37 protein-coding genes, 1 tRNA gene and 2 pseudogenes are annotated in these 48,889 nt (G+C 36.3%); 16 read left to right on the top strand and 24 right to left on the bottom strand.

What is annotated here, in order from left to right:
• Nucleotides 1-562 precede the first annotated feature (562 nt).
• Nucleotides 563-2,890, top strand: a complete 2,328-nt coding sequence (locus DWA31_RS14525) for a carbohydrate binding family 9 domain-containing protein (RefSeq protein WP_114327301.1) — start codon at nt 563-565, stop codon at nt 2,888-2,890.
• Between the two features lie 579 nt (nt 2,891-3,469).
• Here DWA31_RS14525 and DWA31_RS14530 read toward each other — a convergent pair.
• Entirely contained in the window at nt 3,470-4,642 is a 1,173-nt protein-coding gene (locus DWA31_RS14530) for a vWA domain-containing protein (protein WP_114327302.1), read from the bottom strand.
• Nucleotides 4,643-4,660: 18 nt separating this feature from the next.
• The gene (locus DWA31_RS14535; protein ID WP_114327303.1) at nt 4,661-5,506 is read right to left on the bottom strand and encodes an AAA family ATPase; all 846 of its coding nucleotides are present in this window, start codon (nt 5,504-5,506) and stop codon (nt 4,661-4,663) included.
• A gap of 171 nt (nt 5,507-5,677) precedes the next feature.
• Between DWA31_RS14535 and cysK the strand changes: the two genes are divergently transcribed.
• The 3 genes from cysK (at nt 5,678) to DWA31_RS14550 (ending at nt 10,277) form a co-directional block, all read left to right on the top strand.
• Nucleotides 5,678-6,673, top strand: coding sequence for a cysteine synthase A (gene cysK, locus DWA31_RS14540; protein ID WP_114327304.1), 996 nt, complete (start codon nt 5,678-5,680; stop codon nt 6,671-6,673).
• A gap of 85 nt (nt 6,674-6,758) precedes the next feature.
• A complete protein-coding gene (locus DWA31_RS14545) occupies nt 6,759-7,262 on the top strand; it encodes a hypothetical protein (RefSeq protein ID WP_245942633.1) in 504 nt (167 codons plus the stop codon).
• Nucleotides 7,263-7,325: 63 nt separating this feature from the next.
• A complete protein-coding gene (locus DWA31_RS14550) occupies nt 7,326-10,277 on the top strand; it encodes a ligand-binding sensor domain-containing protein (RefSeq protein ID WP_168427360.1) in 2,952 nt (983 codons plus the stop codon).
• A 426-nt stretch (nt 10,278-10,703) separates the two neighbouring features.
• Here the strand turns inward: DWA31_RS14550 and DWA31_RS14555 are convergent, their stop codons facing one another.
• The 5 genes from DWA31_RS14555 to thrS all read right to left on the bottom strand — a co-directional run bounded on the left by DWA31_RS14555 (nt 10,704) and on the right by thrS (nt 15,569).
• Entirely contained in the window at nt 10,704-11,807 is a 1,104-nt protein-coding gene (locus DWA31_RS14555; RefSeq protein ID WP_114327306.1) for a phosphoribosylaminoimidazolesuccinocarboxamide synthase, read from the bottom strand.
• A 288-nt stretch (nt 11,808-12,095) separates the two neighbouring features.
• Entirely contained in the window at nt 12,096-12,455 is a 360-nt protein-coding gene (gene rplT / locus DWA31_RS14560) for a 50S ribosomal protein L20 (RefSeq protein WP_011043699.1), read from the bottom strand.
• A gap of 16 nt (nt 12,456-12,471) precedes the next feature.
• On the bottom strand, nt 12,472-12,666 hold the full coding sequence (gene rpmI, locus DWA31_RS14565) for a 50S ribosomal protein L35 (protein ID WP_114327307.1): 195 nt from the start codon (nt 12,664-12,666) through the stop codon (nt 12,472-12,474).
• 223 nt (nt 12,667-12,889) lie between these two features.
• Nucleotides 12,890-13,447, bottom strand: a complete 558-nt coding sequence (infC, locus tag DWA31_RS14570) for a translation initiation factor IF-3 (protein ID WP_114327308.1) — start codon at nt 13,445-13,447, stop codon at nt 12,890-12,892.
• 211 nt (nt 13,448-13,658) lie between these two features.
• On the bottom strand, nt 13,659-15,569 hold the full coding sequence (gene thrS / locus DWA31_RS14575) for a threonine--tRNA ligase (RefSeq protein WP_114327309.1): 1,911 nt from the start codon (nt 15,567-15,569) through the stop codon (nt 13,659-13,661).
• Nucleotides 15,570-16,310: 741 nt separating this feature from the next.
• Here thrS and DWA31_RS14580 point away from each other — a divergent pair.
• Complete coding sequence (locus DWA31_RS14580) at nt 16,311-16,922, top strand: SRPBCC family protein (RefSeq protein WP_136038006.1); 612 nt, start codon at nt 16,311-16,313, stop codon at nt 16,920-16,922.
• A 45-nt stretch (nt 16,923-16,967) separates the two neighbouring features.
• On the opposite strand, the gene DWA31_RS14585 is transcribed toward DWA31_RS14580, so the two are convergent.
• Nucleotides 16,968-18,644 carry an NAD(P)/FAD-dependent oxidoreductase gene (locus tag DWA31_RS14585; RefSeq protein WP_114327311.1) on the bottom strand — a complete coding sequence of 559 codons (1,677 nt, stop codon included), beginning with the start codon at nt 18,642-18,644 and terminating at the stop codon, nt 16,968-16,970.
• Nucleotides 18,645-18,786: 142 nt separating this feature from the next.
• Between DWA31_RS14585 and fdxA the strand changes: the two genes are divergently transcribed.
• The 6 genes from fdxA to DWA31_RS14615 all read left to right on the top strand — a co-directional run bounded on the left by fdxA (nt 18,787) and on the right by DWA31_RS14615 (nt 23,778).
• Nucleotides 18,787-19,116 carry a ferredoxin FdxA gene (fdxA, locus tag DWA31_RS14590; RefSeq protein WP_114327312.1) on the top strand — a complete coding sequence of 110 codons (330 nt, stop codon included), beginning with the start codon at nt 18,787-18,789 and terminating at the stop codon, nt 19,114-19,116.
• 96 nt (nt 19,117-19,212) lie between these two features.
• Nucleotides 19,213-20,121: a fructosamine kinase family protein gene (locus tag DWA31_RS14595; protein ID WP_114327313.1), complete on the top strand. Its 909-nt coding sequence runs from the start codon at nt 19,213-19,215 to the stop codon at nt 20,119-20,121.
• 116 nt (nt 20,122-20,237) lie between these two features.
• The gene (locus tag DWA31_RS14600; RefSeq protein WP_114327314.1) at nt 20,238-20,444 is read left to right on the top strand and encodes a CPXCG motif-containing cysteine-rich protein; all 207 of its coding nucleotides are present in this window, start codon (nt 20,238-20,240) and stop codon (nt 20,442-20,444) included.
• Nucleotides 20,445-20,759: 315 nt separating this feature from the next.
• Nucleotides 20,760-22,133, top strand: coding sequence for an MATE family efflux transporter (locus DWA31_RS14605; protein ID WP_114327315.1), 1,374 nt, complete (start codon nt 20,760-20,762; stop codon nt 22,131-22,133).
• A gap of 161 nt (nt 22,134-22,294) precedes the next feature.
• Nucleotides 22,295-22,371, top strand: a tRNA-Val gene (locus tag DWA31_RS14610).
• Between the two features lie 165 nt (nt 22,372-22,536).
• Nucleotides 22,537-23,778 carry an integrase domain-containing protein gene (locus tag DWA31_RS14615; RefSeq protein ID WP_114327316.1) on the top strand — a complete coding sequence of 414 codons (1,242 nt, stop codon included), beginning with the start codon at nt 22,537-22,539 and terminating at the stop codon, nt 23,776-23,778.
• Nucleotides 23,779-23,915: 137 nt separating this feature from the next.
• On the opposite strand, the gene DWA31_RS14620 is transcribed toward DWA31_RS14615, so the two are convergent.
• The 6 genes from DWA31_RS14620 to DWA31_RS14645 all read right to left on the bottom strand — a co-directional run bounded on the left by DWA31_RS14620 (nt 23,916) and on the right by DWA31_RS14645 (nt 29,389).
• Nucleotides 23,916-25,214 (bottom strand): hypothetical protein, encoded by a 1,299-nt coding sequence (locus DWA31_RS14620; RefSeq protein WP_114327317.1) that lies wholly within the window; start codon nt 25,212-25,214, stop codon nt 23,916-23,918.
• Nucleotides 25,215-25,331: 117 nt separating this feature from the next.
• Nucleotides 25,332-26,423 carry a site-specific integrase gene (locus DWA31_RS14625; RefSeq protein ID WP_114327318.1) on the bottom strand — a complete coding sequence of 364 codons (1,092 nt, stop codon included), beginning with the start codon at nt 26,421-26,423 and terminating at the stop codon, nt 25,332-25,334.
• 48 nt (nt 26,424-26,471) lie between these two features.
• Entirely contained in the window at nt 26,472-26,903 is a 432-nt protein-coding gene (locus DWA31_RS14630) for a helix-turn-helix domain-containing protein (protein ID WP_114327319.1), read from the bottom strand.
• 99 nt (nt 26,904-27,002) lie between these two features.
• Nucleotides 27,003-27,200, bottom strand: a complete 198-nt coding sequence (locus DWA31_RS14635; protein WP_114327320.1) for an AlpA family transcriptional regulator — start codon at nt 27,198-27,200, stop codon at nt 27,003-27,005.
• A gap of 222 nt (nt 27,201-27,422) precedes the next feature.
• Nucleotides 27,423-28,214, bottom strand: coding sequence for a hypothetical protein (locus tag DWA31_RS14640; protein ID WP_114327321.1), 792 nt, complete (start codon nt 28,212-28,214; stop codon nt 27,423-27,425).
• Nucleotides 28,205-29,389, bottom strand: a complete 1,185-nt coding sequence (locus tag DWA31_RS14645; protein ID WP_114327322.1) for a hypothetical protein — start codon at nt 29,387-29,389, stop codon at nt 28,205-28,207. The genes DWA31_RS14640 and DWA31_RS14645 overlap by 10 nt, the downstream gene beginning before the upstream one ends.
• Nucleotides 29,390-29,563: 174 nt before the next feature.
• Between DWA31_RS14645 and DWA31_RS14650 the strand changes: the two genes are divergently transcribed.
• Nucleotides 29,564-33,136, top strand: a complete 3,573-nt coding sequence (locus DWA31_RS14650; RefSeq protein WP_114327323.1) for an SIR2 family protein — start codon at nt 29,564-29,566, stop codon at nt 33,134-33,136.
• Nucleotides 33,137-33,621: 485 nt separating this feature from the next.
• Here DWA31_RS14650 and DWA31_RS14655 read toward each other — a convergent pair whose 3' ends face one another.
• Complete coding sequence (locus DWA31_RS14655; RefSeq protein WP_114327324.1) at nt 33,622-34,902, bottom strand: cytochrome-c peroxidase; 1,281 nt, start codon at nt 34,900-34,902, stop codon at nt 33,622-33,624.
• 833 nt (nt 34,903-35,735) lie between these two features.
• Between DWA31_RS14655 and DWA31_RS14660 the strand changes: the two are divergent.
• A pseudogene (locus tag DWA31_RS14660) lies at nt 35,736-36,106 on the top strand (integrase arm-type DNA-binding domain-containing protein); the annotation flags it as partial.
• Nucleotides 36,107-36,146: 40 nt separating this feature from the next.
• Here the strand turns inward: DWA31_RS14660 and DWA31_RS14665 are convergent.
• On the bottom strand, nt 36,147-36,551 hold the full coding sequence (locus DWA31_RS14665; protein WP_114327325.1) for a hypothetical protein: 405 nt from the start codon (nt 36,549-36,551) through the stop codon (nt 36,147-36,149).
• A gap of 777 nt (nt 36,552-37,328) precedes the next feature.
• On the opposite strand from DWA31_RS14665, the gene DWA31_RS14670 reads away from it, so the two are divergent.
• Both DWA31_RS14670 and rlmF read left to right on the top strand, forming a co-directional pair.
• Complete coding sequence (locus tag DWA31_RS14670) at nt 37,329-37,805, top strand: DUF2947 domain-containing protein (RefSeq protein ID WP_114327326.1); 477 nt, start codon at nt 37,329-37,331, stop codon at nt 37,803-37,805.
• Entirely contained in the window at nt 37,805-38,734 is a 930-nt protein-coding gene (gene rlmF, locus DWA31_RS14675; RefSeq protein WP_114327327.1) for a 23S rRNA (adenine(1618)-N(6))-methyltransferase RlmF, read from the top strand. The genes DWA31_RS14670 and rlmF overlap by 1 nt, the downstream gene beginning before the upstream one ends.
• 22 nt (nt 38,735-38,756) lie before the next feature.
• Here the strand turns inward: rlmF and DWA31_RS14680 are convergent, their stop codons facing one another.
• The 8 genes from DWA31_RS14680 to DWA31_RS14715 all read right to left on the bottom strand — a co-directional run bounded on the left by DWA31_RS14680 (nt 38,757) and on the right by DWA31_RS14715 (nt 48,157).
• Nucleotides 38,757-39,254, bottom strand: coding sequence for a PaaI family thioesterase (locus tag DWA31_RS14680; protein ID WP_114327328.1), 498 nt, complete (start codon nt 39,252-39,254; stop codon nt 38,757-38,759).
• 96 nt (nt 39,255-39,350) lie between these two features.
• Nucleotides 39,351-40,601 (bottom strand): phenylacetate--CoA ligase family protein, encoded by a 1,251-nt coding sequence (locus DWA31_RS14685; RefSeq protein WP_114327329.1) that lies wholly within the window; start codon nt 40,599-40,601, stop codon nt 39,351-39,353.
• Nucleotides 40,602-40,806: 205 nt separating this feature from the next.
• Nucleotides 40,807-41,628 carry an ABC transporter ATP-binding protein gene (locus DWA31_RS14690; protein WP_114327330.1) on the bottom strand — a complete coding sequence of 274 codons (822 nt, stop codon included), beginning with the start codon at nt 41,626-41,628 and terminating at the stop codon, nt 40,807-40,809.
• A 246-nt stretch (nt 41,629-41,874) separates the two neighbouring features.
• On the bottom strand, nt 41,875-43,122 hold the full coding sequence (locus DWA31_RS14695) for an ABC transporter substrate-binding protein (RefSeq protein WP_114327336.1): 1,248 nt from the start codon (nt 43,120-43,122) through the stop codon (nt 41,875-41,877).
• A gap of 237 nt (nt 43,123-43,359) precedes the next feature.
• On the bottom strand, nt 43,360-44,433 hold the full coding sequence (locus tag DWA31_RS14700) for a branched-chain amino acid ABC transporter permease (RefSeq protein ID WP_114327331.1): 1,074 nt from the start codon (nt 44,431-44,433) through the stop codon (nt 43,360-43,362).
• A 42-nt stretch (nt 44,434-44,475) separates the two neighbouring features.
• Nucleotides 44,476-45,369: a branched-chain amino acid ABC transporter permease gene (locus DWA31_RS14705; protein WP_114327332.1), complete on the bottom strand. Its 894-nt coding sequence runs from the start codon at nt 45,367-45,369 to the stop codon at nt 44,476-44,478.
• Nucleotides 45,366-47,339, bottom strand: coding sequence for a long-chain fatty acid--CoA ligase (locus tag DWA31_RS14710; protein WP_114327333.1), 1,974 nt, complete (start codon nt 47,337-47,339; stop codon nt 45,366-45,368). The genes DWA31_RS14705 and DWA31_RS14710 overlap by 4 nt, the downstream gene beginning before the upstream one ends.
• Nucleotides 47,339-48,157, bottom strand: coding sequence for an ABC transporter ATP-binding protein (locus DWA31_RS14715; RefSeq protein WP_114327334.1), 819 nt, complete (start codon nt 48,155-48,157; stop codon nt 47,339-47,341). The genes DWA31_RS14710 and DWA31_RS14715 overlap by 1 nt, the downstream gene beginning before the upstream one ends.
• 335 nt (nt 48,158-48,492) lie before the next feature.
• Here DWA31_RS14715 and DWA31_RS14720 point away from each other — a divergent pair.
• A pseudogene (locus DWA31_RS14720) lies at nt 48,493-48,762 on the top strand (hypothetical protein); the annotation flags it as partial.
• Nucleotides 48,763-48,889: the final 127 nt, after the last annotated feature.

Consider the following 48,889-nt stretch of genomic DNA (forward strand, 5'->3'; position numbering starts at 1 on the left):
AGTTAGCTACTCAATTTAGAGCTCGTACATAAGTTCGCATTTAATTCTTTAAAAATAATTTTTATTGTTGACAAGGGGGAGTCCACATAAGCTACATCCATGTAGCGCCATTGTCGAAATCAATAACTCTGCATACAAGCCTTTTAAACTCGCCCTACGGGGATTCTGAATAATTCATTCTCGTCGTCGCATCTATTTTAAGGACGCTACATGGATGTAGCGTCACATAAAAAGGTGATAACGCCGTAAAAATGACCAAAAAATGCTGTCCGAAGGATTCAGCTAAAAGCGTTTTACTCTCTTTAAAAAAGGCGAACAAAATTTAACCGCGAAAGATCAACAGACCCTAGTAGCAATCTTAAATAATATTCAAAGGGAGTCTAAAGTAGACAGCTAATACGACAAAGTAATAATTACAAAAAGTATACATTGTGTTAAGGCTTGAAATTTGTAACAATTTACCTCATAAATATGATTATATTTATAGCTAATCTTATAAAATAAAAATAAAAAATTTAGCTATTATAAATCACTCTAATAATAATAAACTTATGGATAATCTATGCAGAACTTAAGCTATCACAGCTTGATTTTATTGCTTTTTACTGTTTTATTAATAAGCCCTACAATAGCAAAAACCTCAAATCAGAAAAACACACTAAAAAATAGAATTAATTTAGAGTCACTTCAAATTCCTTTTGAAAAAAACACCATAATCATTGATGGTGAATTAAATGATGATCTATGGTCTAACGCGTTATCGATAAAATTAGATATAGTCAATAGCCCATGGAATAACTTACCTAGCCCAGTTAAAACCACTGCTAAACTAATTCAAAATGGCAAGTTTCTTTATATTTCCTTTATTGCCTATGATCCTGATCCTACAAAAATTCAAGGTTTCTTAACCGATCGCGATAAAACATGGTTACAGGACACAGTCGGTATAAAACTCGATACCCATAATAATAGACGATTAAATTACTCCTTTTTTGTCAATCCTTATGGTGTTCAAAATGATGCTACTTATAATGAAATAACTGGAAAAAACAACACCTCATGGGATGGGCTTTGGTATGCCTTTGGTAAAATAACTGAACAGGGCTACCAAGTAGAAATGGCTATTCCCTATAACATTTTAAACTTCAAAGCAGACGGTAAGAAAAAAAAATGGGCTATAGAATTAGTACGAATTTATCCTAGAGATACAAGTTTACGTATTTCTCATGTACCCCTTGAACGAGATAATCCTTGTTGGTTGTGCCAGTACCCCGAAGCTACCGGCTTTGAAGAAGCAGAGATAGGTCAAAACTTACGATTAATACCAAGACTTACTGCTAGCAGAGATGAGACTCGAGATATTTACGCAAACAGCAATGATCCAAATAGTGATTGGAGCGGTGAAAAAGATATTGAAGCAGGAGTGGATTTACGTTGGGGAATAAACGCAAATAATTTACTAAATGCCACATTAAACCCTGACTTTTCAACCGTAGAAAGCGATAGCGGTCAACTTAGTGTAAATACCAACTTTTCATTGTTTTATGAAGAGAAACGCGCTTTTTTCTTAGATAACAGTGATTATTTCAGTAGTGATTTTGACTTAATATATACTCGAAACATTGCCGTTCCTGATTATGGAGCCAAATTAACTGGTCGTATCGACAAACACAGTTATGGCGCATTCATAACCAATGATACTGAAACAAATATCTTATTACCGGGCAATTTGCGTTCAAGTTTAATGACTTTAGCACAAGAAAGCCACGCTGGTGCCTTACGTTATAGGTATGACTACAATAACGATTTAACGATAGGCACCTTAGCAACATTGCGCACCGCCGATGATTACCATAATTATGTCGTTGGGCTTGATGCGCGTTACCGTCTATCTCAGTCTAGTACAATTAAAGCACAGGTATTGAATTCTGAAACACTGTATCCAAAAACATTCAATAATAGTGCTGACCCCAGCAATGATAGTTTTAGTGATCACGCTTTTAAACTTAACTTTAATCATGATTCTGAGTACTGGCTTATTGATTTAGACCATCAAAATATTGGCGCTGATTTCAGAGCTGATTTAGGGTTTATGCCCAAAGTCGATATTAAAACCGATGACGTTTTTGTTAAAAGAGTTTTTTATTCTTCACCAGACAGTCAATGGCAAGAAGCTGGCGTTGCAGGGGAATGGAAAATTATTCATAACATTAATAATGAACTTATTGAACGATTATTAACGGCCAGTTTTAGTATTGATGGCCCGATGCAATCTTTTTATGAACTCAGTTTAATTCATGGTGAAAAAGTAGGTATTCGCTATGATGATACAATAGCCGATATTGATGGTAATACTTCTTCCTTTAATGAAGACCAAATAGAGCTATATGCTAACATTAAGCCTAATACTCGTACCTTTTTATCACTAGAGTTAACTATGGGTGACAAAATTGATTATGCTAACGATCGTTTAGGGGATTTAATTGAAATAGAAGGTAATGTTGCTGTATTTCTTACTGATCATTTAGAATTTGATTTTTACCAAACCTATAGCGAACTCGATTCTAAAAATAGTACCAACAGTAATAATAATGTTTATGTTGCGCATATTTCTGAGTTACGTTTGTCTTACCAGTTTGATGTTCAAAGTTACTTAAAACTTAGCTTAGTTTACAGTGATGTTAATAGAAACCCAGATAACAATAACGTTATTAACTCAATGCAAAGTAAAAGTTTATCAAGCCAATTAATTTACGCCTATAAACTTAACCCACAAACGGTATTCTTTTTAGGGTATTCTGATAACAGTTTTCGAGATGATGATGTAACTAAGTTAACGCTCGCAGAAAGAACTTTTTTTACAAAAATCAGCTATGCATGGTCACCCTAATATAATGATTCACTACCCTGGGTATTGTTAATAAAAGCGTTTTTCTAACATCAATTACCACACTAGTCGATACTATACCCGCTCCACTTGAAGATGCGCGTTTCAGGAAGTCTGAGCGATTCATAATCAAGGCACATTTTTTTATTAAGGGTCATTCCCTTAAAAATAAATGTAACGCAGAGTATGATTTGCTCAGTCTTCCCCAAAGGGCTGGTTTAGAAACGCTTTATACTGCGTTATTGATTTTGATAAGGGAACAACCATTCTCTTCAATCAATGCTTTGCTTACATGGATGTAGGTACTTAGGTTCAGTCGGGAACTATGAACCTGTGCCTAAAGACATTTCTAATTCCAGCTGAATCATGCATCTTCAAGTGGAGCGGGTATATATCGTGAATAGCTTGTCTATTGGAACTCCAATAAATTTGAATAAAATCAATAGTTCCATGGCTAAAATCAAGCGAAAGCAAGTTGAGTTGGTAATGCTAATAGCAAACCAAACAAAGACTTACTCACTTTACAAGAAAACACCCTGAAAAATTGAATCTGCCGTATGTTATTACTTACGAGCCTGCTAATTAAATCAGTGCTTTAATACCCTGCCCTAACCCTGCTAATGTGAGCGGATACATCTTATTATCAACGAGCCCTTTCATTATATTAATAGAAGCATAATAAGGCCATTGCGCTTCGTTTTGGGGATTAAGCCAAATAACCTTATCAAAATGGTCTGTTAACCTTTTCATCCACACGTTGCCTGCTTCTTCATTCCAATGTTCAACACTGCCACCAGGATAGGTAATCTCGTAGGGCCCCATCGTTGCATCACCAACAAAAATAACTTTATAATCTCGGCTATAAGTATTCAGCACCTGCAATAGATCAATTTTTTCACTACGCCTACGATTATTATCTCGCCATACATTCTCATAAAGGCAGTTATGAAAATAAAAAAATTCTAAATGCTTAAATTCGCCATGAATTGCCGAGAATAGCTGTTCACAGACCTTGATGTGATCATCCATAGAGCCACCAATGTCAAAAAACATTAACACTTTTATCGCATTATGACGCTCAGGCTTCATTTTAATATCAAGGTAACCGGCATTACGCGCTGTAGCAGCAATGGTCTCGTCAAGCGCTAATTCTTCACTACTACCAGTACGCGCAAATTGACGTAACTTACGCAAAGCAACTTTAAGGTTACGCGTGCCTATTTCAACATTGGCATCCAAGTTTTTAAATTCACGTTTATCCCAAACTTTAGTGGCGCGACGATGTCTTGATTCATCTTGCCCTATACGAATTCCCTCAGGGTTATAACCATAGGCACCAAAAGGTGATGTGCCGCCAGTACCAATCCATTTATTACCCCCTTGATGGCGTTTTTCTTGCTCTTTCAAACGTTCAGCTAATGTTTCCATTAACTTATCTAATCCGCCCAAGGCTTTTATTTTAGCCTTTTCTTCGGCGCTCAGTTGTTTTTCAAAATGCTTTTTAAGCCAATCTTCTGGTATTTCTGATAAATCTAATTCAAGGCTAGCAACGCCTGTAAAGTAATCAGCAAAAGCACGATCAAATTTATCAAAATGAGCTTCGTCTTTAACTAATATAGTCCGACTAACACTATAAAAATCATCAATACTAGCAAACACTACGCCTTGCTCTAAGGCACGAATTAAGTCGAGTAATTCTCGCAGAGTACAAGGCACTTTGTAGTCACGTACCTTACAAAAGAAATCAATTAACATTACTTTGCTCTTTTCAGTCTAACGTTGGCCACGGTGCATAAAAGCAAGCTTTTCAAACAAATGCACATCCTGCTCATTTTTTAATAAGGCGCCATGTAATGGAGGAATAACTTTTTTCTGACGTGTTTCATGCAATACTTCAGGAGAAATATCTTCAGCAAGCAAGAGTTTTAACCAATCAATTAATTCTGACGTTGACGGCTTTTTCTTTAAACCCGGCATATCACGTAAATTAAAGAATAACGCCAGTGCTTCATCTAATAATTTTTGTTTAATCTTAGGGAAGTGAACGTCAACAATGGCTTGCATCTCAGTTTTTTCTGGAAAACGAATATAATGGAAAAAACAACGACGTAAAAAAGCGTCTGGTAATTCTTTTTCATTATTTGACGTGATGATAATGATGGGCCTTTGTTTAGCGACAATTTTTTCCTGTGTCTCGTAAACAAAAAATTCCATTTTATCCAGCTCTAACAGTAAATCATTAGGAAATTCTATATCCGCTTTATCAATTTCATCAATCAACAATACCGGACGATTATCACTAGTAAATGCATGCCACAATTTACCTTTAATAATATAGTTGCCAATATCTTTTACTTTCTCATCACCTAATTGGCTATCTCTTAAACGCGACACGGCATCATATTCATATAAACCTTGCTGTGCTTTTGTTGTTGACTTTATATGCCAGGGAATAAGTTCAACACCTAAACTAGCCGCTAGCTCTTCTGCTAACATGGTTTTTCCTGTGCCCGGCTCTCCTTTTATTAATAAAGGTCGCTCAAGAGCAATAGCTGCATTGACTGCTAACTGTAATTCATTTGAGGCGATATAATTACTGGTGCCTTGAAAAGCGCTCATATTCAATTCCTAAAATTTCATGATCATTTTTTATGAAAAGTACTAGAAAACTAGTTATTTATTCCATAAATGCATATAAGTTATAACAAAATATCACTTCTTTTTTTGCTATAAGAGACTAATCTTACAAGTATACTTAAATGAGTTCAAAATAGCCCATAGGATTTCACCATGTCTAACATATTTGAAGATAATTCAACCTCCATCGGTAATACACCTTTGGTAAAGCTTAACCGTGTTATTGCTAGTAAAAATAGTGATGGCACTCCTACTGCCACAGTATATGCAAAAATAGAAGCGAGAAATCCAAGTTTCAGTGTTAAATGTCGCATTGGCGCTAGCATGGTTTGGGATGCTGAAGAGAAAGGCCTGTTAACGCAAGGTAAAGAAATCGTAGAGCCAACGAGTGGGAACACGGGTATTGCCCTTGCCTTTGTTGCTGCTGCCCGTGGATATAGCATTACCTTAACTATGCCAAGTACCATGAGTTTAGAACGTCGTAAATTACTTTCAGCTCTTGGCGCAAAAGTAGAGTTAACTGACGGTGCTAAAGGGATGAATGGCGCGATAGCAAAAGCACAAGAAATCAAAGATTCAGATCCCGATAAATATGTACTTTTAGGACAGTTTGATAATCCTGCAAACCCAGCTATTCATGAAAAAACCACTGGCCCTGAAATTTGGCGTGATACGGATGGAAAAGTAGACATTTTAGTTGCAGGTGTTGGTACAGGCGGCACAATTACAGGTACGAGCCGTTATTTAAAATTAACGCAAGGTAAAGCGATAAGTAGTATTGCTGTTGAACCGACAGACTCACCAGTCATTAGCCAGAAACTAGCCGGTGAAGAATTAAAACCTGGTCCGCACAAAATCCAAGGCATTGGTGCTGGCTTTATACCTGGTAACCTTGATTTAGCAATGGTCGATGGTGTTGAGCAAGTGTCTAATGATGATTCAATGGCAATGGCACATCGCTTAATGAAAGAAGAAGGTATTCTTGCCGGTATTTCATCAGGTGCCGCGGTAGTTGCCGCTAAACGCCTTGCTGAGCTCCCTGAAAATTCAGGTAAAGTAATCGTCGCTATTTTACCTAGCTCTGCAGAACGTTATTTATCTAGCGCTTTGTTCAGTGACAGCTTTTCGGATAAAGAACTAGTACAATAACTGTACTTTAACATTCTTTATTAAAAAGGTGCTTAGGCACCTTTTTTATTGCCTATGTATATTATCTACATAGGTATAAAAGAGTATGTTGTTATCCCCCAATTTACGTTATGCTTGCATGAACTTCCTGAATTTAAATACTATTATTCTTGTTATGACCAAAATTAATTTTCTAATTTTACTTACGCTTTTTCTTGTTAGTGCTTGCGGTAGCGGTAAAGAAGAAATAACTAAAATCGATAACCCTGAATTAGTTGCAGTTGCCTTTTTTAATGCGCTTTACAATGAAAAAAATGTTCAAAAAGCAGCATCAGTTTGTGATCCTAAACTAGCACGCCTGTTATTACACTACCGTTCTTCACAAGCAATTGCACGCCATCTATTTAATATGTCTTATGACAAAGTTGAGATAAAACCAGATGACAGCGGCGTAAAACTTAGAAAGCAATTTAAAAATAAAGCAACAATAATCCTATATTTTGATGGATATTACCAAGAAAACCATTTAAAAGACGTTAAGCGTATTTCACTAGTACAAGTTGATGGTAGAAAATGGGTAATTAATGAAATACTAAAAGACCCTTTTTAACTGAGCAGAATGATTTTGAAATTCACCTTTTTAATACAATTATTTTTTATAATTATAATTTTATTGCCTTTTTATAACCACGCATCAAAAAAAGATCCGCTTCCTATAGATAGTTATTTTACCCAAACATGGGACACTCGTGATGGTTTACCCCATAACGGCATTAATGCGTTAACACAAACGAGTGATGGTTATTTATGGATAGCAACATGGGAAGGCTTTACCCGTTTTAATGGCAGGGAATTTAAACTGTTCACTCGCGGTTCAAAAGCAGGTTTACCCGATTCAGCAATAAAAAGTTTAACAGCCACTCAAAACGGTGAACTTTTAGTTTCGGGGGCAAGAGGAGGTATCTCTATTCGTAAAAATCGAGAATGGCAACCTCAATATAGCGCATCAACTATGGTGAACCACGCTATTTTCGATAACAAAAAAAATATTTGGTTAGCTTTAGAAGGTAAAGGACTTGTCTATAGAGATGTTACTACCAAACACGATGACACTATTATCGGTAACCTAAGAGCATTTAAACTACTTATTGATGCAGAAAACACATTATGGGTAGCAACAAATAATGGTTTATATTCAGTAAAAAACAAAACGCTAGTCAGTCATTTTAATGAACATTTTGGATTACCTGACGCGCCAGTATTATCATTACTTCTTACCAGTAACAATCAGCTTATTGTGGGCACCGAGCGAGGGGCTTTTATTCTCGATAACGGCTATTTCACTCCACTTCATCAAGAATTATCCCATGAAGCAGTTACCAGTTTATTAGAAGATAAAAATAATGATATATGGTTTGGTACACAAAAACATGGCGTTTTTCGTTTAAGTGATCATGGCATAGAAAAACTTGATGATAACAAAGGCTTACCTAACAACCGAATATCCTCACTTTATCAGGACAAAGAGGATAGCATTTGGGTTGGCACTAGTAGTGGTTTATTTCGCTTAAGAGAAGCTCCTTTTATTACTTTAACCTCAAAGCAAGGCTTATCCGGAGATTATATACGAAGTGTTTTAGCCCATAGTGATGGCAGTTTATGGGTTGGTAGTAGTCAAGGACTCAATAAATTACGAGGAAAAAAAGTCGTATCTATTTCACCTACAGAAATAAATTCAAAAGATGATACATCAGTAAAATCTATTTTAAGCTTGGCGCAAGGACAAAATAACCAAGTTTTGGTGGGTACCTATAATAGCGGTGTTTATAAAGTAGTAGGTAATACTATGCAGCCTTTTTTCAATAAAGAGCAAGGTTTGCCAAGTAATGAAGTGAGATCAATATTATTCGATTCTAACAAAAACATATGGATTGGTACTGCCACAGGGCTTGTTAAAATTACAAACGAAGGCCTAATTAGCCAATTTAATAAACAAACAGGTTTGCCTGATAATTTTATTATGGCATTAACTGAAGATTCTCATGGAAGAATTTGGATTGGCACTGGTATAGGCGTAGCTTCGTATCAAGATGGAATCATACAAACCTATCGCCTTAATGATGAGTTTAATGCTGAATATGCCTTTGGCTTTAATGTTGAAGACAATGTTATTTGGTTAGCAACCGACCGTGGGCTAATACAGATAGATTTGCTTACAAATGACATTAAATCTGTCAGCCGAAAAAATGGTTTGCCAATAGATAAGTTATTTCAAGTAGTTATCGATCATAATGACACATTTTGGCTAAGCAGTAACCGAGGTATTATTAAAGTTACCCGAGAGGAAATAAATAAAGCTGTCGCCAATCAAGATGAAATAATTAACTATGAAATATTTGCACAAGGCGTTGGCTTATTAAGTTCACAAGCAAATGGTGGCTCAACACCCGCAGCAACACTCCATAACGATGGTAGTGTTTGGTTTGCTACAGCAAAAGGTGTAAGCCAAGTTACTCATCAACGCTTACAAAGAATGTCTGAAAGGCATCTACCTGTACTTATTGAACAACTTATTGTCGATAATCAAGAGTACCCTTTAAAACTTAAAGGAGAAAACAAAGCACTAAGTCATGTTAAATTGTTAGCTGGTGCATCGCGTGTAACAATTCACTATGCAGGCTTAGGTTTTTTAATGTCTGAAAATATCCAATATCAAACGCAACTTGTTGGCTTTGATACCGGTTGGATAAATAAGAATAATCAAACGTACACTGAATTCACCAATCTCGCCCCCGGTGAATATACCTTTAAAATGCGCGCAAAATACCCCAATGGTAAATGGCAAAATCAAGAAGCAATGTTAACCTTCATCATTCCTTTTCATTTTTGGCAAACACTATTATTTAAGGTATTTATTATTGCTTCAGCGCTTTCTTTACTTTACCTTTTTTATCGCTATCGAATTGTTGTAATTCAACAAAGTGAAGAAAAGTTAAAGCGTTTGGTTGCAAAACAAACACTAGATTTTAAAAAACAAGCAACGTTGTTTTCTTATCAAGCTGTACATGATCAATTAACAGGCTTACCTAACCGGCGCGCTTTTGATGAATGGTGTGTTAGTGACTTTAAAGAAGCACAAGGGCATTCAACCCCATTATCACTCGCTATTATTGATATTGACCACTTTAAAATAGTAAACGACACCTATTCACATATTGTTGGCGATCAGGTTATTAAAGCTTTTGCCACGATATTATTAGAATTATTACCCAGTTGCTCGCAACAAGTTAAACTTGCCCGCTGGGGAGGTGAAGAATTTACGTTACTCATTTGTGCAAATAAAGAACAAGCAATGCATTTTTGTGAGCTAATTCGTACAACAATTGAAAATAATGATTTCTCTTCTATTGCACAAGATTTGAAGCTGACAATTAGTATTGGTTTAACAGATAATAGTAACTTAGTTGAATATAACCAAATGATCACCCTCGCAGATCATGCGCTTTATTATTCAAAACATAATGGTCGAAATCAAGTGAGAGTTTATCAATCAAATGATCATGAAAATAACCAAAAAATCACGCAACGAATAACTAAAGTGACTCGGAATAAAAAAAGAGAATAGCTTAATTTTGTAGTGCTATATCCATTGATCAAATATAAACTAACGCTAATATCGCTACACAATACCAAAATACCAAGTTAAGCTTTCAAGTTGGTGACTGCAGAATATGGGACTACGTAAGTAATGAAAAAGCACTAATTGATGCAAACATTTGCAGTGTTGAGTAAGAGTAACCGAGTTTGAATTGCCAAAAAAAGCTGCAAAAACAATCTCGAAAGATCAACAGCTCCTAAATAATGACAGCTTTAAAATAACACTATATTAGAGACAGTATCAATTAATCAACGTGCCTATGTAGATGGTTCAGGATCGTCATCCCCGTAGTGTTTTAATCGGGGATCTAGTGTATTAAGCGCAATAGATCTTCGATAAGATACTTCGAAGATGACGGTTACAGTTACACCCTGAGTTAACTGCATAGCCATGTTAATCAATTAATTGATACTGCTCACGTAAAACATCAATAATTTCTGCTTTTGGATTATCACTCAGCACTATTTTTTCACCGGTAATTTTTTCTGCAATATCAATGTAAGTTTTAGAAACATTCATCAATACAGCTTCTGGTAGAACATTGTCACGTGCTAGGGCTTCACGCTCACTCATACGCGTTTTATTTAATAGAATGTCTGGATCAGGAAAATGATTTAATAGTAACTGACGAAAACCCTCTTTAGAGTTTTCAACAACTTTGCCTGCACGGTATTGCTCACCATCCCAGATACGAGATGAGTCAGGCGTGCCTACTTCATCCATATAAATTAACTTTTCATTGCCTTCTCTATCTTTAACATAACCAAATTCAAATTTTGTATCGACAAAAACCTGATCAAGTTTTGCTAGCTCCGTCGAGATAACATCATAACCTTGTGTTAATAACTTTTCATAAAGCGCTATATCATCCAATGATTTAAAATTAAATGCTTCAAAATTATCTTCGATGTTTTTACGGGTAATATTGACATCATCAACCGCAGGAACGCCTGGAATATCTGTCAATATGCCTTTTGTTGACGGTGTTTGTAATAACTCAGTCAGTTTTGAGTCTTTCGTTAAACCTTCACTGATTTCAATACCACAAAACTCTCGCTCACCTTTTTCATATGAACGCCACATTGAGCCGGTAATATATTGACGACAAATCGCTTCAATCATCACAGGTTTTGCTTTTTGTACAATCCAAACAAACGGATGTGGAATATCTAAAATATGGCTATCAGCAAGACCTTGTTCTTTGAACAATTTAAACCAATGGTTAGAAATAGCATTAAGCGCGGCTCCTTTGCCAGGTACGCCTTTCATACCGCCCTCACCTTGCCAGATACAATCAAAGGCAGAGATACGGTCACTAATAACCATAATAGCTAAAGGAGCGTCTTTAGGGACGTTATAACCTTTTTCTTCAATTAGTCGTTTGCTATCAGCTTCAGTTAACCAATATACAGAGCGCACTTTGCCGCTATGTACAGGTGCATCGGTACGGATAGGTAAATCGTTATTTACCGCTAAAACTTTATCAGCTAGATTCATGGTATTAGACCTTAACTTTTAGATTTAAAATTAATTGTAGCGAATAGTATCTTTACGGATTATCACTGAGGATAAAATAGTATTCGGTATAATTAATAACATTATTTAAATTTATCGTTGTTGAAGATATTTTGCAGGTAATTGAAATGAGAACAAGGAAATCACGCGGAGCTTATGAACATAAGTGAGCATGTTTGACGACGCTATCATGAAATTAGCAATAAAATATATCAACAAAAAAGAAAAGGACGCTAATGCGTCCTTATCTCAATTACAACTTTTCAATTCTTATGCAGCTAAAGAAGCTTGTGCTTTTTCAACTAAGAATGTGAATGCTGCTTTGTCATATACTGCGATGTCAGCTAGTATCTTACGATCGATTTCAATAGAAGCCTTTTTAAGACCATTAATGAATTTACTGTAAGATAAACCATTTTGACGAGCTGCCGCATTTATACGAGCGATCCAAAGCTGACGGAATTGACGTTTACGTTGACGACGATCGCGGTAAGCGTATTGACCTGCTTTAGTTACTGCTTGATAAGCAACACGATAAACACGACTACGTGCTCCGTAATAACCTTTAGCTTGCTTTAGAACCTTTTTATGACGTGCACGAGCTTGTACACCACGTTTTACTCTTGCCATTTTCTATTTCTCCTAATTAACCGTGACGTAAAAGTTTTTTAACTGACTTAATGTCAGCTGCAGCGATCATACATTTAGCACGTAAATGACGCTTAACTTTAGTACGGCGTTTAGTCAAAATATGACGTAAGCCAGCTTGTTTGAACTTGTAGCCATTAGCTGTTTTTTTAAAGCGCTTTGCAGCACCTTTATTGGTTTTCATTTTAGGCATGTGAATAACTCTCAAATTTATACCTTTACCTATAATAGGTAGGTATATGCCAAATATTAAGTAGCGAGGGCGAAACTGATTTTTATCACAATAAAGCGAGAATAATCAATTTACTTGCAAGCCTGTACTACCAGCGTAAAGATAAAATTGGTGAATGAGCGCATAACTCGAAACTCAATTACTCGAATCTCGAAACTGCGCTAATTACTTGTCAAACCAAGGATTATCTATTTTTAGGGGCTAAGACCATCACCATTTGACGTCCTTCTGCTCTACGCGGAAAGAATTCAAGTACGGTTAGTTCTTCTAAATCGTTTTTAACACGAGTAAGAAGCGCTAAACCGAGCTCTTGGTGGGCCATTTCACGGCCACGGAAACGTAATGTAACCTTGACCTTGTCGCCGCCTTCTAAAAAGCGTTTCAGGTTACGTAATTTCACCTGATAATCGCCTTCATCTGTACCAGGTCGGAATTTAATTTCCTTTACCTGTATTTGTTTCTGGTTTTTACGTTGTTCTTTTTGTTCTTTAGCTTTTTCATAGATAAACTTACCGTAATCCATGACGCGACAAACGGGAGGTTTGGCGGTTGGGCTTATTTCAACAAGATCCACACCGGCTTCATCAGCTTGATCAAATGCTTCATCCAATGAAACAATGCCGCCCGGCTCTCCGTCAAACTTAATTAAACGAACTTCGTTGTCAGCAATACCTGTGATTAACTCATTTAAACGATGTGCTGGCTCTTTTTGCCCGCCTCGTTGTCCACCTTTAATAGCCATGTTCCTCCTACAGAAACCTTTTTTATTTACTTATAAATTGATCTTTCTTCCGACTTTTTTGTCAAAAGTGCTCATTGACGTTCGTCAACTCCGCGCTTTTTCCTCAAATTCGAAAAAAATCTCGACTTTCTAAGTGATAAAATCATTTGCCACTTAGAAATATTAAATTATGTTATGGTCCGTTCGATACTAATAACTCGAAACTCATCACTTATTTTCTCGTTTTTACTTCTTCGCTTAACTTAGCGATAAAGTCATCAACAGACATTTTTCCTAAATCTTCACCACTTCGAGTTCTAACAGCAATTTCACCTGCTTCCATTTCTTTGTCACCTACAACTAACAAATAAGGAACTCTCTTTAAAGTGTGCTCGCGGATTTTAAAGCCTATCTTCTCATTTCTCAAGTCTAGTTTTGCTCTAAAGCCATTTTCTTTTAGTTTTTTAACAACTTTTTCACAATATTGACCCTGTTTATCGGTAATATTCATAATTGTTGCGTGAATTGGCGATAACCAAGTTGGAAATTTACCTGAGTACTCTTCAATTAAAATACCAATAAAACGCTCTAATGATCCTAAAATAGCTCTGTGGATCATTACCGGAGTATATCTTTCGTTGTTTTCACCAACATAAGTTGCTCCTAAACGCTCTGGCAAAGCAAAATCAAGTTGTACTGTGCCACATTGCCAACCACGACCTAAGCAATCCATTAAGGTGAATTCAATTTTAGGACCGTAGAAAGCGCCTTCACCTGGTAAATATTCAAATTCAATATTGTTATCAGTTAATGCTTGAGCAAGACCCGCTTCGGCTTTATCCCAAATATCATCACTACCAATACGTTTGTCAGGGCGTGTTGATAACTTAACGGCAATGTCTTCAAAGCCAAATGAGCCATAAACATCATAAACCATTTTAATGCATTTACTTACTTCGTCTTGAACCTGTGATTCCATACAAAAAATATGCGCATCATCTTGAGTAAAACCACGCACACGCATTAAACCATGTAAAGCACCTGATGGTTCATTACGATGACAACAACCAAATTCAGCCATACGTAATGGTAAATCACGGTATGATTTTAAACCTTGATTAAAAATTTGCACATGGCCTGGACAGTTCATTGGTTTAATTGCATATTCACGCTTCTCAGAAACCGTTGTGAACATGTTTTCTGCATATTTTTCCCAATGGCCTGATTTTTCCCAAAGTACGCGATCCATCATTAATGGACCTTTTACTTCGTCATAATCATATTCATGCAATTTTTCACGAATAAATTTTTCTAGTTCAGTGTAAATTGTCCAACCATCATTGTGCCAAAACACCATTCCCGGAGCTTCTTCCTGCCAGTGAAATAAATCTAATGTTTTACCAATTTTACGGTGATCACGCTTTTCAGCTTCAGCAAGACGTTGAATATACGCTTTAAGCTGTTTTTTATCTGCCCAAGCGGTACCATAAACACGTTGCAGCATTTTATTGTCGCTATCACCGCGCCAATACGCGCCAGCAAGTTTCATTAACTTAAAATGATGACAATGGCGCATGCTTGGCACATGTGGGCCTCGACACATATCTACATATTCTTCATGATGATATAAAGCAGGCATATCATCTTGTGAGATATTTTCATCTAAAATCTGAATTTTATAGGTTTCGCCACGGCCAACAAAGGCTGCGCGCGCTTCTTGCCATGTGCCTACTTTTTTCACTACCGAATAATTAGACCGTGCTAACTCAGTCATGCGTTTTTCAAGCTTAACTAAGTCATCCTCAGTAATGGTATGTTCTAAGTCAACATCATAATAAAAGCCATTATCAATAGTAGGACCAATCGCCATTTTAGTGTCTGGCCATAATTGTTTAATTGCATGACCTAATAAATGCGCACAAGAGTGACGAATAATTTCTAAACCTTCATCATCTTTGCTAGTAATAAGTTGCAAGCTAGCATCATTTTCAATTAATTCGCAGGCATCAACTAAATCACCATTGATACGGCCAGCAATGGTTGCTTTAGCAAGACCAGGGCCAATATCTAAGGCGACATCCATTACCGATACAGCGTTATCAAAAGAGCGAGTCGAACCATCAGGGAGAGTTATTATAGGCATGAAATTTTCCTTATCAGTGGCGGCACATACTAGGCGTCGCTTGAAGTCTATTAAAATAAGGCGGGAATTGTAAAAGCCTTGCTGTTTATACACAAGTGTTTTAATAGACTATTTCACCCTAAAAAAGAAAAAACAGCAATAAAACAGCAAAAAGCAGTTATTATTTAACATGCCTATGTAGATCAATCAGGAAAAGCTTACTATTGACAAAGAATGTCATTCCAGCGGTGTTTTAGGCTGACGTGGCATGGATGCCACTTATTAGACTATGCATGGAGTACATAGTCCTGAATCCAAGCAAAAAACAATGGATCTTCGACAAAAGACTTCGAAGATGACGTTATTAATGAACTCCTGAGCCAAGTGCATAGGCATGTTATTTAATTAAAACAAATAGCTATTTTCAAATAGTACTCGTTTCATTAAGCTTATGCCCTTATTGTGTGTAGGGGAGTATTTCAGGGCAATGCGCGATTCACTATATAATAGACTATTGAACTTGAGAGCAATGCTGCCTTAGAGTATTTTATTCCAGCTCACGTAGGTAATAGTTTAGTAAACAGAGTTGATAAATTCATTTCAACAACTTAATTAGATAAGACGATATTATGACTATAAAAAATACCACTACAGTGCGTTGTTCTTTTGACATTTAACGTATTTAAAGCAATAAAAGTTATAGTTATTGCTTTCATTATTACTTTCGTCATTAGTGACGCTTGCCTTGTAAAAGCCGCTTCTTTGACATCTGAGTTACCATGGAAAAAATGGAAGCAATCTAAGCACCTCAATGTCAGCTCAAGAATATCAACGATTGATCAATTAACCGAAATAAAAGTAACGGCATTGGTAAACTCTAGTCTGTCAGGTTTTTTGTTATTTATACAAGATGTCAAAAACACACCAGCCTGGTTAACCAACGCAAGTAGCAGTAAAGTAGTTAAAAATTTTTCAGCAACTGAACATATCTTCACTGTTAATTTTTCTGCTATTTGGCCATTAAAACCCAGACACTTACAACTTCATTCACATTATTGGCAAAACAGTGACTTATCAGTAGAAATACAATTAAAAGATGATTTTAGTGTTGAAATAGAGCACAAAAATACAGTACGGGTTAAATTTTATGAGGGGCATTGGTTGCTCACCCCAATACTAAATAACAAACAACAAAAACAACTCATCATTGAATATACTTTTATCGCAGATGGTGGTGGAGAAATGCCTAAATGGTTTGCCGATCAATTAGCATTAAAGTCAATTTTGAAATCAATGAAAAAGATGAACCAACAATTACCACAATCTAAATGGCAGCAACAAACCATACCAGGAATTACCGAGCTAAGCTTGTAGCTTAGCTCTAGGATCATTTTCTACAGGCTTAACGTTTACTACCCGTTACTCCTTTAACATTGACAACGCCATCGCTTCAGCGATTTTAATACCGTCAATGCCTGCCGATAAAATACCTCCTGCATAACCCGCGCCTTCACCGGCTGGGTATAAGCCTTTGGCATTTAGGCTTTGTAATGTTTCTCTATCACGTGTTATTTGAATAGGGGATGATGTACGCGTTTCTACTGCGGTTAACGTCGCTTCACTCATAGAAAAGCCTTTAACCTTTTTCTCAAATGCAGGTAAAGCCTCTCGAATGGCGGTAACAGCATAATCCGGCAATGCATCACTTAAATCACAATACGTTACGCCCGGTTTATACGATGGCGTAACACTACCGTGCTCACCACTTTTTCTTCCCGCTAGAAAATCACCAACCAATTGCACTGGAGCATCATACGTTGCGCCACCCATATGAAAAGCTTGTTGTTCTAGTCGACGTTGAAATTCAATGCCAGCGAGAACCGAATCATCTTTTGCGGCAAATTTACCTTGGGTAAAATCTTTCGGCTCAATACCGACAACAATCGCACTATTGGCATTACGTTCATGTCGTGAATATTGGCTCATACCGTTAGTCACTAAATGCCCTTCCTCTGATGCTGCGGCCACAACAGTACCGCCAGGGCACATACAAAAGCTATAAACAGAGCGACCATTACTACAATGATGCACTAACTTATAATCTGCTGCGCCTAATATTTCATTGCCCGCATTTTGACCAAAACGAGCCTCATCAATAACCGACTGTTCATGCTCTATACGAAAGCCAACTGAAAATGGCTTAGCTTTGATATAAACACCTTCTTCATGGAGCATTTTAAAGGTATCACGCGCACTATGACCTATCGCTAAGGCAATATGACTTGTTTCAAGATGTTCACCACTAGCAAGGGTTAAACCAGTAACTTGTTTGGCGCTAAAGCCTGCGAGTGCATCTTCATCAAATGAGACTGTGTCATCATTTTCAAAATGTATTTTTTCAACTCTTTGTTCAAAACGAACTTCGCCACCTAACTCAAAAATTTTCGCTCGCATTTTTTCGACCATAGTCACTAATTTAAAAGTACCTATATGTGGCTTACTAACAAATAATATTTCTGCTGGAGCACCTGCTTCAACAAATTCATTTAGCACTTTACGACTATAATGTTTAGGATCTTTAACTTGGCTATAAAGTTTACCATCAGAAAAAGTGCCTGCGCCGCCCTCTCCAAATTGAACATTTGACTCAGTATTCAATATTTTTTTACGCCAGAATCCGAAAGTGTCTTTAGTACGTTCACGTACTTCTTTACCTCGTTCCAACACAATAGGTTTAAAACCCATTTGCGCTAGTACTAAACCGACAAATAAACCGCAGGGTCCCATACCAATCACTACTGGGCGTTGCTTTATTTGCTGTGGTGCACTCGCTACAAAGTTATATTCCATATTGGGTGTTAGTTTTACATGAGGGTCTTTGCTAAGTGTCTCTAATAACTGTTCATCTATGTTAGTACTAATATCGAGCGTATAAATAAGCAAAATCTTATTTTTTTTACGCGCATCATAACCACGTTTAAAAATGCTAAAGTCAACTAATTGGTCTTTAGTTATCGCCAGTTTTTTAAGTATTGCTTGCTCAATGGCATCAGCTTGGTGATTCAACGGTAATTTAATATCGGTTAGGCGCAACATGGTTTGAAATCCAAAAATTAAGAAGAGTGATAAAATCTGACGCTATTTTACCTGATAGTTATGCTCAGTTAAAACAAGAGATTGAATTTAACGAAAAGAAAGGTATGATCGCCAACATTACTTACCTTCTATAGAGTCAAACATGACCTTTGTTGTTACCGACAATTGCATTCGCTGTAAATACACCGACTGCGTGTCAGTGTGTCCAGCAGAAGCCTTTTTTGAGGGGCCTAATTTTTTAGTGATAAGCCCCGATGATTGTATTGACTGTGATTTATGCCCTGTTGAATGCCCTGTGGGTGCTATTTACCAAGAAGATGATGTTCCTGATAATCAAAAAGAGTTCATTGCGTTAAATGCTGAACTTGCCCAAATATGGCCAAGAATTACTGAAGTTAAAGCCCCTCCTGAAGATGCGAAAAAATGGGATAACATTCCTAATAAATTGAAACACCTTGTGATTGACGAATAATCAAAATAAGAGTTATAGCCCTATAAGCAGTTTACATAAAAACAGCTATACTTCACCTATGTTTTGGGAAAAACCTTTCAAACATTGGTGATTATTATGTGGCATCTTATTGAACAAGCAATTAGTGCTGAGACAGGTGTGCCGTTTAAAATTGAAGAAAAAAATTCATTATCTGCTGGTCTTTCTAGCGGTAATCTTGTCGATGCTAATGATCAACCACTGAACCTTTCTTTTAAAATATCAGATATTAAACGCAGCTTTTTTGTTAAATTAAATAGTAAAGAAAATTTAATTAACTTTCAGGCTGAAGCCTATTCACTAAAACAATTAAAACAGTTAACTCATATTGCTTGTCCTGATGTGACGACTATCGGTCTTAGTTTAGACAAGAGTTTTTTAGTACTTGATTATATAAATTTCAGTAAGGCAAGACCTGTACTTTGGTACCAGCTCGGGCAACAATTAGCTCAAATGCATCAAGAAACCTCTCATGGTCAATTCGGCTGGCAACATGACAATTTTATTGGTAACACTATTCAACCAAACCATTGGAGCAGTAATTGGACTACATTTTTCTCACAGCAACGCATTGCATGGCAGCTACAACTACTTTCTGAAAAATCAGTGATTCTCGGCAACATAGAGCACATCGCTAAAATCTGTCATGACGTTTTATTACACCACTATGTAACACCTTGCTTAGTGCATGGTGACTTATGGCAAGGCAATACTGGTTTTACTTTTGAACAAGGCATGATATTTGACCCGGCTTGTTACTATGGTGATCGAGAAGTAGATGTTGCCATGACCGAATTATTTGGCCAATTCCCCGATGACTTTTACCATGGTTATCAAGCAGAGTACCCGCTTGATGATGGCTATGAACGGCGAAAAATTGTATATAACTTTTATCATATTCTCAATCACGCCAATATATTCGGTGGCATATACATAGAACAAGCGAAAGCGACACTATCTCGTATTATATCTATGACAGTTCACTGATTGAGATCAACATAATGATAATAATTAACACTTAAAGGTGGAAGTTTAACTCAAACACACCATACTTATTTAACGAATAAACTTGTAAATTAATATTTAAATTATTGGTAAACTTTATGACCAAAAATATTAGCGAAAAACGCATTGAGTGCCCCCACTGTGGACACCATATAAGGGTAGCCATTGACTCATCTGGTGGCGATCAAAATTATTACGATGAATGCCCTGCTTGCTGTAAAGAAATTCATTATCAACTACACATTGATGAATATCATCAAAAAATACAACTAGCCATTGATAGTGATGACGAACAAATTTTTTAAACTCACATGCAGACCATAATTTATACCTCTAATACCATTTACATTAATTAAGGTTACAGAATTCAATGAGAATAAATTTTCAAGAACACAGGTTTTTAGTTCCAGACAAAACCTAAGTATCTACATCCATGTAAGCAAGGCGCTTGATTGAGTAATAGCTGGCTATTGGGATTGAAAGCAACGCTGTTATTGGATATTTAAGCCATTTAAAAATGAGCACTTGGTTATTGTAATTGGTATAAGTTAAGCCTTGCTTGAACAGTACTTATTCAATAACATGGCGCTTCGTATATTCTCTTTGATTCTTTCAGTCTAATGAACTTTGCCTCTTTTTCCATCCATACAAGAAGTTTACTTAAACTCGCCTACCCTATTTTAATTGCCCAGTTAATTCAAAATTTAATGGGCTTTGTTGATATTGTAATGGCTGGACGTGTTAGTTCTATCGATATGGCCGCTGTTGCCGTAGCAAATAGCATTTGGTTGCCATTAATATTGACGGTTTATGGTTTGATCATGGCGCTTGCCGCCATTGTTTCCCAACTTGCTGGCGCAAAAAACTACAGTGCTATTAGCGAGCAAACCTATCAAACCGCATGGATAGCGCTAACGTTAGGTTTATCAATTATCGGTCTTTATTATATTATTGCACCGATAATTTACCCCCGCATAGAATTAGAGGGTAACTTAAAGCCTTTATTATTTGATTATTTACAGTACATTGTTTGGGGCGCACCCGGTTATTGTCTCTACCTTGTGCTGAGAAATTACTCCGAAGGATTGTCATATACTAAACCAACAATGATAATAAGCATCATTGGTTTAGTAATTAACATTCCAGCGAATTATATTTTTATTTATGGTGAATTTGGTGTCCCTTCCTTAGGTGGTGCTGGTTGTGGAATAGCGACAGCAATAGTTTACTGGGCTATGTTTATCAGTATGGTCATTTATACTTATAGATCAAAAATATTAAAAAAAGCGTCTCTTTTTGAAAAGTTCTACTGGCCTAACTTAGCTGAAATTAAAAACATTCTACTATTAGGTATTCCAATCGCACTATCATTACTTTTTGAAGTAAGTTTATTTGCTATCGTCGCCATTATTTTGGTGCCCTTTGGCGCTGAAGTTGTCGCAAGCCATCAAATAGCACTTAATTTTACCGGACTAATATTTATGGTGCCACTGAGCCTTGCCATGGCAACTACCATAAAGGTTGGCTATGCAATTGGCCATAGAAACCCTCAGCAAGCAAAAGACTATACGCTTTACTCCATTATTCTAGGCTTAATACTGGCACTATTTACAGCAACAATTTCGGTTGTTTTTAGAGAATACATTGCTGGAATTTACACCACCGAAGTCCCTGTTATTGCGTTGGCTGCAAACCTAATGTTACTGGCATCTTTATATCAATTCTCAGATACTGTACAGGTTGTTTCTGCTGGAGCGCTTAGGGGATATAAAGACACTAAGGCTATTTTATACATTACCTTTGTTTCCTATTGGTTAGTAGGTTTAACTGTTGGTTTAATTTTAGGAGTTACTGACTGGATTATTCCTAGAATTGGCGCTTATGGATTTTGGATTGGGTTTATCACCGGTTTAACTACCGCAGCAATTTTACTTGCTTGGCGCTTAAACGTAATTCAAAAGCGGGTAGCGAATACCTATGCAACAGCCACTTAGAATTAATGCTACAGTAGTTTTTATTCGCTTTGCTGCTGTAAAAACAAGCAATCAAACTAAGTTTCTGCCTATTTAGGTAAAAGCACTTGCAAGCAAGATAGTTGAAAGCTAACATAGCCCCGTTGAATAATTCAACGGGTAATAATTACCAAGTAAATTATGCTCGCTTAGCTCAGTTGGTTAGAGTACTTGCATGACATGCAAGGTGTCGCAGGTTCGAGTCCCGCAGCGAGCACCAAATTAGGGTTTAATAACCCTCTAAAAGAACCCGTAAAGCCCATAACCAAAGGTTTTACGGGTTTTTTTATGTCTAAAGCTATTTCATACGGTTCCGTGACATCCTCACTTTTTAGGAGTACTTTTAGGAGTACCAGACAAATCTATCAACTTGCGGTACTCCAAAATGGCAAAATTAACAAAACCACTAACCAATACAGAAGTAAAACAAGCAAAGGCAAAAGAAAAGGTTTATAAGCTTAGTGATGGTGGCGGTTTACTGCTAAGAGTAAAGCCGAATGGTTTTAAAACGTGGATATTTGATTACTATAAACCCCACACAAAATCACGTACTAGCATTGGTTTTGGTGCTTACCCTGAAGTTTCTTTAGCTGAAGCCAGAAAAAAGCGTGTGGCCGCAAGAGAGCTTTTAGCTAAAGATATTGATCCCAAAGAGCATAAAGACGATAAACACCGTGAACAATTACTTTCCGCCAGCAATACCTTTAAAAGTGTAGCGACTGATTGGTTTGCTATAAAGCAAACTACCATTGCAGAAAATACCGCTAAAAGCCTATGGCGCAAGTTTGAAAATCACGTATTCCCCAAGCTTGGCCACCGCCCTATTGATAAGATCTTAGCGCCTGAAGCTATTGAGGCATTAAAACCCTTATCCGCTAAAGGTAATTTAGAAACTACAGGAAAGATCATCGGTCATTTAAACAATGTAATGACTCATGCGGTTAATACGGGGATATTACATCATAACCCTTTGTCGGGTATCCGCAGCGCATTTCAAGCCCCTAAAGTAACAAACATGGCAACTATTAGACCCAATGAATTAGGTAAGCTCATGAGTGATATAAGCTACGCCAGCATTAAGTTAGTCACTCGATGTTTACTTGAATGGCAATTGCATACCATGACCCGACCTAGCGAAAGCGCTAAAGCTGAGTGGTCAGAAATTGATTTAGAAAATAAATTGTGGGTTATTCCTGCGGAACGCATGAAAATGCGATTAGAGCATAAAGTACCACTATCACCACAAGCAATTGAAATATTAGTCCGGTTAAAACCGCTAAGCGGTGACAGAACACACCTATTCCCTTCTTATATCAATCATCATAAACATTGTAATGTTGAATCAGCAAATAAGGCGCTAAGCCGCATGGGTTATAAAAATAGGTTAGTGGCTCATGGTCTACGCGCTTTAGCTAGTACCACATTAAATGAACAAGGCCATGATCCTGACGTTATTGAAGCAGCCCTTGCCCATGTAGATAAAAACGAAGTAAGGCGCGCTTATAATCGTGCTGAATACCTTGAGCGTAGGCGAGTGTTAATGTGCTGGTGGTCACAACATATTGAAAATGCCGAAACGGGAAAAGTTAACATTGAAGATAATATTAAGCATTTGAATATTGTTTAAGCAATTAATACTCAAATAACCGCCTAACAACCTCTGAAATAAGAGGTTTATTCATCATTTTATTTGCTCGGCACTCCTAATAATGAAAGTCACCTTATTTTATGAGGTGACTTTAGGCTGTTTATTCATGTTTCAAACTAAGCCTTATTGCGTACTAAATCAAAAAATTCTTCTTCTTTTTTTTCATCAGACAATGCTTGAAGAAAGCGCTTGTCTTGAAATGCTTCAGACACCTTTTCTAGAACTATATTTCCTAACACTCTCAACCGTCTTAACTTTGCAGGAGAACGAATACGATGATTTAATAACTCATTCTGTTTGATGCCTTCAATAAAATAATTAGCTGCATGATCATCAAAAGATTTAAACATATCTGGAATATACATTGCTGCGCCATCAGCAAAAAAATCAGTTCTATTCCATCTTGCACTTGATCCCATTCTGCCTATATATGTTTTAGTCAATGAAAGAACGTATTCAGCCATCAACCCTTCAGGAATTAAACTTGCATATGGGACTAATGCCTTAACAGACATATTCTCGTTAGGAAAATCATCAAATGATTTTGTTAACTCTTTAACCAAAGGTTCTGTTTGATACCGACGAGAAACAACTGAAAGATAACCTTGGTTTTTTACTAATTCTATAAAACTAAAAGCTGATTGTGTTATTTCTGAATTACCTTTTTGTATTTCTTGATCTACCCGCCTCGCTACTTGAAGTTTAATTGACTTTGGCAGTACACGCCATAATATAGGCGCCACAAACTCGATATTTGAACGAAGTACACTTGTCGATTGAGGGTGTATATATGAAGAATATAATCGATTTGAAAGTTCTTTTTTATAAATTTCTGGTAGATCACCCAAAGCACTTTCAATCGAAATTACATTTCTATCAAATGTTTCTTCTGCAAGAGTAGATACATACTCATTTACATCTATTATTTGAGCTGGATATTCGGTATTAAGTACATATTTTATACAATCATCCATCATAGCTAATACTTTGATTATTGATGGATCACTGCTTTTAGGGTGCCCAGAAAAAATATGACGAGTTTCTTTGGAGTGTTTTAAAACTTTACTAGCTTCCCAGCCAATAACACCAATTTGATATGCCCCATCAATTAACTGATCATCATTAACAAAATTTTGAAAATCTTCATATGATTCAACTTTTCGCCCAAGTTCTACTGATTTATTAAAAAGGCTAACGCTGCGAAAAATAATTTTATTTCTTAAATCATCCACTACAGCATTCCAAAATGAACCTATAGAGCTTCTATAACCTCCCACTTGAAGTACCTTAACTGCTTCAATTATATAGGGGTCATCCCTTAACTCTTCTCGAACCGACATTAATACTCGTTCCATTATCGGAACAATTTCGGTATTTCCATCTGGCGCTAAGACCGTAATCTGGTTTTGACTCATAAGATCCCTCTTCTTCTGTTATAGTTAATGATTTTCATTTACGAAAAATATTTTAGTTTTATATTTTTGCAAAGTATAATAAACAATTTATTTATGAATAATGTATATATAAATTATTTATTTATCCAGCATTTTCTTAATGGTCGCTTCAATTGCCGCCTGCATATCTTGGCTTTGCTCTGCTCTTGGTTGACTCAGCTTTTTAAGCAACTCTGCTTGTCGGTAATCAGGTACATCACCATAGCTATAAAGAGTCGTTAAAACAGCTTGATGCCCTAAGTTTTGGCTCCATGCTTTGAATTCTTCAGGACTTTGGCATAATTGCTCACCTAATCGAACTAAAGTATCTCTAAAGCTGTGCGGGTTAAAATATTGCAGCCCTGCTTTTGTAAAAGCACGTTTGAATAATTCACGTATTGGGTGTGCTGTTGACCAATGCTCTTTTAATACACCGCAGGCACTAAACTTTTTATCTTTGGTATTGGCTACTTTGGTTTTTGGAAATAGCGGATCGTCATGACTAAATAACAGCTCTGTTTTTAAGTGTTCTAACCACTCAGTTAATATCTGAACAGGCAACTCACCCACAGGAAAAAAGTAAGTAGTAAAGGTTTTACTAAATTTGGTTTTGACCTCCCTAGCATCTTGAAACACTGAGCCAGTGGTTAAATCAACATGCTTAATTTTAAATGATGTTATTGCCGTATCTCTTGCACCTGTTAATAAGGTAAATGCCATTAATGCCCTATTCCGTTTTTCTATATCGGTTGTGCTAGGCATATCATTTAGCACATGAATTATTTGCTCTAATGTTGCCACTGGCTTTTTTCGTTTAGCGCCAGCAATGCGCGTATCTTTTTCTGACAAGTTAAAGTAATCCGCATCGGTATAATTAAACCGTGATTTATAACCTGTTTGTTGCGCCAGCCATTGAAAGAAAACCTTTAAATGGTTACATGTACCGTTGATCGTAGATTTACTTAATTTATCACCTGTTTTTAAACTTGTTTGTGTGAGTAAGTTATTCTTAAAACCTACCGCCTGATTAAAGTGAAAGGCTTTAAAATCTTTAAATTTATTGTACTTTTCAAAACGATTTATAGCTTTTGCAATACAATCAATTGATGCCTCACTATGGCGCTTTGCTTCTTTCATAAAAGTAAAATATTTACGTTTCATTCTTTCGTTATTTATATTGTGGTTTGACATACTGATACCTCAACTATTTAAAGGACTGTTTACGAGGAAGTTAAACAACTAACCTAATCGTTTTTGTTGCAACGGTAAGATCACCGCGAAATGTCGCTGTAATACGGCTAAATCAGCTAATCGGAAGTATCTATTCATCGCTGAATTACATACATTGCAGTTAGCTTTTATCCGACCATATCTTGATGTTTCGGTCTCAAAAACAGTTGAACCTTGCTCTGGCGTTCTAGGCTCTCTACACTTCATACAATAAATTTCACCTAACTCACAAGGGCGCTTATTGATACCTCGAAGATCTTTAATAAACTGCTTTAAATCACTACCTAAAATGATGTACGGACGCTGGTTATCAATGCGTTTCAATCCTCTTCGTAGCCATGTTTTAACAGTGCTTTTATGCACCTGATAAAGTAAGGCTATTTCACTAATAGAATAATTACGGTTTATTTTGCACTTATTCGGGTTATATCGTTTAGCCATAAATCCCCCAGACAATAATGATTAAAAAATACAGTTCTAACGGTATACATTGCAGACACCGCACAGTTTTAAGTAATACTAAGTTCAGGTGTTTCATATTTAAGCCCCTGCACTTTTACTTGCGGCTATTTTATCTTCTAGCCATTGCTCTATATCGCTTTCAAGCCAGCCAATAGCCCTATCACCTAATGAAATACTTTTAGGAAAATCATTTTTAGTCATACGTAAGTAAATGCTGCTGCGTGATAAACCTGTTTTTTCTTTAACCGCTGGTAAGCGAATGATCTTGTTAGACATATTTAAATCTCTTAGTTGTTTGTAGGAACGAGTTAAAGATTAAGTGGGCGATTTGGGCGATAAAAGGCATATACCATGACAAGCGCATAATGCTAACCTATTGATATTATTAGAGAGGAAAAGAATGAAAATTAGAGGTGTTTTTTTGTTGGAATTTAAACAGTAAAAAAAACAATGAATTAGATGTGACATTCTGGGCGAAAAGTTTCCGCCCAACTTTCTTTATATTTGTATGTTTTTTCTAATGGTTTCTGCACTTTTACCTTGTGAAATTGGCAGCTTAGCTATTTGTTGTGAAATCCATGTTTTAGGCATGTTTGGTCGTTTACCTTTAAGCTTAATTGCTTCATCTTGCCAGCTTTGGTGCATAGCCAAAGTATTAGCTTTTCGCTGTTCTTTTTTATCGGTATTCGCTTGGTAAGTTTTAGCAGATGGTGATTGTTTAAGGTTTAGTGCATGATCAATTTTATCTTTATCTAACGCGAGCTTATTATCTTCAAAAAACAAAAGCTCATTAACGGGTAATACGCTTTGATTAATAATTATTGATAACGGTTCTACATTTAGTACAACACTTTTACGACCTGCTTTACTTTTTAATGTGCCTAATACAATACTCTTTTGATCAGCTTTGTAGCTAATATCACAAGATAAACCCAATAAATCAGCAATAAGTACCGCTAATTTCTTAATACTTATTTTCCACTGGCTAAGCTGCTTTGGGGGTACTGTCATTCTCCCCATTTGTTCATGCATAAATGGATCATCACAAGCAGCATAATAACGAGTTGTAGATGGATATTGGTGCGGTATTACATCTACATTGCAATGGTTTTCGCAGGCTTGGCATTGAATATTTTTAGCTTTACTAATTTTCGTTAACAGGCCATTTTCAAGTAGTATTTCAAGTACTGAATCTTGCCATAATTTTACAGCTGCCCAAGGTAAAACAATTTTGTTTTGCTTAAGCGATAGCGAATTAATTAGTAAGATTAAAACTTGCTCTATATGCATGGTAAGCTCAAGTTTATAGGTTGTGGCTCAATTCCTGACAAAGTTAACATTTCTCGAATAATTAAATCATCACCGTAATGACCTAAATTACACTTATCTGGTGAAGATATTGTAAATATCCTCGTTTGGTTCGGCTTATTAGGTCTGGGGATAAACGAAACTTTCACCGTTACCTCACTAATATACCTATTATCCAATTTCAGTACTGAAAGCTTTTCGTGAACTGCATGTTTATTCTGGTTGGGACATTCCTCTACTATTATATGGCTCTTAGGGTTTATCAAAGACGTTGAGCGAGCTCTAAGTATTTGTGCCATAAAGATCCCTCTACCTTCAGGAAGAACAAACTCAAAGTTAGCTTCAAGAATGGTTTCCAGTACATAAACTCTATTTTCAAATACGGGGGTAAAGTGTGTGAGTTTTTCTTTTATAATATATTCAACAAAAAGTCTCTGTAATTGCGGAATATTTTTAGCATTGTTTTTAGCATAAAGTTCTAAAGTGCAGTTATCTGGACAGTAAACAAATACAATTTCAAATGCCATGGTATGAGGTAATTCATGCAAGTTGTCACTTATCCACTCTGTTTCTGACTTTGCGAAATCTTCTGGAAATGCGCAAAAGTATTCAAGCTTACCGCGACTATAGTGTTCAATTTTACACCGCTTCCCTCTACCTTCTTTAGTAAAGAAATATTCCCCTATTGCTTTGGATAATAGAGCTATATCAATTTTTTTAAACGGGTCACGCAATCGCGGTAAATCTTTGATAACTTTCCATGATGTTGAGGGGATATTACTTGCTTGAAAAAATGTGGCTGCTGCTTGCCAATACTCAGGGCTATCTAAAAAAGCCCACATAGCCTTATTATGTAACCCCCAGATTGACGATATTTTATTAAGAAATCCAATATTTTCAAACTCTATAGCTTCATCGGTTAATGCGATGATACCGCCATCGGTGGCAAGCGCATGAATACTTTGAAAGTCGGATTCCATTTGGTGTCTAATGTCATCTTCAAGTTTGAGGAAAGCTTCAAAAACGGGATCAACATCATTATCTTCCAGAGCATAAAGATCTATAGGGAAATTTATATTTTTTTTATCAAAGTAATCCATTAAAAAATTATTAGATACTTTTCTAAAAAACTTTCTATGAGAGTACTGCTCACTCATGAGCTAATACCTCGTCTTATTATTTTAATGTAATAGCAACACTATCATAAATAAATTAGATATTGTAAAACCTTATAGCCCTGCATAGGAGAAAGTTTTAAATGAATATCCCTATATTAAGTGGTATTATATTTCACATTAAATTTCATATGGTTGCATGTAGGTTTCTAGTTTATGTCATTACCAAACTCTTTGATTGAAGCTCTTTCAAGTAAAAATATTTTACCCTTAGTTGGCGCTGGTGTTTCGATGTCAATAAACAATAAAGATGGGGGGCAAGTTTTCCCTAGCTGGGGTGGGTTACTGCAAAGTGCTGCTGATAAATTAAAAGCTGAAAATGATGACATAAATTCAGGTTTAATAGAGCTTTTCCTGCAAGGCAAGGATTACCATGAAGCAGCTAAATATGCCCATAAAGGATTAGATAAAGGCTTATGGCACAAATTTATAACTGAAAGTTTTGATCCTAACTTAGATGATTTAGACAAAACAAGCTCAGAACTACCAAAAGCTATTTGGAGTTTAAGTAACGAAATAATAACACTTAATTATGACAAGATTTTACAGTGGGCTTATCCTGGGGAGTCAGCCCAAGTATCCATATTAAAAAATACCGACCATGCAAATTTAGCTAATATGTTGAATACTCGAGATAAACCTATTGTATGGCACTTACACGGACATATAGATGATACTGCAAACCTAATTTTAACACCTGCAGGATACTCTAAACTCTATCCAACATCTGAAGAGTCTAAGGTAGAATTTAATGCAGCTTTAAGCATATTAAAAAATATAGCTGTTACACGTAGTTTACTGTTTATTGGTTGTAGTCTAGATGATGCTGAACTATTGGCTGAAATAAACAAGCAGAATGAACTATTCTCAGGTAATACAACACCTCACTTTGCATTGGTCAAGAAATCAAATGAAAGCGCTATACAAGAAAAGCTCAAAGATACTAATATAAAAACAGTTACTTTTGATGGTTATGGTGACCCTCTTGTAGCTAAAATAAATGAAATGGCAGCACATATTAAAAATGATGCTGTTGCTTCTGCTGTGCTTCCTTCAATTCAAGAAGAAATAATTGATTTACAACTTGAGTCCAAAATAGCGTTTTTATCTGCTAACCCATTTGGTCAAAATATTGATTACTGCCCGATTTTTAAGGAGATAAGAAAACTTCCATACACAATTGATTGTTTAACTCTCACAGAAGATAACTTGCAAGAACTATCCTGTTATGATTACGTTTTTATTGCCACAAGAGTAATAAAAAATCGTTTACTCATTGAAGATGATAATGCATGTTTTGATAAAATTGATTTCATTAGTTTACAAAATGATTCAGACCTTGATGGTATAAAGGGAGTATTCATTTTCACAGATAACCTTGTCGATGAATCCAAATTAGAAGGTATTAAACTACCCTTATTGATATTACCCGCCATTGAAAATCCAAAGCTTAAAAAGTTATCTACATTCTATTTCCAAATATTTAAGAGAAATAATGTCAATTATTACGCTGACTATGGGCAAGTATTAAATTGTGAAAAATTTATACTCCCAAAAATTCAAAATAAGCAGTCGAATAAAATAATAAAAAATGAAACTAAATTACCTAAGAGTATTGATAAAAGTATTCTAAAACACTATGTGGGAAGGCAGGAAGATTTAATATCTTTAACTCGCCACATATCTAACTTAGAAGAAGATAATGGCTTTATCACTATAAAGGGAAGCGGCGGGCTTGGTAAAACAGCGATTTCTAAAATTTTAGCTATCAAACTAGCTGAAAGAGGAAGGTATAAAGGAGGGATAGAGTTTATTGATTGTGAACATTTATTAAACTTTGAGCAATTCAAATTCAAAATTTCTTCAGTATTTAATTTAGAGCAAGCACAAAACCTTGAACAACATTTAACAGACAATCACGATCAGAAATCTCGATTAATTATCTTGGATAATTTTGAAACCTTAATTCATTTAGAAGATAAAACAAATATTTTAGACCTCTTAAGTTTTATGTCTGAATTTTCCAGCATCATTGTAACTTCTCGTGAATTTTTAAAGATTGACGGTGAAATACCTTATACTTTAAGGCAGATGACTTTAGATGAAGCGTATGACCTTTTCATTAATAACTTAGAAAAAAGAAAAATATCGAAAAAAGAAATGATTTTAGTACGTGATGAAATTGTCGATCGGTTATTAGATAAGAACCCTTTGGCGATCAAAATAATCACCTCAAATATATTGCCTACTAAAGAATTCTCTGATTTACGTGACCAATTGCAGACAGATTTTTTTAATATCTCTGAAGAAGATATAAGTTTATTTGACAATGCAAGTGATGTACACATAGATAGAAAAAAATCTTTATATGGCTCAATTTTATATTCCTACGGTATGTTACTTGATAATGAAAAGAAGGCATTCGAAAAGCTATCTTTATTTCCTGACGGCATAAATATGGAAACCTTCAAAAAACTATCTCGACACTCTAAAGATAAAGATTTTAATAAAAATATTATAAGTGACAAAATAATAAAAAAATTACAAAACAAGTCACTAATTGAGGACAACCATGGAACTATAAAACTACAATCCATCATAGGAAGGTTTGCCGAAAAACAATTTAATTTAACAGAGAAGAATCCAGACTTTTTTGATTCTGTATTCGAATACAATTGCTTTATCACAGATTCACTAACTAACCTTATTAAGAATAAAAATGTGAAGCGGGAAACTTTTGCTTTAAAGTATTTTGAAGAAAACCAAAATAATACCCTAAAAGCGTTATCGTATTTAAAGGAGTACACTCATTCAAACATTGAGAAATTAGACTTCATAGAGAATTCTTGCAGTTTATTCCAAGGGATTTGTTCTTTAGCAAACTTTATTAGGGTTTTGGGAAAAAATGAAGATTTATTTTACGATAATGAATTAATCGCATTCAAAACCACCATGGCATACTCAAATTATTACAATGGTCAATTTCAAGAATCTTATGAAAACCTTAAAGAATTAGTGCCTTTAAGTGAATTAAAATTACTAATTAAAGGCAATGAAGTAGATATGCTTATATTTTCATCAAGCCAAAATTTATACTCAATGGAAGGGAATCAGGCACTTATATATGACGTACTAATGAGTCATAAGCATTTTGAATTTACTAAGGCGTCTATAGCGTACGAGTTAGGAATAACAGAAATAAAAAATGAAAAATTAAGAGGCTTTCCCCTTTTTGAATTTCAATATATAACGAATAATTTAGATCTCAGCGGCGTTGATAAATATTTAGAAGAAATATATGAAAAGGCATATTTAGAAAAAGTTCAAGTATCCTATGTTAAAGCTAAACTAATACCTTATAACAGTGAGTACATAAATCGACTTGTCGCTGTTAACCCTTATACTTCAGGTCTAAAACAATTAATGTTTGCATTCTGTGAAACTGATATAGAAAAGGCTAACGATTATTATCAGCAGGCTATTAGAAATTTGAAACATATAAAATATTACTATGTTGAAGCTATCTATTTCTACTCCAAGTTTCTCAAAAAGCATGAATTAAAAGAATACGATGTTATATATGAAACTGGATATGAATTAACTAAAAATCACTATTATCGATATTTAGAGTACCTTTTTGATGAATTAGAAACACCGACAGACTTGGAATATAACCCCCAAAAATACCTATTACCTGACTTTAATGCATTAGAAGAACTTGTATCATAGATATTAATTACTATCTTACTTACCTATAAAACACATTAAAATAGTTTGATGTGTTTTATATTTAGAGTATTTGATACCTTCCCTGTATCTGTGTAATTTAGTGCTATATAGTTATTTACGCTTTTATCCAAAACCATTACTTTTGTAAACATTACCAAACAGCTAAAATGCAAAAAACATAGAATTTAAACATCAAAAGATATAGTGATTTTTTCTTTTAGTAGTACCACAAGTAGTACCGATAAAAACACGAAACAATAAAACACATTACAAACAAATAGATACAAGCCACAAACGAGTCCCGCAGCGGCAAAACCAACAATCAGCGCCTAAAGTGAACCCACAAGAACCATCAATTAACTTTGATGATGATAACCGTTATAGATCCTAGTTATCTTGTAAGTGTCAATTTAGGCATGTCTATTTAATCAAACCCAACGTAACTGTTGGTTTTTTTGTTTTGTCAGTACATGGTTTACTGATAACTAATCAAAGACAGCTAAACCACTAGGCGATCGTTTAGGTATATCCATTCTCATATCTAATGCTGCGGGATCGGTTAAGGAGTAAAGAAAATCCATCAGTTCATTAATTTGGCGAGCCGATAACTTAGTCGGCGCCAGTTCATTGGCATCAGCAAGGTCTTGCCGAGATAGTAAATCGTTATGCACCAAGAAATCGGATAAATCTGCATCTGTGATGAAAGGTAAGAAAGCTTGCGAGGTATCGTATGCTTGCAAAGAGTCAATTGGTGATAAATGGTGTTCCACGACCCCTTGCAGTGTATTGTAAGCGCCATCATGACCGTATGGTGCAGTAATCGCTACATTACGTAAAGACGGGGTTCGAAACTGATATTTATCATTTGCATCGTTGCTGACTCGTTGACGACCAATATCGTCATGTCCTGAAACACCATCACCTTTCCCAGGCCCTAATTGTGGCATGGCAATCGCGTGAAACTCTTGATCTGATTGCAAAGCACCTGAATGGCAGGAGCCACAACCCGCTTTGCCATAAAACAATTTCATGCCTTTCTTCTGATTATGCGACAGGGCTTTTTTATCGCCACGTAAATAGCGATCAAAAGGCGAATTATCAAAACGCCAGGAGACCGCTTCAAAGGCAGCTATGGCATTGGCAGCATGCACATAAGTAATGTCACCAGCGCTATTGATGTCATTATAAGCGGCTTCAAAAAGGCTAACATATTCAGGTATCGCTTGTAATTTGTTGGCAATAAACTGCCAAATCCCTAGTAAATCGCTCATTGAGGCGAGATCCGCTTGATTATTCTCGCCCGCTTGCCCTGCCATTTCTGCCCCTGAGGTTACGGGAAACATGGCCTGAACCGCTAAAACGTTATCTAAACCATCCGGTAAATCACCCGCTGCGGGCGATAAAAATCCGCTGGGAGAATCTAGATCTATTGCGACTCGGCCATCATGAAACATTTTATCAAAAGATTTTGACCCAAGATTAAAAATATGGGGTGCATTGCGAGGTACTCTTTCTGTGGCGGCACTTGCGCCCATGCCTTGTCTCCTAGTTGGACCGAGCCCTCGCCCTCCTTCACCAATAGGCAAGGATACACCATCACCAGTGGCTGCCATCGGGTGATGACAAGTTGCACACGAAATATTTTGATTACCACTTAATATTTTATCAAAAAATAACTGCCGGCCTAATTCAACCTTCGCAGCAGATTGTTGTCCGTTGAAATAAAAATCTTTATCGGATAATGGCTTGATCGAATGCTTAGCCATAACACTGAAGCTCAGTCCCGATATAACTAATCCTGTAACTAGGAACTTGGGCATCTTATTAAAAAACAACATCATATGTATTTTCATTATCACGATCCTTTTTTATCTTTAATACGTGAAAAAGATTACTTTTTTACATCGTTATAGAATGAATAATTGAAGTAACTAGGCACTTAGAATGCACCGCTTATCTGCAACAAATCACTCAGGCTTTCAAAACGTAAAAGTCAAAATGTCGACTGACATCAGCCATGACATATTAATTGATATAAAAAACGCTAAGATACTTCTTTATACAACTGTAGTAGAAATATAATCTCATTGCGAAGTTTTATCCGCGGCAACGAGATGAAAATGGCCTTGAAAAAGTGCACAATTATTTGGCTGTAAAGGCAAAGGAAATCGTTGTCGTAAAAGACTATAAATAATATGGAGATTACTGGTGCTGAGCTAGGCAGCATTGTTTGGCGTGTTGAAGATCATCTAATACCAATTGGACTCATTACAAACTGCTCAAACGCTGTGACAGTGTTGGAAAGTAAATCTGACATTATTGTGACCTAAGTTGTTTGGTTGCAATAATTAAATCAGATTAAAAAATTGTAAGTTGAACTATGCTGCCGCAAGCTCACTATTGGTCGGAAGCCCCCCTTGTTAGTAGTATCAGCATGACAAACACCGGCTCCTCAAGTATCCAAGGGACGCTAACCTTCACTTTAAAGACCATCTCCTAAATCCAAAAATGACCTCAGAATAGACTGTTATATTATAGCGAGGAGAAAAATATTAATATTTATGTTCACTTTTTAGCCTAAAACCTTTATTTTGTAAACATTACAAAACAGCTTAAATTCATCAAAAAACAGAGTGATGGTGGTGGCTTACAGTTAAGAGTTAAGCCTAATGGTACTAAATCGTGGTTACTGGACTACTTCAAACCTTTCACCAAAAAGCGTACCGCGTTAGGCTTAGGTGCTTATCCTGAAGTTTCATTAGCTGAAGCTAGAAAAAAACATGTAGCCGCAAGAGAGCTTTTAGCCAAAGACATCAATCCTAAAGAACACAAAGACGATAAACATCGTGAGCAAGTACTTGCCGCTACTAATACATTAAAATCTGTTGCCGAAAGTTGGTTCGCCATAAAAAAACAACCATTGCCGAAAACACCGCCAAAAGCTTATGGCGCAAGTTTGAAAACCACTTAACAGTGTTTTATAAAAACACTGTTACTAAGTGTTCAGGGGTTAAAAGCGGTAACGAACACCAATGCTAAGATCAGCACTAAATTTTGTATCGCTATTATTGCCATGGTCAAAATCTAATTCAGGATATACTTGAAAATATCCATCCCATTTAGAATTAAAGGCCATGTTCAAACCTAACGGTACACGAACCCCAAAGCCATTATCCCAACCGACAAAAGCACCACCACCAACATACCAATTTAGAGGAACATCTTCACCAAAAGACCCTCTCTTAAAAATGTAATCGCCAGCAATACCATCATCACCGATAAAAGCATTAATATCGTTAAACTGCGCAGTTACACCAAATCCTTGATCAAAACCAAGACCTACTTTTACTGTCGCACTTACTGTGTTTGAGATTAATACGCTCGTTGCGATAATTGCTAATAAATGTTTTTTCATCGAAAGTCCTTTAAAAATTGATATGAAATTGATATGAAATTGAAATTGAAATTATATATATAAATAAAAGGTAACTATTCACCTATCGTCACTCCCTAGGTCTTTAAATCGGGAGTCTAGAATTTTAAACACTGAGATTCCAGCTTCAGCTTTGTAGTTCCAGACCAAAGCTAAATACCTACGTCCTGTAGGCAAAGACACAACTGGAATGACGGGAATACTAGGTATGGTGAATAGATACAATAAAAGTTGAATTTCCCAGATTTCATTAGACAGTTTTGGAGTATAAACTAAATCCAGAAGTAGTAAGTTCCTTTGTGTCCATTTTATAGTAATTGAATATCTAGAGCAAGAACCAGTCTTATTTTGGCTTGTGAGCTGAAATTATTGACCGCTCAGTGTAATTAGGTTATTCATATATCTGAATGTCAAAATAACGAAAAGAGCAATAATAAGATTTTAAAGGTGATATAATTCATTTTGTAAACATTTCAAGACAACTAAAATCGCTCAAAAAATAAAGTGATTTTATTTTTTTTGTAGTACCCGAAGTAGTACCAATAAAAAAATAATAAAAAAGGTGTTACTTATCAATAATATATATTTCAGAGTCGAGTCCAGCAGGCAAATTAGAAAAAAGCTACCTACGGGTGGCTTTTTTTGTATCAAAAAAATAGTTATCCAAACATAAGTACTTCTCTAATAGAAGATCTATTAATTTATATTCAGCCCAGTATAATTAAGCTGTACCGTCAAAATAAAAACAGAGCCTAGCTAATGAGTTATACGCCACTAGAAAAATTAAAAAATGCTTGGATCTTCAAGCATAAAAGTTTACCCATTAGTGATACAGATTTAACCAAAATTAAACCCATGGCAAAAGAGCGCGCTAATGTTTTATGGGATACCTTTATAAGTCGTCAAGTTGATCATCCTGATTTTTTTAAAAAAGGTGACTGGCCATTTGATAATAGTAATTGGCAAGAGCAAGGTAAATGGGAAGGTATTTGGGATAGTAATGAAGAAAATTTACCTGAGTTAATTACTACCTCTATTGCATGGGACAATAATACTGTTGTGTATTATTGTTCAAATAGAGATAACGTTATCGAAACTACTTGGGCGGTTTTTAAACGTTGTTGGAAAAACTTTTTATTTATGGATGATGGTTGCATCCTTATAGGTAAAAAGCGTAAAGAAAGCGTGCAGTTTAACAGTAATGGCAGCTTCAAAGTAGGTAATAAACCAAGCTAATGAATGCTAAAAAAGCGATTATAAAAGACTCCCTTCATAAGAATAACCTTCACCGTCGTGGTTATGATTTCAGTGCTTTAACGCAGAGCTACCCACCATTATCATCTTTTATTATTAGTAATAAGTTCAATCAACAAGCAACAATCAATTTTAGTGATACCAACGCAGTTAAAGCATTAAATTTTGCTTTACTCAAAAAATATTATCATATTGAACATTGGGACTTTCCTGCGGGATATTTGTGTCCACCAATTCCAGGTAGAATAGATTACATTCACTACCTTGCTGATTTATTAAAAGAGTCAATATCCGATAACGCCAATAAGATTTCAGTATTAGATATTGGTACTGGCGCTAGTTGTATATACCCAATTTTAGGTGCACGTACACAAGGTTGGCATTTTGTTGCTTCAGATATTGATCCTATATCAATAAAAGCCGCGAATGCTAATGTAAAATCAAATAAAGGTTTAGCAAAACAGATCACATGTCGATTACAACAGAATAGTACTCATATTTTTGATGGCATAATCCAGCCTAATGAATATTATCATCTGACAATGTGCAATCCACCCTTTCATAAATCTTTAGCGGATGCGACTAAAGGGACATTGAGAAAGTGGCAGAACCTTAGCAAAGATAGTAACAGTAGTAATAGGCAAAATAACACTTTAAATTTTGGCGGCCAAAAAGGCGAACTATGGTGTCAAGGCGGCGAAGTGAGCTTTATACGCCAGATGATAAAAGAAAGTAAACAGTACCGAGAGCAAGTATTGTGGTTTACCTGCTTAGTGTCGAAAAAAGATCATCTTTCGGCAATTAAATTGAGCTTAAAAAAAGCCAATGCAGCCAAGATTAACGTAGTAAAAATGGCGCAAGGACAAAAAATTAGTCGTTTCATTGCTTGGAGTTTTTCTGCAGAAAAATAAAACTAAGCTACTTCGGTATAAACTAAGTTTTTGGTATCATACTATCAGGCATAAGCACTGCAATCACCTGACCTTTAGCGCAAATAACATCATTAGCAGATAACGTTATATCAACAATAATTTTACGGTCTTTTACTTCACTAAACTTACCAACTAACGTTAACTCAACTCCTTGAGGTGTTGGCGCTAAAAAACTCACATTAAGGGCTCCGGTAACAAAACGCATTGGCGGTAAGCTACCTAATTCACGCCCCTGAGCAAGGTAAGCCATAGCTGAGGCACTACCCGTACCATGACAATCAATTAATGATGCGATCATGCCGCCATAAACAAAACCTGGAATAGCCGTATATTTTTTATCTGGTATACAGCGAGCTACAGTAATGCTGTCGCTTATATTTTTCTCATCAATGTGTTGCCAGTAACTTTTTAATTGGTGACCGTCAGGATTGTTTTTACCACATCCGTAGCAATGACTTATTTCTTCTGGATAATGATCTTGAAAAGCTTCGTTCTTCATAAAAATCCTTATTTATATTAATGAGTAGCATAGGGAATAAATTCGCCTATGCTGATGTGGTTAGGGTAATACTAAGGCTAATTTGATAAAATTAACTTAGCCAATAGGTCGTAAGTCATCAATCACTTTACCATCATCAGCTAAAGTGCCTACTGCAACCAATTCAACCGTACCACTTAGTTTGGTCGTTTTTTGCAAGCTTGCGCTAATATTGTTAATTGCACTAGCGATATCAGCGTCAGAGTACGCCTTAGTATCTAACTCACATTGCAAATTCATTTGGTCATTATGATTTATTTTAGTAACCGATAAGCGCATTTTAGCTATTTGTTGATACTCTTTGCGAACTTGCTCTATTTGCCCAACATGAACAAACATACCCTTAATTTTAGTCGTTTGATCCGCACGACCTAGCCAACCTTTAATTCGCATATTAGTGCGACCACAAGCACTCAAATCAGGTTTTACTGCTGACAAGTCTCCTGTAGCGAATCGAATCAATGGATAGTCGACATTAAAACTAGTCACAACAACTTCGCCAACTTCACCTGCTTCAACTGGCTCTAGACTGCCCGGACGTACTATTTCTACGAGTAGGTCTTCTGCAATAATTAAACCGTCACCTACGATTGACTCAAAACCAATTAGTCCAACATCAGCACTTGCATAAGCTTGTAACGTATCAATACCTGCAGCGGTAAATTCAGCTCTTAATGCTTCAGGTAATGCTTCTCCTGTTACTAATGCTTTACCAACACTAGATATATCACGCTGATTTTTATTGGCTTTATCAAGTAGTATTTTTAAAAATGATGGTGTACCGCAATAACCCTGTGGTTTTAAATGCTCAATAACATCAAGCTGTTGTTCTGTTTGTCCCGGACCTGCAGGAATAACAATACAACCACAAGCTCTAGCGCCAGAGTCAAGAATAAAACCACCAGGGGTTAAATGGTATGACAAAGTGTTTTGTACTAAATCACCTTTTCTAAAGCCGGCAGCATAGAAAGCTTGCCCCACACGCCACCAATCATCACTTGTGTTTTCAGGATCATAGATAGGTCCAGGAGATTGAAAAATTCGACCTAAGTTAGCCGTTTTAGCACTTAAACCACCTAAAGGAGAGTTTTTGCTTTGAATATCCATCAAGTCAGATTTTCGGGTAATAGGTAATTGCGCTAACAATTCACGACTAGTAATTTTTTCAGCATCAATATGCTCTAGTGTTTCACTATAATGCTGACATTCTTGCTTCGCATAGGTGATAAAAGCAGGTAAACGCTCTAATAGTGACTGCTCACGTAACTCAGGATTTTGACATTCTCTTTCGTAAAAATATTGTTTCATGGTAACTCGATAATTTTTCAAATATGATCATTTCTAAATATGATAACGTTAATTTTTAATGCTTTTTTTATATCGTTTTTCATGTACTTTCAGAAAGCAGCCAGTTCGTTCGATTTTTAGGAGATAGCGCGGAGCTTACGGATGTAAGTGAGCACTTTCGACAACAAAATCGAGTGAAATGGCAATAAGCTGGAATGTACATAGGTTATAACCAACGTTTACGTCTTTTATAAGACTTTAAGTTTTTAAAGCTTTTACGTTCTTCGTTGCCACCACCTAAATAAAACTCTTTTACATCTTCATTACTAAGCAATTGCTCTTGAGTACCATCAAGTACAACTTTACCTGACTCCATAATGTACCCATAGTCAGCAGCTCTTATTGCATAGTTAGCATTTTGCTCAACCAACAACATGGTAATACCTTGATCTTGATTGATCTTTTTAATAATACCAAATACTTCTTTAACGAGTAATGGTGATAAACCCATCGATGGTTCATCTAAACAAATCATCTTAGGACGAGCCATTAATGCTCTACCTATGGCTAGCATCTGTTGCTCACCACCTGATAAATAACCAGCTAGACCTGTACGCTCTTTTAATCGAGGGAAATAATCAAAAACCATTTCAAGATCTTGATTTATTTGTGAATCATTACGCGTATAAGCACCGAGCTTTAGGTTTTCGATTGACGTCATGTCTTCGATAATTCGACGACCTTCCATCACCTGAATCAGGCCACTACGTACAATGTCTTCTCCATTTTTCTTGTCAATACGTTCGCCCATAAAGTGAATGTCACCTTTAGTCACTTCGCCATATTCACTTTTAAGTAAGCCTGAAATCGCTTTCAGTGTTGTTGATTTTCCCGCACCATTTGGTCCAAGTAACGTTACAACATCTCCTTCTGGTACGTCTAATGTCACCCCTCGAAGTACTTGAATAACTTCGTCGTAAACTACTTCAATGTTGTTAACTGATAACATTGGTGTAGCCGTTTGAATTTTTGCTGCCGCCTGTGACATATGTATACTCCGTTGAAAATTTTATATTTGCCTAATATAAAATTAAGCAAAAACCCTTGTGATTATTCCCCTATCGTCACTCCCGAGGTGTTTTAATCGGGAGTCTAGAGTTTTAAAACAATGAGATTCCAGCTTAAGACACAACTGGAATGACGTGAATCTAGGTATGGTGAATACTTACAAGTCCTCTAAATAATTGATGCAGCAACGACGACAATGCCGCTGCTGTGTCAAGTATGACGAGGATTAATAACCTAACCAATCATCACGACGATCCAATGTAACTGTTGTTACTTTATTAACTTTAACGCTATCGCCAACAAAGTTACCATTATAGATATTTACTTGGTTGATACCACGGTGATCATCATTGGTCCAATTAGCAGCTAAACAAACACCATCTAGGCCTTTAGGTACCCAGTTTTTATTAACATACATGCCTTTTTTAATGTTTTCACCGGTGATGCCACCGTTGTCTTTAGCCCATTCCATTGCTTCTTTCATGAAGTATGTTGAACATACGCCACGCATGTAGTGATGAACGCGTTCTTCTTTACCTTCATGATCTGACATTTTTGAAATTTCACGTACAAGCTTCATACCTGATACATCGTCACCCCAAAATGGTGTCATTGTTGGGAATACGTAATTTTTGATACCATCGCCCGCAGCATTAAATACATTTTTATCGCCACCCCAAATACTTGACATCAATTGAATGTCAACACCAACCGTTTTACAAGATTTAATTAACGACAGTACTGAGCCACCGATGTTAGCAACATAGCCGTAGTTTGAACCAGAGCTTTTAATGCTTAAACATTGCGCTTTAAAATCACCTGGTTTCATAGAAACAACAACTGGTGGTAAAACATCAAAACCAAGCTCTTCAGCATATTCTGCACAAGCAGCTTTAGGCGCATTTGGGAAAGGATGGTTTGCACCTATATGGGTAAATTTTGGTTTTCCTTTACCGCCTTTGCTTTTAAAGTCTCCAGCCGCCCATTGCACTAAACCACGACAAGCATCTGAATAGGAAGCGCCATAAAAGAAGTTATAAGGTGCTGGCTTCTTCGTATGAGGATTTTTACCAGTAGGATCGGTTAAATGCCCTGAATAAGACGCAGAGAAAACTGGTGTTTTATCACGGGCAACAAACGAGATTAACGCTTCAGTATCCGCTGTACCCCAACCTTGCATTGCTACCATGCCCTTACGAGATTTCCATTTTTTATAGGCAGCAATGGCTTGCGGTACTTTATAACCATAATCAATTGTTTCAGACTCAAGTTTAGTACCACCAATACCACCATGAGCATTGATATAAGCAAGTGAATCACGAACGCCATTAGCATAGGCTTTACCTACGAAGGCAGTTGGACCTGACATATCAGCTAAATGGCCAACAAAAACAGAATCTTGTGCTTGCACTTGGCTGGTAGCACTTAGTGCGATACTGGCAGCAATTGAACTTACTAATAATTTTTTATTCATAACTTTTCTCATGTGAATTTCCTCAACTTGTTTTTTAGTTATTTTTACCTCTTTACCTATTGGTATAAGTAAAGAAGGTAAGTGTTATTTTTATATTTTCTTTTGTTACATTTTTGCTTCACGCAGTTAGCTTAATTAACGTCCCCATCAACCTAACTGCGCTTGATACCCAAACCATCTCATTTTGAGGTGGCTTGGGTATATCATCCAGAACTTACTCGTGTTTAAATTAAACAATTAGTAAGCAAATGGGTAGAATTTCCAGTAATTTTTAATTTGTGTCCAACGATGTGCTAAACCTTCAGGTTCAAAAATTAAAAATCCGATTATTACTAAGCCAATAGCCATTTCTTTGATGTAAGCTAAACCATCAATAACCATTGGAATGTTGCCCCAATCTGTCATTTTCATTAAACCAACACCACTTTCTAATACCTCAGGTAAGAACACCATAAAGATGACTCCCATCAAAGTACCTTTTATCGAGCCTAAACCACCAATAATGATCATCGCTAAGAATTGGATAGACATCATAATAGTAAAACCTTCCGCAGATACATAACCTAAGTAATGGGCATATAGCGCACCACCAATACCCGCATAAAAAGAAGATATACCAAATGAAAGTAAACGATATTTGTTTAACTTTACGCCCATAATTTCAGCCGATAAGTAATGGTCACGTACAGCAACAAAGGCACGTCCATCACGACTACGCATTAAATTACAGCCCCAGATAAACATAAATACTAGTGCGAATAATGCTATATAGTAAAAGCTTTCATCGGTATCAAAAGCAAAGCCAAATAAGTTTACTGGGTCGGCCATTGAACCTGCTGCACCACCAGAAAACCACTCTGCACGGGCAAAGAAATCTTCAATAATAAATTGCGAGGCAAGCGTCGCGATAGCTAAGTATAAGCCTTTGATTCTAGCGGCTGGCGCACCAAACATCATGCCAACACCCATGGTTAAGAAACCCGCTAAAGGAATGCAAATAAACACAGGAATTTCAAAGCTTATGTTCAACCAAGCCGAGGCAAACGCGCCAAAGCCAAAGAAAGCACCATGCCCTAGCGATATCTGCCCAGTGTAGCCCACTAAAATATTCAAACCTAAGGCAGCAATGCCCAAATAGGATATTTGAATTAATAAGGTAATAAAGTAACCATCAACAACTAACGGTGCAAAGCACAATGCTATAATGGTAAAAATAGTCACCCAACGGATGGTTTTCGTTTCAAAAATTGTATTATCTTGTTTATAGCTAGTGCGGAAATCTCCACACGGGCGCATACTTAAACTAGACATAAATCACTCCTAATAATTGTTCGTTTTGTCAGTTAAATAGCGCTATATACGCTCAATGTCTTGGGTACCAAATAAACCGTAAGGTTTGAACCAAAGAATAATTAACAACACATAAAATGGGGCTATATCGTACATATTACCAATATGTAAATATTGACTATCAAAAAACTCAGCTACGTTTTCTAATACACCGATGATGAGACCACCAACAATTGCACCAACAATTGAGTCTAACCCGCCTAAAATAACGGCTGGGAATACTTTGATACCCATAATAGAAAGTGAATCTGAAACACCATTAACCATACCAAGCACTATCCCTGCGGTAGCAGAAACTGTTGCTGCAATACCCCAACTCATCGCAAAAACATGCTTTACAGACACACCTAGACTTTGAGACGCTTGTTGATCAAAAGCAGTAGCTCTCATCGCTAAGCCATGCTTAGAATGTTTAAAGAATAAAAAGAACGCGACCATGATAATTAACGCTATAACCGTACTCATTAAGTACGCCATTTCTACATTCAATCCCAAGATGCTAATCGACTCAGTATCAAATACTTTCGGGTAACTTTGCGGTGAAACACCAAATATCCATTTCATTAACGATTGAAAGAAAATAGACAGCCCGATAGTTACCATGATTACCGAAATAATCGGCTCACCAATCATAGGACGCAGTACTATCATTTGTAACAGCACACCAAAGCCTGCCATAAATACCAGTGATAATAAAAATCCTAGAAAAAATGGTAACTCTAAGTAAATCAATGAAGCCCAACAGACCCAGGCACCAATAAGTAAAAACTCACCTTGGGCGAAGTTAACAATTTGTGTTGATTTATAAACCAACACAAAACACATACCAATTACACCGTACAACAAGCCAACAATAAGGCCATTGACGATTAATTGAGTTAAGAGTTCAAAATTCATGATGCTTTCCTCTGAGTTTGACTAGTTTTTGATGACACTGCACTGCCATCATTTTCAATTACTGTCGCAACTTTAAGTGTCGTTTGAATACGTGAACTACCACCATCTTGGAAAGTAATCACTGTATCAATATCAACCATCTCTTTGTTGTCATAAATAGACTCAATGATGTCACCATATTTATCTGCAATAACCGTGCGTCGTACTTTACGCGTACGCGTTAATTCACCGTCATCTGCATCTAGCTCTTTATAAAGCAAGATAAACTTATTGATTTTTTGTGCGTCAGGTAATGTCGCGTTAACTTTTTCTACTTCTTCACTAAGCTTGTCATAAACCTCAGGTAAAGCTGAAAGACTAGTGTAGTTAGTAAAACCTAAACCTTGTTGTTCTGCCCACTTAGATACAATAGAGAAGCGAATACAAATAATGGCACTCAAGTAAGGCATATCTTTACCCAAGATAACCGCTTCACCGATAAATGATGAGAACTTCAATTTATTTTCAATATATTGTGGTGAGTACTGCACACCATTGCTGGTTTTAGCTAAATCTTTGATTCGGTCAATAATTACCAAGTGCCCTGACGGTTTGAAATACCCCGCATCACCAGTATGCATCCAGCCATCAATAACATCTTCGTCATAGGCTTTTTGGTTATCTAAATAACCGGTAAACATGCCAACGGTTCTAGCAATAACCTCACCAACACCTTCTTTATCTGCATTGATAACTTTTACTTCGGCGGTATCAAAAGCGACACCAACACTGTCGTAATCAACATCATTTTCTTTGTGAACTGTGTAAGCACCACATAGCTCAGTTTGACCATAAAGCTGACGTAGCGGAACACCAATAGTTTGGAAGAATCTAAAGGTATCAGGTCCCATTGCCGCACCACCCGTTGCCGCTGAATTCAAATTAGTGAAACCTAATCTATCTTTTAAGGCATTCATTAATATAAGATCGGCAAACCATGAACGTTTTCCCTCTAATTGTGCTTTTTCAGATAGTGCAAAGGCATAATTAAATAATTTTTGTTTAAGTGGCGTTGAATCCATCATACGGGCTTTAACGTCGGCTAAAATACCCTCCCAAACTCGAGGTGCAAGTAAAACAAAATTTGGTCCAATTTCACGCAAATCGGCCATCAGTGTTTCTTGCCCTTCAACAAAGTTGACGATTTGACGAGAAATTAAGGCTTGGCCAACAGCATATACTTGTTCCATAATCCATGGAAGTGGCAATACAGATACATAGTTATCACCTGGCTGGCGAGGGTCAGCACGTAAATATGAACTGCAGTGCTTAACAAAATTACCACCACGTAAAAAGGCTATTTTAGGTTTTGAGGTTGTACCTGAAGTTGTACAGTAAAGAGCAGTTTCATCCGCATCAGTCGCATCAACATAGGTGTCATATAACTCAGGCGACATCTTATCTATTTCTTGCCCTTGCTTATATATATCTTCAATGCTGATTAAGCGTTTATCATCATATTTGCGCATACCACGTGGATCACAATAAACAATGATTTTCACATCGTCAATTTCATCACCTAACTCAAGCAATTTATCGCACTGCTCTTCGTCTTCTGCAATAACGACAGTCGCATTACTTTTATTAAGTAAGTAAACCACTTCTTCATGTAAAGAATCTTGGAAAATACCGATTGAGTAACAGCCCATAGAATGTGCCGCTATTTCACCCCAAACCCATTCTGGTCTGTTATCACCTAATAAGGCGATAGCATCTTTCGGATTAACACCTAATTTTCTTAAGGCTAGTGATATCCACTTAACGCGATCACTATAATCTTGCCAGTTAAATTCGTTCCAAATACCAAACTCTTTTTCACGCATGGCAATATCATTTGGCCAACTTTTTGCGTTATGCCTCAGTATTTTTGGAAAAGTATCTAACTCCCCCATTTCATAATCTTCTGTTGCTGCTACTTGTAAGTTAGACATTAGCTAGCCTCCCTTTCTTCAACGGTATTAGCGGCTTCTTCTTCATCGTCTTCGATACCAAGATAAGCACGTTTAACATGTGGATCAGCCATCACTTCATCAGGTAAGCCTGACATTAGCTTCTTACCAAAATCAAGCACCATCACTTGGTGTGAAATGTCCATCACTACGCTCATATCATGCTCAATCATGACAACAGTAATGCCAAATTCTTCATTTAAATCGAGGATATAACGAGCCATATCTTCTTTTTCTTCTAGATTCATACCTGCCATAGGCTCATCAAGAAGAATTAATTTGGGTTTTAATGCCATTGCACGTGCTAGCTCAACTCGCTTACGTAAACCATAAGACAGGGTGCCAGCAACAGATTTTCTGATATGAGAAATTTCTAAAAAGTCGATAATTTCTTCACAATAACGACGGTGAGCAAGTTCTTCTTTTTGCGCTGGTGATGCCCAATATAAAGGCCCTGTTAACCAGTTGTTTTTCAATAAGTGATGACGGCCAACCATTATGTTGTCTAAAACCGACATGTGACCAAATAAGGCTAAATTTTGAAACGTTCGTCCCATTCCAAGATCTGCTCGGTCATTTGGACGTAAATTAGTGACAATTTTGTCATTGAAAATTACGTTTCCAGAATTTGGTTGATACCGTCCAGAAACACAGTTAAGCATGGAGGTTTTACCTGCACCGTTAGGACCTATAATGGAAAAAACAGAGCCACGGGGTACTTCAAAGCTAACGTCGGTTAATGCTTTTACACCACCAAACGCTAATGAGATATTTTCTACTTTGAGTATTGAATCAGTCATACTCACACTCCCAAATTGATAAATAATGTTATAGATGATGCAAGTAATAATTTTTTAAACTTATTGTTAAACATTGGTACACCCTTGTTGTATGTATTTTTATTTTAACTTCTAGTTTCATATTTTCTAACTATCAAACTAGTGTTTGCCTAGTTATACTAAGCTAGTACAAAAATGTAACAATCGGAAATAAGGCTTAGCACCTAGAGCTTAGTCCTTTAGTCTTAGGTAAAAAAACAAGGCAAGTACTAATGATTAAGTAGTAGAAATAGATAGGTTTTTTACTAAAAAAATGTGGTAAATTTACTAATAGACGGGTGTATTTTGAGAGTTTTATGTTTGCAAATTGGTTATTAGTTAGCGTTAGTATTGGCTATATTGGCTTGTTATTTCTTATTGCTTATTTAGGCGGTAAATACCGAAATAAGCTAAAAACAAAACAACAAACTATTATTTACGCGTTATCTTTAGGCGTTTACTGCACTTCATGGGGGTTTTTAGGCACCACAGCGCAAGCAGCTAATAATTCTTTTACTTATATCTCTGTATATTTAGCGCCTATATTGCTATTTGTTTTCGCTTGGCCATTTATTCAGCGGATAATAGTGAACGTCTAGCCAAATGCACATATCCTAAGTTAAACATTAACCCTAGACTTGCTCCAACTAATAAAAGGAGCAATGTATGAGTCGTAAAACTTCCGGTGAGTGGAAAAATCTTGTAAAGCAACAA

Source organism: Candidatus Colwellia aromaticivorans (assembly GCF_003333305.1).
Classification (GTDB): domain Bacteria; phylum Pseudomonadota; class Gammaproteobacteria; order Enterobacterales; family Alteromonadaceae; genus Colwellia; species Colwellia aromaticivorans.

Bases quoted from the DNA above. Each gene is read 5' to 3' on its own strand.
- DWA31_RS14620 (WP_114327317.1), bottom strand. From the start codon at position 25,214: ATGAGTCAAAACCAGATTACGGTCTTAGCGCCAGATGGAAATACCGAA.
- DWA31_RS14585 (WP_114327311.1), bottom strand. From the start codon at position 18,644: ATGTTGCGCCTAACCGATATTAAATTACCGTTGAATCACCAAGCTGAT.
- DWA31_RS14600 (WP_114327314.1), top strand. From the start codon at position 20,238: ATGACCAAAAATATTAGCGAAAAACGCATTGAGTGCCCCCACTGTGGA.
- DWA31_RS14695 (WP_114327336.1), bottom strand. From the start codon at position 43,122: ATGAATAAAAAATTATTAGTAAGTTCAATTGCTGCCAGTATCGCACTA.
- rpmI (WP_114327307.1), bottom strand. From the start codon at position 12,666: ATGCCTAAAATGAAAACCAATAAAGGTGCTGCAAAGCGCTTTAAAAAA.
- rplT (WP_011043699.1), bottom strand. From the start codon at position 12,455: ATGGCAAGAGTAAAACGTGGTGTACAAGCTCGTGCACGTCATAAAAAG.
- DWA31_RS14530 (WP_114327302.1), bottom strand. From the start codon at position 4,642: ATGTTAATTGATTTCTTTTGTAAGGTACGTGACTACAAAGTGCCTTGT.
- DWA31_RS14655 (WP_114327324.1), bottom strand. From the start codon at position 34,902: ATGGCTAAGCATTCGATCAAGCCATTATCCGATAAAGATTTTTATTTC.
- DWA31_RS14645 (WP_114327322.1), bottom strand. From the start codon at position 29,389: ATGAGTGAGCAGTACTCTCATAGAAAGTTTTTTAGAAAAGTATCTAAT.
- DWA31_RS14535 (WP_114327303.1), bottom strand. From the start codon at position 5,506: ATGAGCGCTTTTCAAGGCACCAGTAATTATATCGCCTCAAATGAATTA.
- thrS (WP_114327309.1), bottom strand. From the start codon at position 15,569: ATGCCTATAATAACTCTCCCTGATGGTTCGACTCGCTCTTTTGATAAC.
- rlmF (WP_114327327.1), top strand. From the start codon at position 37,805: ATGAATGCTAAAAAAGCGATTATAAAAGACTCCCTTCATAAGAATAAC.
- DWA31_RS14680 (WP_114327328.1), bottom strand. From the start codon at position 39,254: ATGAAGAACGAAGCTTTTCAAGATCATTATCCAGAAGAAATAAGTCAT.
- DWA31_RS14705 (WP_114327332.1), bottom strand. From the start codon at position 45,369: ATGAATTTTGAACTCTTAACTCAATTAATCGTCAATGGCCTTATTGTT.
- DWA31_RS14635 (WP_114327320.1), bottom strand. From the start codon at position 27,200: ATGTCTAACAAGATCATTCGCTTACCAGCGGTTAAAGAAAAAACAGGT.
- DWA31_RS14665 (WP_114327325.1), bottom strand. From the start codon at position 36,551: ATGAAAAAACATTTATTAGCAATTATCGCAACGAGCGTATTAATCTCA.
- infC (WP_114327308.1), bottom strand. From the start codon at position 13,447: ATGGCTATTAAAGGTGGACAACGAGGCGGGCAAAAAGAGCCAGCACAT.
- DWA31_RS14615 (WP_114327316.1), top strand. From the start codon at position 22,537: ATGGCAAAATTAACAAAACCACTAACCAATACAGAAGTAAAACAAGCA.
- DWA31_RS14710 (WP_114327333.1), bottom strand. From the start codon at position 47,339: ATGTCTAACTTACAAGTAGCAGCAACAGAAGATTATGAAATGGGGGAG.
- DWA31_RS14605 (WP_114327315.1), top strand. From the start codon at position 20,760: ATGAACTTTGCCTCTTTTTCCATCCATACAAGAAGTTTACTTAAACTC.
- DWA31_RS14690 (WP_114327330.1), bottom strand. From the start codon at position 41,628: ATGTCACAGGCGGCAGCAAAAATTCAAACGGCTACACCAATGTTATCA.
- DWA31_RS14650 (WP_114327323.1), top strand. From the start codon at position 29,564: ATGTCATTACCAAACTCTTTGATTGAAGCTCTTTCAAGTAAAAATATT.
- DWA31_RS14700 (WP_114327331.1), bottom strand. From the start codon at position 44,433: ATGTCTAGTTTAAGTATGCGCCCGTGTGGAGATTTCCGCACTAGCTAT.
- DWA31_RS14525 (WP_114327301.1), top strand. From the start codon at position 563: ATGCAGAACTTAAGCTATCACAGCTTGATTTTATTGCTTTTTACTGTT.
- DWA31_RS14715 (WP_114327334.1), bottom strand. From the start codon at position 48,157: ATGACTGATTCAATACTCAAAGTAGAAAATATCTCATTAGCGTTTGGT.
- DWA31_RS14595 (WP_114327313.1), top strand. From the start codon at position 19,213: ATGTGGCATCTTATTGAACAAGCAATTAGTGCTGAGACAGGTGTGCCG.
- DWA31_RS14625 (WP_114327318.1), bottom strand. From the start codon at position 26,423: ATGTCAAACCACAATATAAATAACGAAAGAATGAAACGTAAATATTTT.
- DWA31_RS14630 (WP_114327319.1), bottom strand. From the start codon at position 26,903: ATGGCTAAACGATATAACCCGAATAAGTGCAAAATAAACCGTAATTAT.
- DWA31_RS14640 (WP_114327321.1), bottom strand. From the start codon at position 28,214: ATGCATATAGAGCAAGTTTTAATCTTACTAATTAATTCGCTATCGCTT.
- DWA31_RS14685 (WP_114327329.1), bottom strand. From the start codon at position 40,601: ATGAAACAATATTTTTACGAAAGAGAATGTCAAAATCCTGAGTTACGT.
- cysK (WP_114327304.1), top strand. From the start codon at position 5,678: ATGTCTAACATATTTGAAGATAATTCAACCTCCATCGGTAATACACCT.
- DWA31_RS14545 (WP_245942633.1), top strand. From the start codon at position 6,759: ATGTTGTTATCCCCCAATTTACGTTATGCTTGCATGAACTTCCTGAAT.
- DWA31_RS14670 (WP_114327326.1), top strand. From the start codon at position 37,329: ATGAGTTATACGCCACTAGAAAAATTAAAAAATGCTTGGATCTTCAAG.
- DWA31_RS14555 (WP_114327306.1), bottom strand. From the start codon at position 11,807: ATGAATCTAGCTGATAAAGTTTTAGCGGTAAATAACGATTTACCTATC.
- fdxA (WP_114327312.1), top strand. From the start codon at position 18,787: ATGACCTTTGTTGTTACCGACAATTGCATTCGCTGTAAATACACCGAC.